53 protein-coding genes and 4 pseudogenes (1 of these 57 running past the window's edge) are annotated in these 55001 nt (G+C 72.3%); 30 read left to right on the top strand and 27 right to left on the bottom strand.

The features are described from left to right. Window positions 1-276: 276 nt before the first annotated feature. Complete coding sequence (locus ACIPSJ_RS50690; RefSeq protein ID WP_401356989.1) at window positions 277-501, top strand: hypothetical protein; 225 nt, start codon at window positions 277-279, stop codon at window positions 499-501. 107 nt (window positions 502-608) lie between these two features. Beyond that, on the top strand, window positions 609-1565 hold the full coding sequence (locus ACIPSJ_RS50695) for a serine/threonine-protein kinase (protein WP_359219223.1): 957 nt from the start codon (window positions 609-611) through the stop codon (window positions 1563-1565). Here the strand turns inward: ACIPSJ_RS50695 and ACIPSJ_RS50700 are convergent. Continuing rightward, a complete protein-coding gene (locus ACIPSJ_RS50700; protein ID WP_401356991.1) occupies window positions 1562-4060 on the bottom strand; it encodes a SpoIIE family protein phosphatase in 2499 nt (832 codons plus the stop codon). The genes ACIPSJ_RS50695 and ACIPSJ_RS50700 overlap by 4 nt on opposite strands. Window positions 4061-4294: 234 nt before the next feature. On the opposite strand from ACIPSJ_RS50700, the gene ACIPSJ_RS50705 reads away from it, so the two are divergent. Together ACIPSJ_RS50705 and ACIPSJ_RS50710 are read left to right on the top strand one after the other, a co-directional pair. Next, a complete protein-coding gene (locus ACIPSJ_RS50705) occupies window positions 4295-4525 on the top strand; it encodes a helix-turn-helix transcriptional regulator (RefSeq protein WP_355707499.1) in 231 nt (76 codons plus the stop codon). Between the two features lie 77 nt (window positions 4526-4602). Further along, window positions 4603-5766, top strand: coding sequence for an NAD(+)/NADH kinase (locus tag ACIPSJ_RS50710; RefSeq protein ID WP_401357192.1), 1164 nt, complete (start codon window positions 4603-4605; stop codon window positions 5764-5766). Window positions 5767-5777: 11 nt separating this feature from the next. Here ACIPSJ_RS50710 and ACIPSJ_RS50715 read toward each other — a convergent pair whose 3' ends face one another. Both ACIPSJ_RS50715 and ACIPSJ_RS50720 read right to left on the bottom strand, forming a co-directional pair. Continuing rightward, window positions 5778-7511 carry a purine-cytosine permease family protein gene (locus ACIPSJ_RS50715; protein ID WP_401356995.1) on the bottom strand — a complete coding sequence of 578 codons (1734 nt, stop codon included), beginning with the start codon at window positions 7509-7511 and terminating at the stop codon, window positions 5778-5780. A 124-nt stretch (window positions 7512-7635) separates the two neighbouring features. Further along, the gene (locus tag ACIPSJ_RS50720) at window positions 7636-8712 is read right to left on the bottom strand and encodes a substrate-binding domain-containing protein (protein ID WP_401356998.1); all 1077 of its coding nucleotides are present in this window, start codon (window positions 8710-8712) and stop codon (window positions 7636-7638) included. Window positions 8713-8824: 112 nt separating this feature from the next. On the opposite strand from ACIPSJ_RS50720, the gene ACIPSJ_RS50725 reads away from it, so the two are divergent. Continuing rightward, complete coding sequence (locus ACIPSJ_RS50725) at window positions 8825-9289, top strand: MarR family winged helix-turn-helix transcriptional regulator (protein ID WP_401357001.1); 465 nt, start codon at window positions 8825-8827, stop codon at window positions 9287-9289. A gap of 42 nt (window positions 9290-9331) precedes the next feature. Here the strand turns inward: ACIPSJ_RS50725 and ACIPSJ_RS50730 are convergent, their stop codons facing one another. Beyond that, a complete protein-coding gene (locus tag ACIPSJ_RS50730; protein WP_401357004.1) occupies window positions 9332-10675 on the bottom strand; it encodes a hypothetical protein in 1344 nt (447 codons plus the stop codon). Between the two features lie 113 nt (window positions 10676-10788). On the opposite strand from ACIPSJ_RS50730, the gene ACIPSJ_RS50735 reads away from it, so the two are divergent. Both ACIPSJ_RS50735 and ACIPSJ_RS50740 read left to right on the top strand, forming a co-directional pair. Further along, entirely contained in the window at window positions 10789-12027 is a 1239-nt protein-coding gene (locus ACIPSJ_RS50735) for a molybdopterin-dependent oxidoreductase (RefSeq protein WP_401357006.1), read from the top strand. Beyond that, on the top strand, window positions 12027-12485 hold the full coding sequence (locus ACIPSJ_RS50740) for a hypothetical protein (protein ID WP_401357009.1): 459 nt from the start codon (window positions 12027-12029) through the stop codon (window positions 12483-12485). The genes ACIPSJ_RS50735 and ACIPSJ_RS50740 overlap by 1 nt, the downstream gene beginning before the upstream one ends. Here the strand turns inward: ACIPSJ_RS50740 and ACIPSJ_RS50745 are convergent. From ACIPSJ_RS50745 to ACIPSJ_RS50755, 3 genes are all read right to left on the bottom strand, one after another. After that, window positions 12374-13096, bottom strand: a complete 723-nt coding sequence (locus ACIPSJ_RS50745) for a class I SAM-dependent methyltransferase (RefSeq protein WP_401357011.1) — start codon at window positions 13094-13096, stop codon at window positions 12374-12376. The two genes, ACIPSJ_RS50740 and ACIPSJ_RS50745, sit on opposite strands and share 112 nt — an antisense overlap. After that, complete coding sequence (locus tag ACIPSJ_RS50750; RefSeq protein WP_401357013.1) at window positions 13093-13719, bottom strand: DUF2064 domain-containing protein; 627 nt, start codon at window positions 13717-13719, stop codon at window positions 13093-13095. Before ACIPSJ_RS50750 ends, ACIPSJ_RS50745 begins: the two co-directional genes overlap by 4 nt. 115 nt (window positions 13720-13834) lie before the next feature. After that, a complete protein-coding gene (locus ACIPSJ_RS50755; RefSeq protein ID WP_401357016.1) occupies window positions 13835-14548 on the bottom strand; it encodes a glycosyltransferase family 2 protein in 714 nt (237 codons plus the stop codon). Between the two features lie 161 nt (window positions 14549-14709). Between ACIPSJ_RS50755 and ACIPSJ_RS50760 the strand changes: the two genes are divergently transcribed. Both ACIPSJ_RS50760 and ACIPSJ_RS50765 read left to right on the top strand, forming a co-directional pair. Beyond that, window positions 14710-15474, top strand: coding sequence for a response regulator transcription factor (locus ACIPSJ_RS50760; RefSeq protein WP_359219244.1), 765 nt, complete (start codon window positions 14710-14712; stop codon window positions 15472-15474). A gap of 1 nt (window position 15475) precedes the next feature. Further along, window positions 15476-16585: a HAMP domain-containing sensor histidine kinase gene (locus tag ACIPSJ_RS50765; RefSeq protein ID WP_359219246.1), complete on the top strand. Its 1110-nt coding sequence runs from the start codon at window positions 15476-15478 to the stop codon at window positions 16583-16585. A 90-nt stretch (window positions 16586-16675) separates the two neighbouring features. Here the strand turns inward: ACIPSJ_RS50765 and ACIPSJ_RS50770 are convergent, their stop codons facing one another. Then, window positions 16676-17665, bottom strand: coding sequence for an NAD-dependent epimerase/dehydratase family protein (locus tag ACIPSJ_RS50770; RefSeq protein WP_401357019.1), 990 nt, complete (start codon window positions 17663-17665; stop codon window positions 16676-16678). A gap of 218 nt (window positions 17666-17883) precedes the next feature. Here ACIPSJ_RS50770 and ACIPSJ_RS50775 point away from each other — a divergent pair, with 218 nt between their 5' ends. The 3 genes from ACIPSJ_RS50775 to ACIPSJ_RS50785 all read left to right on the top strand — a co-directional run bounded on the left by ACIPSJ_RS50775 (window position 17884) and on the right by ACIPSJ_RS50785 (window position 20411). Beyond that, complete coding sequence (locus ACIPSJ_RS50775; protein WP_359219250.1) at window positions 17884-19353, top strand: multicopper oxidase family protein; 1470 nt, start codon at window positions 17884-17886, stop codon at window positions 19351-19353. A gap of 126 nt (window positions 19354-19479) precedes the next feature. Continuing rightward, window positions 19480-19812 (top strand): non-heme iron oxygenase ferredoxin subunit, encoded by a 333-nt coding sequence (locus ACIPSJ_RS50780; RefSeq protein ID WP_359219252.1) that lies wholly within the window; start codon window positions 19480-19482, stop codon window positions 19810-19812. Then, window positions 19809-20411 (top strand): TetR/AcrR family transcriptional regulator, encoded by a 603-nt coding sequence (locus ACIPSJ_RS50785; protein WP_401357023.1) that lies wholly within the window; start codon window positions 19809-19811, stop codon window positions 20409-20411. The genes ACIPSJ_RS50780 and ACIPSJ_RS50785 overlap by 4 nt, the downstream gene beginning before the upstream one ends. On the opposite strand, the gene ACIPSJ_RS50790 is transcribed toward ACIPSJ_RS50785, so the two are convergent. Together ACIPSJ_RS50790 and ACIPSJ_RS50795 are read right to left on the bottom strand one after the other, a co-directional pair. After that, complete coding sequence (locus ACIPSJ_RS50790) at window positions 20399-21025, bottom strand: DUF4328 domain-containing protein (RefSeq protein ID WP_401357026.1); 627 nt, start codon at window positions 21023-21025, stop codon at window positions 20399-20401. The genes ACIPSJ_RS50785 and ACIPSJ_RS50790 overlap by 13 nt on opposite strands. A gap of 144 nt (window positions 21026-21169) precedes the next feature. Then, window positions 21170-21811: an AAA family ATPase gene (locus tag ACIPSJ_RS50795; protein WP_359225769.1), complete on the bottom strand. Its 642-nt coding sequence runs from the start codon at window positions 21809-21811 to the stop codon at window positions 21170-21172. Window positions 21812-22034: 223 nt separating this feature from the next. Between ACIPSJ_RS50795 and ACIPSJ_RS50800 the strand changes: the two genes are divergently transcribed. Further along, window positions 22035-22730: a type 1 glutamine amidotransferase domain-containing protein gene (locus ACIPSJ_RS50800; RefSeq protein WP_359225772.1), complete on the top strand. Its 696-nt coding sequence runs from the start codon at window positions 22035-22037 to the stop codon at window positions 22728-22730. 32 nt (window positions 22731-22762) lie between these two features. On the opposite strand, the gene ACIPSJ_RS50805 is transcribed toward ACIPSJ_RS50800, so the two are convergent. Continuing rightward, a complete protein-coding gene (locus ACIPSJ_RS50805) occupies window positions 22763-23737 on the bottom strand; it encodes an aldo/keto reductase (RefSeq protein ID WP_401357029.1) in 975 nt (324 codons plus the stop codon). Window positions 23738-23915: 178 nt separating this feature from the next. Continuing rightward, window positions 23916-24722: an MBL fold metallo-hydrolase gene (locus ACIPSJ_RS50810; RefSeq protein WP_401357032.1), complete on the bottom strand. Its 807-nt coding sequence runs from the start codon at window positions 24720-24722 to the stop codon at window positions 23916-23918. Window positions 24723-25059: 337 nt separating this feature from the next. Here ACIPSJ_RS50810 and ACIPSJ_RS50815 point away from each other — a divergent pair, with 337 nt between their 5' ends. Further along, window positions 25060-25659, top strand: a complete 600-nt coding sequence (locus ACIPSJ_RS50815; RefSeq protein ID WP_401357035.1) for a muconolactone Delta-isomerase family protein — start codon at window positions 25060-25062, stop codon at window positions 25657-25659. 53 nt (window positions 25660-25712) lie between these two features. Here the strand turns inward: ACIPSJ_RS50815 and ACIPSJ_RS50820 are convergent, their stop codons facing one another. After that, a complete protein-coding gene (locus ACIPSJ_RS50820; protein ID WP_401357037.1) occupies window positions 25713-26021 on the bottom strand; it encodes a cupin domain-containing protein in 309 nt (102 codons plus the stop codon). 298 nt (window positions 26022-26319) lie between these two features. Here ACIPSJ_RS50820 and ACIPSJ_RS50825 point away from each other — a divergent pair, with 298 nt between their 5' ends. Beyond that, entirely contained in the window at window positions 26320-27162 is an 843-nt protein-coding gene (locus ACIPSJ_RS50825) for a GAF and ANTAR domain-containing protein (protein ID WP_401357040.1), read from the top strand. 26 nt (window positions 27163-27188) lie between these two features. Here ACIPSJ_RS50825 and ACIPSJ_RS50830 read toward each other — a convergent pair. The 5 genes and pseudogenes from ACIPSJ_RS50830 to ACIPSJ_RS50850 all read right to left on the bottom strand — a co-directional run. Then, window positions 27189-27317: pseudogene (locus tag ACIPSJ_RS50830) on the bottom strand (ArsR family transcriptional regulator); the annotation flags it as partial. Between the two features lie 364 nt (window positions 27318-27681). After that, window positions 27682-27837, bottom strand: a complete 156-nt coding sequence (locus ACIPSJ_RS50835; RefSeq protein WP_355707458.1) for a DUF6131 family protein — start codon at window positions 27835-27837, stop codon at window positions 27682-27684. A 62-nt stretch (window positions 27838-27899) separates the two neighbouring features. Beyond that, the gene (locus ACIPSJ_RS50840; protein WP_401357042.1) at window positions 27900-28379 is read right to left on the bottom strand and encodes a hypothetical protein; all 480 of its coding nucleotides are present in this window, start codon (window positions 28377-28379) and stop codon (window positions 27900-27902) included. A 31-nt stretch (window positions 28380-28410) separates the two neighbouring features. Next, window positions 28411-28968 carry a hypothetical protein gene (locus ACIPSJ_RS50845; RefSeq protein ID WP_401357045.1) on the bottom strand — a complete coding sequence of 186 codons (558 nt, stop codon included), beginning with the start codon at window positions 28966-28968 and terminating at the stop codon, window positions 28411-28413. Window positions 28969-29323: 355 nt separating this feature from the next. Next, window positions 29324-29533: pseudogene (locus tag ACIPSJ_RS50850) on the bottom strand (NADH-quinone oxidoreductase subunit D); the annotation flags it as partial. Between ACIPSJ_RS50850 and gvpK the strand changes: the two are divergent. The 11 genes and pseudogenes from gvpK to ACIPSJ_RS50905 all read left to right on the top strand — a co-directional run. Beyond that, window positions 29525-29659, top strand: a pseudogene (gvpK, locus tag ACIPSJ_RS50855) (gas vesicle protein GvpK); the annotation flags it as partial. The pseudogenes ACIPSJ_RS50850 and gvpK sit on opposite strands and share 9 nt — an antisense overlap. Before the next feature lie 83 nt (window positions 29660-29742). Beyond that, window positions 29743-29916, top strand: coding sequence for a CsbD family protein (locus tag ACIPSJ_RS50860; protein WP_365689622.1), 174 nt, complete (start codon window positions 29743-29745; stop codon window positions 29914-29916). 451 nt (window positions 29917-30367) lie between these two features. Then, complete coding sequence (locus ACIPSJ_RS50865) at window positions 30368-30673, top strand: MSMEG_0570 family nitrogen starvation response protein (protein WP_359225799.1); 306 nt, start codon at window positions 30368-30370, stop codon at window positions 30671-30673. After that, window positions 30670-31986 carry an MSMEG_0569 family flavin-dependent oxidoreductase gene (locus ACIPSJ_RS50870; RefSeq protein ID WP_401357048.1) on the top strand — a complete coding sequence of 439 codons (1317 nt, stop codon included), beginning with the start codon at window positions 30670-30672 and terminating at the stop codon, window positions 31984-31986. The genes ACIPSJ_RS50865 and ACIPSJ_RS50870 overlap by 4 nt, the downstream gene beginning before the upstream one ends. 16 nt (window positions 31987-32002) lie before the next feature. Continuing rightward, on the top strand, window positions 32003-32818 hold the full coding sequence (locus ACIPSJ_RS50875; protein WP_401357051.1) for an amidohydrolase family protein: 816 nt from the start codon (window positions 32003-32005) through the stop codon (window positions 32816-32818). 86 nt (window positions 32819-32904) lie between these two features. Further along, complete coding sequence (locus ACIPSJ_RS50880; RefSeq protein ID WP_355707415.1) at window positions 32905-33429, top strand: MSMEG_0572/Sll0783 family nitrogen starvation response protein; 525 nt, start codon at window positions 32905-32907, stop codon at window positions 33427-33429. Between the two features lie 12 nt (window positions 33430-33441). Then, window positions 33442-34539, top strand: a complete 1098-nt coding sequence (locus ACIPSJ_RS50885; RefSeq protein ID WP_401357054.1) for an MSMEG_0568 family radical SAM protein — start codon at window positions 33442-33444, stop codon at window positions 34537-34539. Beyond that, entirely contained in the window at window positions 34509-36041 is a 1533-nt protein-coding gene (locus ACIPSJ_RS50890) for an MSMEG_0567/sll0787 family protein (RefSeq protein WP_401357056.1), read from the top strand. The genes ACIPSJ_RS50885 and ACIPSJ_RS50890 overlap by 31 nt, the downstream gene beginning before the upstream one ends. After that, window positions 36038-36889, top strand: coding sequence for a carbon-nitrogen hydrolase family protein (locus ACIPSJ_RS50895; protein ID WP_359225814.1), 852 nt, complete (start codon window positions 36038-36040; stop codon window positions 36887-36889). The genes ACIPSJ_RS50890 and ACIPSJ_RS50895 overlap by 4 nt, the downstream gene beginning before the upstream one ends. Next, window positions 36886-37722 (top strand): carbon-nitrogen hydrolase family protein, encoded by an 837-nt coding sequence (locus ACIPSJ_RS50900; protein ID WP_359225816.1) that lies wholly within the window; start codon window positions 36886-36888, stop codon window positions 37720-37722. The genes ACIPSJ_RS50895 and ACIPSJ_RS50900 overlap by 4 nt, the downstream gene beginning before the upstream one ends. A gap of 21 nt (window positions 37723-37743) precedes the next feature. Then, window positions 37744-38883, top strand: a complete 1140-nt coding sequence (locus ACIPSJ_RS50905; RefSeq protein WP_401357060.1) for an MSMEG_0565 family glycosyltransferase — start codon at window positions 37744-37746, stop codon at window positions 38881-38883. On the opposite strand, the gene ACIPSJ_RS50910 is transcribed toward ACIPSJ_RS50905, so the two are convergent. After that, complete coding sequence (locus ACIPSJ_RS50910) at window positions 38813-39169, bottom strand: CAP domain-containing protein (RefSeq protein WP_401357063.1); 357 nt, start codon at window positions 39167-39169, stop codon at window positions 38813-38815. The genes ACIPSJ_RS50905 and ACIPSJ_RS50910 overlap by 71 nt on opposite strands. Here ACIPSJ_RS50910 and ACIPSJ_RS50915 point away from each other — a divergent pair. Further along, complete coding sequence (locus ACIPSJ_RS50915) at window positions 39156-39617, top strand: hypothetical protein (RefSeq protein ID WP_401357066.1); 462 nt, start codon at window positions 39156-39158, stop codon at window positions 39615-39617. The genes ACIPSJ_RS50910 and ACIPSJ_RS50915 overlap by 14 nt on opposite strands. Before the next feature lie 606 nt (window positions 39618-40223). On the opposite strand, the gene ACIPSJ_RS50920 is transcribed toward ACIPSJ_RS50915, so the two are convergent. Together ACIPSJ_RS50920 and ACIPSJ_RS50925 are read right to left on the bottom strand one after the other, a co-directional pair. Further along, window positions 40224-41231, bottom strand: coding sequence for a cytochrome P450 (locus tag ACIPSJ_RS50920; protein WP_401357194.1), 1008 nt, complete (start codon window positions 41229-41231; stop codon window positions 40224-40226). A gap of 252 nt (window positions 41232-41483) precedes the next feature. Then, window positions 41484-42794: pseudogene (locus tag ACIPSJ_RS50925) on the bottom strand (NAD(P)/FAD-dependent oxidoreductase); the annotation flags it as partial. Between the two features lie 334 nt (window positions 42795-43128). On the opposite strand from ACIPSJ_RS50925, the gene ACIPSJ_RS50930 reads away from it, so the two are divergent. Next, window positions 43129-43686 (top strand): GNAT family protein, encoded by a 558-nt coding sequence (locus ACIPSJ_RS50930; protein WP_359225825.1) that lies wholly within the window; start codon window positions 43129-43131, stop codon window positions 43684-43686. A gap of 44 nt (window positions 43687-43730) precedes the next feature. Here the strand turns inward: ACIPSJ_RS50930 and ACIPSJ_RS50935 are convergent, their stop codons facing one another. Then, window positions 43731-45032: a cytochrome P450 gene (locus ACIPSJ_RS50935; protein ID WP_401357069.1), complete on the bottom strand. Its 1302-nt coding sequence runs from the start codon at window positions 45030-45032 to the stop codon at window positions 43731-43733. A gap of 723 nt (window positions 45033-45755) precedes the next feature. On the opposite strand from ACIPSJ_RS50935, the gene ACIPSJ_RS50940 reads away from it, so the two are divergent. Then, window positions 45756-46223 (top strand): hypothetical protein, encoded by a 468-nt coding sequence (locus ACIPSJ_RS50940; RefSeq protein ID WP_359225829.1) that lies wholly within the window; start codon window positions 45756-45758, stop codon window positions 46221-46223. Between the two features lie 156 nt (window positions 46224-46379). Continuing rightward, window positions 46380-46811: an HIT family protein gene (locus ACIPSJ_RS50945; protein ID WP_401357072.1), complete on the top strand. Its 432-nt coding sequence runs from the start codon at window positions 46380-46382 to the stop codon at window positions 46809-46811. A 117-nt stretch (window positions 46812-46928) separates the two neighbouring features. On the opposite strand, the gene ACIPSJ_RS50950 is transcribed toward ACIPSJ_RS50945, so the two are convergent. The 5 genes from ACIPSJ_RS50950 to ACIPSJ_RS50970 form a co-directional block, all read right to left on the bottom strand. Then, complete coding sequence (locus tag ACIPSJ_RS50950) at window positions 46929-48098, bottom strand: glycoside hydrolase family 43 protein (protein ID WP_401357075.1); 1170 nt, start codon at window positions 48096-48098, stop codon at window positions 46929-46931. A gap of 39 nt (window positions 48099-48137) precedes the next feature. After that, entirely contained in the window at window positions 48138-50234 is a 2097-nt protein-coding gene (locus ACIPSJ_RS50955) for a hypothetical protein (RefSeq protein ID WP_401357078.1), read from the bottom strand. Window positions 50235-50247: 13 nt separating this feature from the next. Then, complete coding sequence (locus ACIPSJ_RS50960) at window positions 50248-52710, bottom strand: glycoside hydrolase family 2 TIM barrel-domain containing protein (RefSeq protein ID WP_401357081.1); 2463 nt, start codon at window positions 52708-52710, stop codon at window positions 50248-50250. A gap of 34 nt (window positions 52711-52744) precedes the next feature. Beyond that, window positions 52745-54223, bottom strand: a complete 1479-nt coding sequence (locus ACIPSJ_RS50965; RefSeq protein WP_359225838.1) for an MFS transporter — start codon at window positions 54221-54223, stop codon at window positions 52745-52747. 209 nt (window positions 54224-54432) lie between these two features. After that, window positions 54433-55001, bottom strand: partial view of a LacI family DNA-binding transcriptional regulator gene (locus tag ACIPSJ_RS50970; protein ID WP_401357085.1) — the 3' portion only. The gene runs 412 nt beyond the window's last position; only the last 569 of its 981 coding nucleotides appear in the window; its start codon lies off the right edge, out of view; it ends in the stop codon at window positions 54433-54435.

A 55001-nucleotide genomic window follows, 5' to 3' on the forward strand; every position in this document is an offset into this window, starting at 1 on the left:
CAGGGCGGTACTGACCAGGGTGGGACCGATCAGGGTGGGACCGATCAGGGTGGGACCGATCAGGGCGGTACTGACCAGGGCGGGGGACCGATCAGGGCGGGACCGATCAGGGCGGTACTGACCAGGGCGGGACCGATCAGGGCGGTACTGACCAGGGCGGGACCGATCAGGGCGGTACTGACCAGGGCGGGACCGATCAGGGTGGGACCGATCAGGGTGGGACCGATCAGGGCGGTACTGACCAGGGCGGGACCGATCAGGGTGGGACCGATCAGGGTGGGACCGATCAGGGCGGTACTGACCAGGGCGGGACCGATCAGGGCGGCACCGACCAGGGCGGCGCTCCGGCTGACGACGGTGGTGCTGAGCAGCCTGCGGATCAGGGTGGTGCTGAGCAGCCTGCGGATCAGGGTGGTGCTCCTGCCGGTGACCAGGGTGCTGATGTCGGTGCTGGTGCGGATGCGGCTGGTGTTGGTGTGGCCGGCTGAGGTGTGGGGCTGAGCGGTGGGTGAAGGTCTTCTGGGCCTTCACCCACCGCCGTTTCGCGTGGATACGGCAGTAGTGGATACGATTTGGCGAGGTTTCAGGCGCTACCGGGTGGACGGGTGATGGCGACGCGGATCGCGGGCTACGAGGTCCAGGGCGAGATCGGGCGCGGCGGCATGGCCGTCGTCTACCGTGCGACGGATCTGCGCCTGGACCGGACCGTCGCCCTGAAGCTGCTCGCCCCGGAGATGGCCCGCAACGACACCTTCCGCCGCCGCTTCACCCACGAGTCGCGGGTGGCGGCGGCCCTCGACCATCCGCACATCGTGCCGATCTTCGAGGCCGGGGAGACGGAGGGCGTCCTCTACATCGCGATGCGGTACGTGTCGGGCCCGGACCTGCGCGCGCTGCTGGACAAGGAGGGCGTGCTGCCCGTGGACACGGCGCTGCGCGTCGCCGCACAGGTCGCCTCCGCGCTGGACGCGGCGCACGAGCACGACCTGGTGCACCGGGACGTGAAGCCCGGCAACGTCCTGGTGGCGGAGGGCACGGACAGCGAGCACCCCGAGCACGTCTACCTCACGGACTTCGGCCTCACCAAGAAGTCGCTGTCGCTGACGGGGTTCACCACGGTCGGCGAGTTCGTCGGCACGCTGGACTACGTGGCGCCGGAACAGATCTCGGGCCGCCCGGTGGACGGCCGTTGCGACCTCTACAGCCTGGCCTGCGTGGTGTTCGAGATGCTGGCCGGCGGGCCGCCGTTCGTCCGGGACGAGGACATCGCGCTGCTGTGGGCGCACCAGTACGACCAGCCGCCCGCGCTGAGCGAGGTGCGGTCGGGGCTGCCGCCGAGGTTCGACGAGGTGTTCGCCCGGGCGCTCGCCAAGGCCCCCGAGGACCGGTACGGCACCTGCCTGGAGTTCGTGGGCGCGCTGCGGCTCGCCGCGCACGGCGCCGGCCCGGCGGAGGAGCCGGCGCCCGCGGACCGGTCCGCCGACGGCGCCCCCACGGTCGGCCGGGACACCGGCGGCCGTACCCCGCCGCCACCCGCCTGGGCCCGCCCGGTACTGGACCGCTAACCCCTGCCCTGGTGGCCCTCCGTGCCCTTCGCCTCCTGCGTGAGGAACTGCTCGGCCCAGACGGTCTTGCCGGTGGTCGCGTGCCGGGTGCCCCAGCGCCGGGTCAGCTGGCCGACGAGGAGGAGACCGCGGCCGCCCTCGTCGTAGGTGTGGGCCCGCCGCATGTGCGGGGCCGTGTTGCTGGAGTCGAAGACCTCGCAGGTGAGGGTGTGGTCGTCGTGGATGAGCCGGAGCCGGACCGGTGGCCGGCCGTACCGGAAGGCGTTGGTGACCATCTCGCTGACGACGAGTTCGGTGATGAACGCGGCCTCCTCCAGCCGCCAGGCGGTCAGCTGCTGGGTGGCCAGCTTGCGTGCCTCGGCGACGGCGGCGAGGTCGAAGGGCAGCTCCCAGGTGGCGACCCGGTCGGCGTGCAGGGCCCGGGTGCGGGCCACCAGCAGGGCGATGTCGTCGTCGGGGCGGTGGGTGAGCATGGTCGTCAGCACCCGGTCGCAGACGGTGTCCAGGCTCTGCGCGGGGCGGGCGAGCGCGGCGAACATCTTGTCCAGGGCGTCGTCGATGTCGTGGTCGCGGGGTTCGAGCAGGCCGTTGGTGTAGAGGGCGATCAGGCTGCCCTCGGGGAGTTCCGTCTCGTACGACTCGAAGGGCAGCCCGCCCAGGCCCAGCGGGGGTCCGGCCGGGACGTCGAGGAAGCGGACGGCGCCCTCGGTGACCACGGCGGGCGGCGGGTGGCCGGCCCGGGCGACGGTGAAGTGCCGGGTGACGGGGTCGTACACGCCGTACAGGCAGGTCGTGCCGACGCCGCCGGCGGTCTCCTCGGCGTTGTCGGCGCCGGCCTCCTCGGCGGAGAGGTGGATGACCAGGTCGTCGAGGTGGCTGAGGAGTTCGTCGGGCGGCAGGTCGACGTCGGCGAGGGTGCGGACGGCGGTGCGGACCCGGCCCATGGTGGCGGCGGCCCGCATGCCGTGCCCGACGACGTCGCCGACGACGAGTGCGACCCGGGTACCGGAGAGCGGGATCACGTCGAACCAGTCGCCGCCCACCCCGGCCTGGCCGGCCGCGGGCAGATAGCGGGTGGCGATGTCCAGGGCCGCCTGCTCGGGCAGGGTCTGGGGGAGCAGGCTGCGCTGCAGGGTCATCGTGGTGGTGTGCTGCCGCTGGGCGCGTGCCGCGCCGTGGATGCTGGTGGCCGCGCGGGCGGCGAGCTGTTCCGCCAGCCACAGGTCGTCCGCGTCGAACGGCGCGGTCCGCCGGACGCGCCCGAAGAGGGCCACGCCGAACGTGGTGCCGCCCGCCCGGAGCGGCACCGCCAGCAGGGAGTGCGCCCCGCTCTCCCGGATCCACGCGGCGGCCCGCGGATCCTCCCGCGCCCAGCGGGCCACCACCTCGTCGCCGTCCGGGTACACCGCGCCCCGCCCCTCGGCCACACACCGGCCCGAGGGCGACCAGGGCGGGCAGTGCAGCACCTCGCCGGAGGGCTGGGGGAGCGGCGGGCCGTCGGGCGCCGTGCGCACCGCCGCCCGGCGCAGGGCGGGACCGCCGGCCGGCGCGGCGCCTGGCTGCCCCGGGTGGCTCGGCGGCCCCGGCTGTCCGGGACGGCTCGGCTGCCCCGGGCGGGGCGGGGCGTCCAGCAGGTCGACGGCGCAGACGTCGGCGAAGGCGGGGACGGCGACGTCGGCCAGCTCCCGCGCGGTGCGCTGCACGTCGGAGCCGGTGCCGATGCGTACCCCGGCGTCGCTCAGCAGCAGCATCCGCTGTCGTACCAGCCGCTCGGAGGGGTCGGAGTGGGCCGTCAGGGCCACCGCCCGCACCCGTCCGTCCGGGTCCGTCAGCGGCACCAGCCACGCGTGCCACTCGCGCTCCGGGTCGGCCGGGTCCAGGCGGAGGCGGGTCTCCAGCGGCCCGCCGCCGTCCAGGACCCGCCGCATCCTCGTCTCGGCCTCGGCGCTGCCGGGGTAGGGCGCGATGTCCGTCAGCCGCAGTCCCCGCATCGTCCCCTCGGCCAGCGACAGCGCGCGCTGGGTGCCGGCGCTGGCCCGGGCCAGCCGCAGCCGCTCGTCGAAGACGGCGCAGACGCAGGGCGACCGGTCGAAGGCCCAGGCCCCGAGCGCCTGGCCGGACGCGGCCGGGGCCGGGCCGGTCACGGCGGACACCACCAGCCACTCGGCACCGCCCGGCCGCTCGCCGGAGGGCCTGCGGTGGACCAGGACGTCCCGGTCCAGCCGGTGCCCGTCCCGGTGGCGCAGGGCGGCCGTCCCGCTCCACCGCGCCCCGGCGGCGGCCGCCCGCCAGGCGTCCTGGTCCGGTTCGGCGAGCAGCAGGGCCGCCCGGTGCCCGAGGATCTCGGCGGGCGGATAGCCCAGCAGCAGCACGGCCCCGTCGCTCCAGCCGGTCACGACGCCCCGGGCGTCGATCGTGGCCTCGGCGGTGCGGGCCCCCTGGGGGACGGCGTGGGTCTGCGCCGGGTGGCTGGGAGGGGTGGGACGTCGTTCCATCGCCGCTCATCCTTCGCGGAACCTGCACGGCCGGCTCTTCTCCCCAGGATGATCCCGGCCGACACGGAGCACCAATCCGCCCCGGTTCCCGGGTCCGGGCTCCCGGCGCGGCGCTCGTGACAGGCCTGTGACAGTCGGCGGACACCGCCATGACGTCGGCTTGTGAGGGTTTTATAAACGGACAAATCGCCTCAATCGGGCATTGTCATCGTCGGGTATGTGAAGGAACCTCTCATGAGCTTCACCGCAGTCACCCAGCACACCGAGACCGCCGCCGTCGCGCTGGCCCCGCGTGAGCGCGAGACGCTGAAGCACATCGCCGCCGGCTGCACCTATCTGCAGGCGGCCCGGCAGATGGGGCTCTCCCGGCACACGGTCGACGCCTACCTCCGCCGGATCCGCGCCAAGCTCGACATCAACACCACCGCCGAACTCACCCGGCTGGCCATCTCCCTCGGCCTGTGACCCCGCTCCGCCCGACAGATCGGCCGCGCCGTGACAGCGTGGGAACAGCGGCCGACCACGGTGTCCTGGAGGCGGAGATGACGGTGAACGGGCTCGGACTGGTGGTGCACGGCGGACGCGCCGAGGCGGTGGACGCGGCCCGCGCGGTACGGGAGTGGGCCGCCGAGCACGGCGTGCGGTGCACCGACATCGACGTATGGCACGACGGCGGACGGCACCACTCGGGGGAGGAGGTCGAGGCCGCGGGCGACCCCGACCTGATCGTCACCCTCGGCGGGGACGGCACCTTCCTGCGCGGCGCCCGGCTCGCCGCCCGCAACGACGCCCTCGTCCTCGGCGTCGACCTGGGCCGGGTCGGGTTCCTGACCGAGGTGCCGGTCCGCTCGGTGCGGGCGGCACTGGACGCGGTCCGCGAGGACCGGTACACCGTCGACAGCCGGCTGCTGCTGACCATGCGGGCCTCCCGCCGCCTGGAGATGCCGGCCGACATGGAGACGCTGATGCAGTACGGCCGCGGGCCGCTGCTGCCACCGCCCCAGGTCCGCACGGACTGCGAGCAGGGCACCGACTGGGGCGTCCCCCTGCACATCACCGCCGTCAACGACGTCGTCCTGGAGAAACTCTCCCGGGACCGCCAGGTCTCCGTCGGCGTCTACGTCTCCGGCCGGCTGCTCGCCTCCTACTCCGCCGACGCGCTGCTGGTGGCCACCCCGACCGGCTCGACCGCCTACAGCTTCGCCGCCGGCGGCCCCGTCGTCTCGCCCTGCGCGGAGGCGCTCGTCTTCACCCCGGTCGCCCCGCACATGACGTTCAACCGCTCGGTCGTCACGGCCCCGAACGAGGCCGTCGGCCTGCGGGTCCTGGAACGCTCGGGGCAGGCCGCGGTCAGCGTCGACGGCCAGGTGCGGGGCGTCCTGGGACCGGGGGACTGGATCGGCGTGTACGCCGCCCCGGCCCGGCTGCGGGTGGTGCGGCTGGCGTCGATGGACTTCTACGGCCGGCTGCGCGAGCGCATGAACCTCACCGACGCCCCGGCCGCGGTCGCCGACGGCACCCCCGCGCCCCTCTGGTCGCTGACCTCGCCCCCGCCCGGCGACCTCGCCCACCTCTCCTTCCCGCTCCTCGACGACCAGCGCGCCCAGGCGGAGGCGCTGTGCCCCGACCCGGACGACGGTGGTGCCCCCGCGCTGGAGCGTGCCGCCCTCCCGGAGCATGCGCGGGAAGGCGGCCACCGCCCGTGACGACCGGCCGGTCACGCTCCTGACGGGTCGGGCCGGTCGGCGGAGCGCACCGCCGGTATGCCGAGCGCGACCGGCCCGGTCTTGCAGGAGTCGTGGCAGTCCTTCTCCAGGCTGCAGCACAGCGAGCAGATCGCCCCCGAGTGGAAGGGGCAGTTCGCCACGTCCGGCCGCTCGAAGTCGGTCGCGCACACCGTGCAGGTCAGCGTCACCGCCGACGGCAGCCCGTCCGCGCCGAGGAGCGGCTCGGTGAGGTCGTCGACGCGGGCGATGTAGTACTTGCCCTTGGTCAGCACCGCGAACAGCGGCGAGAGCACCATCGCCAGGAACAGCGCGATGAAGGGCGAGTACGCCTTGCCGTACTCCCCGAACGCGTTGAAGTACGCGGCGATCGAGACCGCCGACGCGATCAGCATCGAACCGAAGCCCACCGGGTTGAAGTTGTGCAGATGGGCGCGCTTGAACTCGATGTACGACGGGCTCAGCCCCAGCGGCTTGTTGATGACCAGGTCGGCGACGACCGCGCCGATCCAGGCGATCGCCACGTTGGAGTAGAAGCCCAGCACGGTGTTGAGGAAGCCGAAGACACCACCCTCCATCAGGGCCAGCGCGATGCCGACGTTGAGGAAGATGTAGACGACCCGGCCCGGGTGACGGTGGGTCAGCCGGGAGAAGAAGTTCGACCAGGACAGCGAACCGGAGTACGCGTTCGTCGAGTTGATCTTTATCTGGGAGAGGATCACGAAGAACGTGGCCAGGCCCAGCGCGACCGGCGCCGCGAACGTCTTGAAGCCCGACACGTACTGCTGGATCGGCTCGTTGGCCTTGGCGAGACCCACGCTGCCCGCGATGTAGAAGGCGAGGAAGGCCCCGCCGATCTGCTTGGCCGCGCCGAGCACCACCCAGCCCGGACCGGCGGAGAGCACCGCCGCCCACCACTTCTTTCCGTTCTCCGGCGTCTTGTCCGGCATGAACCGCAGGTAGTCCACCTGCTCACCGATCTGCGCGATCAGCGACAGCGCCACACCGGCGCCCGCGCCGACCCCGAGCATGCTGATGCTCGACCCGGTGGGGGAGTCGCCCGCGAAGTGCGTGAACTCCGAGAACTTGCCCGGCTCCTGGATCGCGATCGACACGAACGGCGCGACCATCAGCACCAGCCACACCGGCTGCGTCCACACCTGCATCTTCGACAGCGCGGTCATCCCGTAGATGACCAGCGGCAGGATGATGAGGGAGCAGATCAGATACCCGACCGCGAGTGGGATGTGCAGGCCCAGCTCCAGGGCCTGCGCCATGATCGAGCCTTCGAGGGCGAAGAAGATGAAGGTGAAGCTGGCGTAGATGACCGAGGTCAGCGTCGAGCCGAGGTAGCCGAAGCCCGCGCCCCGGGTCAACAGGTCCATGTCGATCGAGTACTTGGCCGAGTAGTACGAGATCGGGATACCGGTGAGGAAGATGACCACCGCGGCCGTCAGGATCGCCACCATCGCGCTGGAGAAGCCGTTGGAGATGGCGATGGAGCCGCCGATCGCGAAGTCCGCCAGGTAGGCGATGCCGCCGAGCGCCGTGGTGGCCACGACATAAGGGGTCCAGCGGCGGAAGGACTTCGGCGCGTAGCGCAGCGAGTAGTCCTCCAGGGTGTCGTTCTGCGCCCAGTCGTTGTACGTCCGTTTGCCGTCCGTCCGGCTGTCCGTCCCGCCGTCCGCCACGGCCGGCGGCGCCTCTTTGCCGACGATCTCCGTCACGACTCTGCCCTCTCTCGTCCCCGGTCGTTTGCACGGAAGAGTCGCGGCACGCTGTTTCCCGAACGTTTCACCCGCTTTAAAAGACAAACCTTGATACTTCCCGTGGGAAGTATCCGGCGCCGGCTCAGAGTTGGGCGACGATACGGAAGTCGAAGGCGTCGGCCCGCGCCAGGTACAGCCGCTGGGCCAGATGGTTCCCGCGCAGCCGTACGACACCCCGCGGGCCCTCGTACGACACCGCGTCCCCCAGCGCGCACATCGCCCGCACGTCCAGCGACCGCGCCCGCTCGGCCAGCGCCGCCAGCAGCCGTACCCCCTCGAAGCACGACTCGCCGAGGCTCCCCACCACGGGCGCGTCCACCCCGAACCGGGCCGCGTACCGGGCGCTGAAGTCGAGGCTCTCGGCGGTCGCGAGGGTCTCGAAGAATCCGGCCGCCGCCCAGAGCCCGTCGGTGCCGTCCGCGCCGGTGGCCAGCAGGATGTTCTCGTCCATGTGGGTGCTCAGCCGCAGGCAGCGCTGGTGCAGCCCGTACCCGGCGAACGCCCGGTTGAAGCGGGCCGCGTCCGCGCCGACCAGCAGCATCAGCACCGCGTCCGCCTCGCACCGCTCGACCCGGCGCAGCACCGGGCCGAACTCCTCCGTCCCCAGCGGCACGAACACCTCGTCCCGCACCCGGCCGCCGCAGTCCCGCGCATACCCGCGGGCCGCGCGGGCGGTCACCCGCGGCCAGACGTAGTCGTTGCCCACCGTGCACCAGCGCCGCACCCCGGCCGACTCCGCCAGCACCCGCATCGCGGGCAGCAGTTGGGCGGCGTCGGTCTCACCGGTGAGGAAGACGCCGGGAGTCCGCTCGCCGCCCTCGTACTGCGCGGTGTAGACGTACGGCACCCGGCCCGCGACCCGGGGCAGCAGCGCCTGCCGGACCGCCGAGGTGTGCCAGCCCACCACCCCGTCCACCGCGCCCAGCGAGACCAGCCCCCCGACCTCGGCCGCCACCCGGGCCGGCGGCGCCCCGCCGTCCACCGTGAGAAGCCGGACCTCCCGGCCCAATACCCCGCCCGCGGCGTTGAGTTCCTCCACCGCCAGCCGCGCCGCCGACTCACAGGACGGCCCGAACACACCCGCCGGCCCCTGCAACGGAACAACCAGGGCGACGACCAGCGGCGCACCCGTCGGGTCGCTCGGCGGCGCCGGACGCATCGGGCCACCTCCGTGCGGGCATGGGGAACGCGGATTCCGGTCCCGGGCCCCGGCGCCCTCGCCAAGACTCGTATTCTGCGCGCACAGTAGACCTGACGGAAGGACACCGGCAATGCCGTCCGTACCCTCCTCGCCGGACCTCGCCCATCTCCTCGGCCATGCCGAGCGGCGCATCGTGCAACGGCTGGCCGCGGTGCTCGCCGAGGAGGACTGCGCGGTCGAGGAGTGGCGCGTCCTGTCGCTCGTCGGGGACGGCCGGGGACACCCGATGTCCGAGATCGCCGACCACGCCCTGATGCCGGCGCCCAGCCTGACCAAGCTCGTCGACCGGATGGTCGCCGGCAACCTGGTGCACCGCCGCCCCGACCCCCACGACCGCCGCCGGGTCCTGCTCTACCTCACCGAGCGCGGCCAGGACCTGTACGCCCGCGCCGCCCACCGCGTCCACGCCGACCAGGCCCGGCTGCTCGACGCGCTCGACGACGGGACGGCGCTCGCGCGGCTCCTCCCGCAGCTCACGGCGGCGGCCGGGGCCGAGGCCCGGACGGCGTCTGCGGACCGCCCGGTCCTCACCTAGCCGGACCGCCCAGGCCCGCCCGGCCCCCGCTCCCCGGAGGCGTCACCAGCCCGTGAACAGCAGATGGTTCACCAGCAGCGCCAGCACCGCCTGGGCCGTGAGCCAGACCCGGGGCCGGGGCAGGAAGGCACAGGCCGGGAGCAGCCACATCGCGAACGGGAGCCAGATCCGCTCCGTCTCCGCCTTGCTCATGCCGGACAGGTCGGCGACGAGCAGCGCGAGCAGGGTGGCGGCCACGAGGAAGGCGAGGCGGATCTCCGGGGCGGGCGCGGTGCGGCGGTGGAGCAGAACGGCGCCCGCCCGGCGCAGCCCCGCCGCCGTCGCCAGGCCGGTGATCACCACCGTGCAGGCCAGGTTGGCCCACACCCAGTAGCCGTAGGGCCGGGTCCCGCCCACCCCCTGGTAGTAGCGGGTGACCAGCAGCCGGTACCCCTCCCACCAGTCGAACCCGGCGAGCGTGAACACCAGCGGGACCGCCGCCGCCCCCGCCACCAGCAGCACGAGGACGAGAGGGCGGGCCCGGACCCGGCGCCGGCCGAGCACCAGCACCGCCGCCCCGACCAGCGCGAAGAGCGTCAGGCCGTACGACAGATAGCAGGTCAGCCCGTACAGCAGCCCAGCCCCCGCCGCCCACCCCACGGACCGTCCGCTCACCGCGAGCGCCAGCAGGGCCACCGCCCAGGCGGCGACCGCCGCGAAGTACCCGTCGGCCGAGGCGCCCACCCACACCGCGGCCGGGGCCAGTACCAGGAAGGGCGCGGCCCGCCGGGCGAGCCGCTCGTCGGCCAGCGCCCGCACCGCGACCAGGACGGCGACACAGGCGGACGACCCGACGGTGACGCACCAGGCGCCCGCCCAGCCGCCGCCGTGCAGCCCGATCCGGTCCAGCAGGACGAAGGTGAGGGTGGCGGCCGGCGGATGCCCGGCGATGTGCGCGGGCCAGGGCGCGGGGGAGCCGCTGACGATGTGGTGGGTGAAGTCGCGCAGGGTCGCCGGGATGTCGTGGAACCGGCCGATGACCGTCAGGTACTCGTTCGGACTGGTCAGCCGGCCCGCCACCCCCCGCTGCCAGCCGTCCACCAGCGCCAGCGACCACGTCCAGGCCAGACAGGCGCCCCAGGCCGCGCCGAGCAGCCCGCGCCAGGGCAGCCGTACGGCCAGACGCGGGCCGTACGCCACCACGCCGGCCGCGACCAGCAGGGCGGCCGGGGTGCCCGGGCCCACGTGCGGGTCCCAGTCGGCGAAGAGCGGCGGCCAGTGCACGAACAGGGTGCGGTAGGAGTCCTGGAGGTGCCGGCCGACCAGGACGGCGACGAGCACGAGCAGGGCGGCGGCGAGGACGGCGTACAGATCGGCACGGCCGTCGGGACGGGGAGCGCGGGTCACACCGGAACGCTAGGTCGGCGACCGGGCCGGAGCGTGGATCAAGGGGCTGACGTCAGACTTTCGTCATGGGTCGCCGCCCCGTTCCGGGGGTTGCCCCGGCCTACGGTCGGACCATGCGAGACGACGACCCACGGCTTCCCACCTCACCCGGCTTCTGGCGCAGCCCGCTGCGCGGCACCTGGTTCACCTCGGTGCTCGGCCTCGTGCTGCTCGTCGGCATCACCGTTCTCTTCGTCACGGGACTGCTGTCGTACGCGGCCTACAACCCGAACCTGGCGCCGGTGAACGACCAGACCCCGGACAAGGGCATCCTCGGCTTCTACCTGTTCTCCTGGCCCACGGACCCCTCCTGGCTCTACCGGCTCACCCAGGGCCTGCACGTCACCCTCGGCATCGCCCTGATCCCGGTGCTGCTCGCCAAGCTGTGGTCGGTGGTCCCGAAGCTGTTCACGCTGCCCCCGGCGCGCTCCCTCACGCACGCCCTGGAGCGGATCTCGCTGCTCCTGCTCGTTGGCGGCGGCCTCTTCGAGTTCACCACCGGCGTCCTCAACATCCAGCTCGACTACCTCTTCCCCGGCTCGTTCTACCCCCTGCACTTCTACGGCGCCTGGGTCTTCTTCGCCGCCTTCCTGGCCCACGCGGCCCTGAAGACCCCGGCGGCCGTCCGGGCGGTCCGTCAACGGCGCCGGGACGAGGCCCAGTTGGAGTCACCGCGGCCGGCCGCGCCCACCGTCTCCCGGCGCGGGGCGCTGTGGTTCGTCTCCGGCGCCTCCCTGCTCCTGCTCGTCACCACGGCCGGGCAGAGCATCGGCGGCGCGTTCCGCCGTACCGCCCTGCTCGCCCCGCACGGCGGAGCCGACCCCGGCAGCGGCCCGAACGGCTTCCAGATCAACAAGACGGCCGCCTACGCCGGGATCGACACGCGGGAGACCGGGGCGGACGCATGGCGGCTCGTCGTCACGGGACGCGACGGCCGCACCGTCCGCCTCACCCGCCCGGAACTCCTCCGACTGCCCCTGCACAGCGCCGCGTTGCCCATCGCCTGCGTCGAGGGCTGGTCGACCGCCGACCAGTGGTGGCGCGGGGTACGGCTGCGCGACCTCGCCGCCCTCGTCGGCTATGACGGCGACCCGCCGGACGTACTCGTCGAGTCCCTGCAGCTCCACGGCGCGTTCCGGCGCGCGGCCCTGCGCGCCGACCAGGTCGCCGACCCGCGCTCCCTGCTCGCCCTCCAGGTGAACGGCGAGGACCTGTCCCCCGACCACGGCTACCCGGCCCGCGTGATCGTGCCCGCCGCACCCGGTGTGCTCAACACCAAGTGGGTGGCCCGGATGACCTTCGGAGACCTGTGATGCTCCCCCGCCCCGCCCTCGGCAGCCCCCTCCAACTCCTGCTCCTGGCCTGCTCGTTCGCGCTCGCCGCCTACGCCGGCGTCCGGCTGCTGGCCGGCGACTGGCTGGGCGTGGCGCTGTGGGTGGTGGGGGCGGCCCTGCTGCACGACCTGGTGCTGCTGCCGCTGTACTCGCTGGCCGACCGGGCGCTGGTACGGGGGCTGGGGGCCGCCGGACGCCGGGAGTGGATGCTGTACGTCCGGGTCCCGGCCGCGCTCTCCGCGCTGCTCCTGCTCGTCTGGTTCCCGCTGATCAGCGGGGCGGTGGCCGGGCACTACCGGTCGGCCACCGGCCTGTCCCCGGACGGCTACCTGACCCGCTGGCTGCTGATCACCGCCGTGCTCTTCGGCGGCTCGGCGCTGCTGCTGGCGCGCCGGCTGCGCAGGGCCGCGAAGCGGCGCCCGTCGGCCGCCCACTGACCGGCCGGCTCCCAGCCCCGCGCGTACCGCAGCAGGGCCGGGGTGCCGAGCCGCGCCCACAGGAAGGGGGCGCCGGCCGCGTCATGGGCGTCGCCGGTGAGGTGGACGTCGGCCCGTTCGTCGACGTCCACCGCGGCCGTCTCGGCGATCAACAGCCCACCGGGGGCCAGGAGTTGCGCCGCCCTGCCGAGCAGCGCGCCCGGGTCGCCGCCGATGCCGACATTGCCGTCCATGAGCAGGACGGTGCCCCAGCGGCCCTCACCGGGCAGCGGCTCGAACACCGAGCGGCGCAGCGCCTGGCCGCCGAGCCGCACGGTGTGCTCGACTGCGGCGGTGCTCACATCGATGCCGAGCACGGTACGGCCCCGGAACGCGAGTTCGGTGACGAGCCGCCCGGGGCCGCAGCCGACGTCGAGGACGGCGCCCTCGCAGCGGTCCAGGACCGCCCGGTCGACCGGGTCGGCCCGGGCGCACCAGCGCTCGACCTCCAGGGGCAGCAGCCAGCCGTCGGTCCGCCTCAGGAACAGCGGACCCTGGCCGGCGCGCAGGGCGGCGGCGTACGGGTCGGACGGGTCGGCGCCGGTCCAGGCGACGGCCGGCGGGACGGTCATCGGCGGCCCGTTCCGCTGTGCGCCGCGTACCGGGCGAGCACGGCGGCGAAACGGCCGTGCGGAACGAGGGCGGCGACGGCCGCCGCGTCCGCCGCGGTGTCCACGTCCCGCAGCCGCGGCAGATCCCGCACCCGCAGCCCCGCCGCGACGAGCCGCCGCCGCTGCACGGCCCCCGTCTCCGGCACCGACATCGGCACCCCGCGCAGCAGCGCCGGATCCGGATCGGCCAGCCCCAGCGCCCAGAAACCACCGTCCTCGGCGGGCCCGAAGTACGCGTCGCACTCCGCGAAGTCCACGGTGAGAAGAGCCGTGGTGACCTGCGGGGTGTCCATGCCGATGAGCAGCGTCGGCCCCGAGCAGTCGGCGAAGGCATGCGCCAGCCGCTCGTCCAGCCCCCCGGCACACTGCCGCACGACATCGAACCCCGGCGGCAGCCAGGGGCCGGGGGCGCCCTCCAGGGCCAGGACCCGCCGCGTCGCGGGCGTCTCCGCCACGGTCCACAGAGTGTCGGCGAGCGACGCCTCCGCGAGAGCGGCGGCCTGCTCGGGCGAGAACGGCGGGGTGAGCCGCGTCTTGACCCTGCCGGGGCGGGGTTCCTTGGCGATGACGAGAAGGGTGGTCATGTGGGGTTCCTTGGCTGTGGGGTGGGGACGCTTACCGGTGAAGAGGCGGCGACTGCAAGCGCCCCGTCAGGGGCGCGGGGCTCTGACGATGTGCGGCTCCGCCGCGTGGGCGCGCTCAGCCCCCACCCACCCGCACCCGACCCGGCTCCCGCAGCACCCTGCTCATGTCGCGCACCGCCTGCCATGTGCCGCGCCAGGTGCCCGTCACCTTGGAGGAACCGACGCGCGGCCGGTACGGCACGTCGTGCTCCACCACCCGCCACCCCGCGTCGGCGGCCCGCACCACCATCTGCAGCGGATAACCGCTCCGCCGGTCGTCGAGGTCCAGCGCCAGCAACCCCTCCCGGCGGGCCGCCCGCAGCGGCCCGAGGTCGTGCAGCCGCAGTCCGGTCCGGCGCCGCAGCATCCGCGAGAGCGCCAGGTTCCCGGCCCGGGCATGCGCCGGCCACGCCCCCCGCCCCTGCGGACGCCGCCGCCCCAGCACCAAGTCGGCGTCCCCGTCGGAGACTTCCCGCACGAACGGCACCAGGAGCCCCGGATCCATCGAGGCGTCGCAGTCGCAGAAGCAGACGATGTCGGCGGTGGCCGCGGCCAGCCCCGCATGGCACGCCGCGCCGAAGCCGCGCAGCGCCTCGTGGACGACGGTCGCACCGAGCGCCCGGGCGACGTCCGCCGAGCCGTCGGTGGAGCCGTTGTCGACCACGAGGGCCCGCCAGCCCGCCGGGATCCGGCCGAGCACCCAGGGCAGGGCCGCGGCCTCGTTCAGACAGGGAAGGACTACGTCCACATCCGTCGACGGTGAGGAAGATGAGGTGGTCACGGCTTTCACCCTACGAACGCGAAACCGGCATATCGGGCGTCGGTGCCTTACGAAACGCGGACGTCGGACCCGGGCTCCCCGGCGCCGGGTTTCTTACGAAACGCGGACGTCGCGACCGGCCCCCACCCGCGGGCGCGACACCCGCGACGGCCCGGTGCGAGGGTGGAGGCATGCAGCAGCCGTACGAGCTCACCGCGGACCGGCCCAGCACCGAATCCGCCCGGGTCCTGGTCGTCGACGACGACCCGACCGTCGCCGAGGTCGTCGCCGGGTATCTCGACCGCGCCGGATACCTGGTCGACCACGCCGCCGACGGCCCGACCGCGCTGACCCGCGCCGCCGCCCACTGGCCGGACCTGGTCGTGCTCGACCTGATGCTGCCCGGCATGGACGGCCTGGAGGTCTGCCGGAGACTGCGCGACCGCGCCCCCGTCCCGGTGATCATGCTGACCGCGCGCGGCGACGAGGACGACCGGATCCTCGGCCTGGAGGTCGGCGCCGACGACTACGTCACCAAGCCCTTCAGCCCCCGGGAACTCGTCCTCCGGGTGGAGTCGGTACTGCGCCGCAGCCGCCCCGCGCCCGCCGCGCACGCCCTGTCCACCGCCGGGCTCACCCTCGACCCCGGCGCCCGCCGCGCCACCAAGGACGGCGTCGAACTCGCCCTCACCCTGCGCGAGTTCGACCTCCTCGCCTTCTTCCTGCGGCACCCGGGGCAGGCGTACGGCAGGGAGGACCTGATGCGCGCCGTGTGGGGCTGGGACTTCGGCGACCTGTCCACCGTCACGGTCCATGTCCGCCGGCTGCGCGCCAAGGTCGAGGACGACCCGGCCCGGCCGAGCCTCATCCAGACGGTGTGGGGCGTCGGCTACCGCTTCGAACCGACCGGACAGGGGCCGCGGGATTCAGCGGCAGAAGGGGAAGGGGCGGCCTGACATGCGCGACACCCTCCTCATCGCCCTGTACGCCTTCGCCGGGGCGGCCGGCACGGGCCTGCTGGGGGCGGCCGTGCTGCGCCTGCTGCGGCGCCGTTCGCTGACCGCGTCCGTCGCCGTGGTCGCGTCCGTCGGCGTGGTCGCGATGCTCGCCGGCACCCTCGCCGTGGCCTGGGCGATGTTCCTCTCCTCGCACGACCTGTCGGTGGTGACGACGGTCGTCGCGATGGCGGCCGCGGTGTCGCTGGCGACCGCGCTGATACTGGGCCGCTGGGTCGCCGCACGCAGCCGTGAACTCGTCCTCGCGGCACGCTCGTTCGGCGAGGACGGCGACTTCGCCGCCCCCGTGACCCCGGCCACCGCCGAACTCGCCGAGGTGAGCCGCGAGCTGGCCGCCACCAGCGCGAAGCTGGCCGAGTCCCGGGAACGGGAGCGCGCGCTGGAGGCCTCGCGCCGGGAACTCGTCGCCTGGATCTCGCACGACCTGCGCACCCCGCTCGCCGGGCTGCGCGCCATGTCGGAGGCGCTGGAGGACGGTGTCGCCACCGACCCCGACCGCTACCTCAAGCAGATCCGCACCGAGGTCGAGCGCCTCAACGACATGGTCGGCGACCTCTTCGAACTCTCCCGCATCCACGCCGGGACGCTCGCCCTCAGCCCGAGCCGGATGTCGCTGTACGACCTCGTCGGCGACGCCCTCGCGGGCGCCGACCCGCTCGCGCGCGAGCACGGCGTACGGCTGGTCGGCGACCGGGTGGAGCCGGTGCCGGTCGAGGTGGACGGCAAGGAGATGAGCCGGGTGCTGGGCAACCTGCTGGTGAACGCCATCCGCCGGACACCCCCCGACGGTACGGTCGCCGTCGCCGCCGAGCGCGGCCCCGAGGGGGTCGTGGTGTCCGTCACGGACGGCTGCGGCGGCATCCCCGAGGAGGACCTGCCCCGGGTCTTCGACACCGGCTGGCGCGGCAGCCACGCGCGGACCCCACCCGCCGGCGCGGGACTCGGCCTCGCCATCGTGCGCGGGATCGTCGAGGCCCACCAGGGCCACGCCACCGTGCACAACATCCCCGGCGGCTGCCGCTTCGAGGTCACCCTGCCGACGGCGCCCTGACTCATCGCGCGTCCGCGAAAGCCGCGCGTCCGCGAAAGCCGCGCGTCCGCGAAAGCCGCGCGTCCGCGAAAGCCGCGCGTCCGCGAAGGCTCATTCCGAGCCCGCGAACTCCCGCATCCCCTCCGCGAACCCGACCTCGGCCTTCCAGCCCAGCTCGGCCCGCAGCCGTGAGGAGTCGGCCGTGATGTGCCGTACGTCGCCGAGCCGGTACTCCCCGGTGACCACCGGTGTCGGGCCGCCGTGGGCCTGCGCCAGCGCGCGGGCCATCTCCCCGACGGTGTGCGGCTCGCCGCTGCCGGTGTTGTACGCGGTGAGCACACCCGGGGCCGCGTCCGCCTCCAGCGCCACCGCGTTGGCCGCGGCCACGTCCCGGACGTGCACGAAGTCCCGGCGCTGCCGCCCGTCCTCGTACACCCGCGGTGCCTCCCCGCGGGCCAGCGCCGAGCGGAAGAAGGAGGCCACGCCCGCGTAGGGGGTGTCGCGGGGCATCCGGGGGCCGTACACGTTGTGGTAGCGCAGCGACACCGCCGAGCCGCCCGTCGACCGGGCCCAGGCGGCGGCCAGATGCTCCTGGGCCAGCTTGGTCGTGGCGTACACGTTGCGCGGATCGACGGGCGCGTCCTCGCCGACCAGTCCGGGCGTCAACTCGGCGCCGCACACCGGGCAGTTCGGCTCGAACCGCCCGGCGTCCAGATCGGCGGCCGCGCGCGGCCCGGGCCGTACGACACCGTGCCGCGGGCATGCGTACCGGCCCTCTCCGTACACGACCATCGAGCCGGCCAGCACCAGGTGCCGTACCCCCGCCCCCGCCATCCCGGAGAGCAGCACGGCCGTACCGAGATCGTTGCGGGAGACGTACTCGGCGGCGTCCGCGAACCCGACGCCGAGGCCGACCATCGCGGCCTGGTGGCAGACGGCGTCCACGCCCGCGAGCGCCCGCCCCACCGCCACCGGGCTGCGCACATCGGCGCCCGGGTCGTCCCGCACGTCGAACACGACCGTCTCGTGCCCGCGCGCCGCCAGCGCCTCGACGACATGGGACCCGATGAACCCGGCGCCGCCGGTGACCAGTACACGCATACGGCCACGCTAGGCCCGCACGGGCGCCGGACCACGTGCCCACACCCGTACGTCACGACTCCGTAAGACGATCCCGTTCCCTTCCCCCGTGGGTCGTTGAATTCGGCGCGGCCGACGCCGGTGCATGATGGCGGCCGGAGATCCGGATTTCCCGTCGTACACGAAACGCCTGCGAAAGAGAGACAGGAATGTATTCGCGCTTCGTACGGAGATGGTCCGTGACCGGGTCCGCCCTCGCCGTACTCGCTCTGGCGCCGGGTTGCAGCACCCTGACGGAGAGCGACCTGCATGTCCACGCGTCGCCCGCGCGTTCGTCGCCCGCGTCGCCGTCGCCCTCGTCCTCCGGGACGACCCCGGTCTCCCCGTCACCGGCGCTCACCGGCCCCGCCGCCGCCGACCTGCGGGATCCGGCGGAGGTGGCGAGCGTGGACGGGCTGCTGAAGACGCGGATCGTCGTCGAGCGGAAGAAGGTCGACCTCGCCGGCCGGCGGCTCTGGGCGCTGACCTACAACGGTCAGTACATGCCGCCCACGCTGCGGCTGAGGCCGGGGGACCGCATGGACGTCGAGTTCGAGAACCGGCTGGACCAGCACACCAATCTGCACGTCCACGGAATGCATGTCTCGCCGTCCGGGAATTCGGACAACGTCTTTCTGAGTATCGCCCCCGGCAAGACGTTCCACTATGCCTACCGATTCCCGAAGAACCTCGCCCCCGGCACCTACTGGTACCACCCGCACCCCGACATGGACTCCGCGGCACAGACCGCCGGGGGCATGTCCGGCATCATCGTCGTGGACGGGCTGGAGCGGTACCTGCCGTCCGGGCTGCGGCATCTCACCGAACACGTGATCGCGCTCAAGGACTTCCAGATCGTCCGCGACCGGATCAAGACGCAGAACCTGAAGATGGGGGCGCCGACCACCCGCACCGTCGACGGGCAGCTCAACCCGAGGATCACGATCCGGCCCGGTGAGACCCAGCTGTGGCGGCTGGCGAACATCGGCGCCAACATCTTCTACAAGGTGGCCCTGAAGGGACAGAAGTTCCACGTCGTCGCCCAGGACGGCTTCCCGGTCAACACGGTCTACCAGGCCGACTCGCTCATCATTCCGGCCGGTGCGCGCTACGACGTGCTCGTGCAGGGCGGTCCCCCGGGAACGCGGCTCCTGGAGACCCTGCCGTACAACACGGGCAAGGCCGGCAACCAGTTCCCGCAGGCGACCCTCGCCACCGTGCGCTCCACCGGCGAGCCGATGACCGCCCAGCCCCTGCCGACCGCCTTCGCCCCGGCCCAGGACCTGGCCGGGGCCCGGGTCGCCGCCCGGAAGACGATCACGTACACCGAGAACAAGGCGGGCACCAAGTTCTACGTCAACGGCAAGCGGTTCGACATGCATCGCATCGACTTCCGGTCCCGGCTCGGCACCGTCGAGGAGTGGAACCTCCGCAACGACACCGACGAGGTCCACTCCTTCCATCTGCACACCGACGACTTCCAGGTGATGAGTATCAACGGCAGACCGCAGCGGAACTACGGCTTCCAGGACACCGTCGACATCCCGCAGCGGGGCCGGATGGTGATCCGGGTCCGGTTCGCGGACTTCGCGGGCCGGACCGTGCTCCACTGCCATGTCCTCAACCACGAGGACCTGGGCATGATGTCGGTGCTCCAGATCGACAAGTAGCCACCGGGCCGCCAAGCGGAACCTAGGTCCAAGTGCCGAGAAGGGTTCGGACCGTGGGCGGGTCCCGGCCGCGGATCGGGTCACTAGCGTGGCCGACGGCCGGCGACGACGTACCCGAGGAGCCCCATGCCCGCCAGCGGCTACACGTACCTCTGCGAGTTCGACGTACTGAAGGAGGGCGTGCCCCGACGGTTCGAGGCGGAGGGCGTGCCCGTCTCCCTGGTCCTTCGAGGGCGGGAGCTGTTCGCCATCCACGACGTGTGCTCGCACAGCGCGGTCTCGCTCTCCGAGGGCGAGGTCGACGGCTGCACGGTCGAGTGCTGGCTGCACGGCTCCCGGTTCGACCTGCGTACCGGGCGCCCGCTCGATCCGCCGGCCACCCGTCCCGTCCCCGTGTATCCGGTGCGGGTGGCGGACGGACGGGTGTACGCCCGCCTGGCACCGCCGAGCGCGGGATGACCCGGCCACCGGACGACCCGGCGGAGGAGCGGGCGGACGCCGCCCGCAACCGTGCCCGGCTGCTGGCGGCGGCCGCCCGGCTGGTGGCCGACCGGGGGGCCGGGAACGTGACCATGGACGCGGTCGCCCACGAGGCCGGCGTGGGCAAGGGCACGCTCTTCCGCCGGTTCGGCGACCGGTACGGACTGCTGCTGGCACTGGTCGACGACGTCGAGGCGGACTTCCACGAGGCGTACACCTCCGGGCCCCCGCCGCTCGGGCCGGGCGCACCGCCCGGCGACCGGCTGACCGCGTTCGGCTGCGCCCTGATCGAACGCGTCGCCGACGCCACCGACCTGGGCCCCGCGCTCGGCCGCCAGGTCCCCTGCGACCGCCGCCACACCTCGCCCTACGGCCGTCTCTTCCACGCCCATGTCTCGGCCCTCCTGCGCGAGGCGGGAGTCCAGGCCGACCACGACCTGCTCGCCCACGCCATGCTCGCCTTCGTGAACCTGGAAACCCAGGACTACCTGCGCGAGGAGCCCCACGTCAGCACCGAGCGCCTGCGGAACACCTGGACGGACCTGGTACGCCGGGTGACCGCCCCTCAGCCGGGGTGACGGGCGTCCTCCGCCGCCAGGACCGGAGGCGCGGCGGGAGCGGTGGCGCCGAGCTCGGCGCTCTGCAGTGCCGTGACGCGCTCGATGACGAGCCCCATCAGCACGGCCGCCGCGACCATGAGCGCCTCCGTCACCACCAGGCAGGCCATCGATTCCGGGGCCACCCGGCTCGCCACCGACAGCACCAGGGCGTGTGCGATCCAGGCCACCCACCACGCGTTCACCAGCGCCGTGTCCCGCTTCACCGCCCACGACGCGGAGCTCGCGCGCCCGATGTCGAGGAGGAACCGGCGCGGGACAAGGAGGTTGACCACCGGCACGAACCACGCGCCGATCGTCCAGCCCCGCCCCGGGAGCGCGGCCCCGGGCGACAGCTCCTGGGCGGTGCGCCGGGACCGGGCGAGCCACACGAGGAACAGCACGATCGCGAGCGTCATCAGATACAGGAAGACCATGGAGACGAAGCCCGACCTCTGTAGGGATCCGTCCGAGGGACGCAGGGAGTGATCCCGCAGAGCCACCGCGCGGAACACGTCCGCCACGGCGGCCACGGCGATCGCCGCCTGCGCGGAACGGGCGAGGATCCGGGGAGCCCGGCGGGTGGCGGTCGTCATCGTCAGCGGCCTGTCTCGGGGAGTACGCGGACCCGGCGGACGCCGGGGCGGAGCGATCATGGGGCGAGGCGATCATAGGGTCTGACCGCCGTACGCGCGTACGAAATTCGGCCCCTCGGCCACGGGCGGACCCGGCCGATCGCCTCAGGACGACCGCGTGGCCGTCCGCCCCACCCCGACCTGCCCCTCCGCGACCGCGAGCACCGCCGCGGCGAGGTCCTCGGGAGACCGGCCCGTGCCGGTGTCGAGGTGGTCCAGCCGCAGCCGTGCGACCGTGTCGAGCATCATCGTCTGGTAGCGCAGCGTACGGGCGAGGAACCTGTCGACCGGGGGCCGCTCCCGCGCGGGCATCCGGTCGTAGTCACAGCCCGCGTGCATCCGCGCGCTCAGGACGCCCTCGTCGGCGGTGAGCCACACGGCCGCCGTGTGCGGTACGGCGAGCCGCACGACGCTCGCCGGCCACAGCGCCGACCCCTCCAGCACCAGACCCGCCGTGTCCGGTTCCGCGCGGGCATGGGCCGTGACCAGTTCCTCGATCCGGGGCCACAGCCGCTCGTAGTGGCCGAGCACCGAGTCGATGAGTTCGTCGACCGTGTGCGACCGGTAGTGCTCGTCGACGTGCGGCGGCACCTGCCACTCCGGTGTCGGCCACGGCCTGCCCGGGTGCCGCGCCAGCCCGTCCGTGGACCGACAGCCGAACCCGAGCCGGTCCGCGAGCGCCCGCGCCACTGTCGACTTGCCGGTGTGCGAGGTGCCGCCGATCAACACCACTTTCAGGCTGTCCATGAGGGGGACGCTACGGGACGGAGGCCCACGGCGCGTCGAGGCTTCCGTCCTTCAAGGCCTCCAGGCTTCAAGGACGGGAGCCGACAGGGGAGTTCGGCGGTCCGGACGTGTCGTGGGAAAGCTGCTCGAATGCGTCTCCTCACGCGTGTGCCTAGGCTGGAAGGCGGTCGGATTCCTCATCGGATTCCTCATCGAGCAGGCGTGGGCGAGGAGGCTGAGTGCGATGGCGAAAGTGCTCTTCATCGTGAGCGGGGCGACGTATTGGGTCCTCAAGGACGGCACGAGATACGCGACCGGCTACTGGGCCGAGGAATTCGCGATGCCGTACAAGAAGATCACGGAGGCCGGCCATGACGTCGTCGTCGCGACGCCGGGCGGTGTGACCCCGAACGTCGACATGATGAGCCTGCGCCCGTCGATGGCGGGCGGCGAGGAGGGCGCCCTCGAACTGGAGGCCATCATCCGTTCCGCCGAGGTGATGCGGCGGCCTCTCAAGCTGTCCGACGTCCGGCTGGAGGACTACGACGCGGTGTACCTGCCCGGCGGCCACGGACCGATGGCGGACCTGGCCTTCGACGCCGACGTCGGCCGGCTGCTGACGGCACAGCTCGCCTCCGGCAAGCCGCTCGCCATCGTCTGCCACGCCCCCGCCGCGATCCTGGCCACCAGGATCCACGGTGAGTCGCCCTTCGACGGCTACCGGATCACCTGCTTCACCGACGAGGAGGAGGCAGCCGTCGGTCTGGCCCCCAGGGCACCGTGGCTGCTGGAGACCGAGCTGAAGGAGAAGGTCGGCATCGACTTCAGCCGCGGGCCGATCTGGGAGCCGTACATGGTCGAGGACCGCAACCTCATCACCGGTCAGAACCCGCACTCCTCCGGGGTCCTCGCGGACCGGCTGCTCGTACTGCTCAAGTGAGCGCACAGCCCGCGTCGCGCACCGGTGAACGGTCAGTACCGGGCGCCGACCGCGGTCGGGAGGGCGTCGAGGTCGGCGAGGTCGGCCGGGGTGAGCAGGAGGTCCGCACCGCCCGCGTTGTCGGCGAGGTACTTCGGGGTCTTGGTGCCGGGGATGGGCACGACGTGCTGCCCCTGGGCGACGAGCCACGCCAGGGCGACCTGGGCGGGAGTCGCGCCGACGCGGTCGGCGACATCACGGACCTTCGCCACGATGGCGAGGTTGGCCCGCAGGTTGTCCTGCTGGAAGCGCGGCAGCCGCCGCCGCTGGTCGTTTGGCGGCAGGTCGTCGAAGGAGGCGAAGCGGCCCAGGAGGAAGCCGCGGCCCAGCGGCGAGAACGGCAGGAAGCCGATGCCGTGCCGTTCGCAGTACGGCAGGACCTCGGCCCGTACGTCGCGGGTCCACAGCGAGAACTCGGACTGGACGGTGGTGACGGGGTGCACGGCCCCGGCCCGCCGGATCTGCTCGACGCCGACCTCGGACAGGCCCAGGTAGCGGGCCTTGCCGGCGGTGACGGCCGCTGCCATCGCACCCCAGGTCTCCTCCAGCGGGACCTCAGGGTCGACCCGGTGGAGCTGGTAGAGGTCGATGTGGTCGGTACCGAGGCGGCGCAGGCTGGCGTCGATGGCGGTGCGGACGTGTTCGGGTCGGCCGTTGGGCCTGACCAGCGGGGAACCGCCGGGGCCGCCGGTGGGGTCGACGGCCTCCAGACCGACCTTGGTGGCGATCACCGCACGCTCGCGCCGGTCGGCCAGCGCCCGGCCGAGGAGTTCCTCGTTGGTGTGGGGGCCGTAGACATCGGCGGTGTCGATCAACGTCATGCCCAGGTCGAGGGCCTGGTGGAGGACGGAGACGGAGGTGGCTTCGTCGCGTGGGGCGGCCATGTCGTAGGCGAAGCTCATTCCCATGGCGCCCAGGCCGATGACGCCGACTTCCGGTCCATGGGTGCCGAGGGTGGTGGTGCGCATGTGTGCTGCCTTCGTGTCGATGGGGGGAGGGAGCGACCGTCGGCTAGCCGACCGGTCGACTACGAGACGGTAGGCGGCCGGACGAGAGGGAGTCAAAGGTCTCGCGGGCCCTTGCCGGGACCTGTTTTCTCGAACGTGAGAGGCCCCGGCTCCCAGCGCCCGTCGGACCGGTCGGCGGTCAGAACGGCAGGTCGATCCAGGTGCCGTTCTCCGCCACGCGCAGGCACCCGGTGAGTCCGGCGTCGTCGAACGCGTTCGCGATGTCGGCGCGCTCCTCGCTGAAGTGGGCCCAGCCGTCGCAGTGCGCGGGAACCACGACGGGCGCGCCCAGCACGGACGCGGCGGCGCTCGCCCGCTCCGCGGACAGCGTCAGCGGGCGCCCGCGCATCTTGGCAGGAACGCGGGCCGCCCCCATGAACAGAACCGCGACATGGATCTGCGGCAGGCGCCGGGCGATCTCGGCGACGACACCCACGGAGGCGTTGTCCCCGCTGACGTAGACGGTCGGCAGGCCGTCGCCGCTCAGCACGAAGCCGGTCACCTCGCAGTTCACCTGCCCGTCCTGGTCGCGCTCCCCGTCGTCCGGCCCGTGCTGGGCCGGAACGGCGGTGATGTCGAGCGCCCCGCCGTCGGGGCGGACGACGCGGGCGGTCTCCCAGCTCGCGAGCGCCTGCGCGGGTGCGCCCAGCCGCCCGGCCGCGGCAGGACCGGTCAGCACGAGCGGAGCCCGGAGCGCGAAAGCCCGTCCCCGGGTGTCCAGGTTGTCGGGGTGCAGGTCATGGCTGACCAGTACGGCGTCGACGGCACCGAGGTCCGCCTCGGTCGCCGCGGGGCCTGCCGTCTTCGTCAGATAGCCGTGGTCGCCCGCTTCGTCGAACGTCGGATCGCACACCAGGCGCAGCCCGCCGATGTCGATGACGGTGGTCGGCCCGCCCAGCACCGAAACGGCACAGGGACGGCGTTCGGGACCGACTGTGTGAGCCATGACCGCACCTCGCTGATGAGTGGACCGCCGACGGTGGACTCCAGGCTCCCTCACCGACGGCGGGCGGGCACGGCGAACGACCGTCCGGACGCTGGCGGCGCGGTGCGGCGAGTGCGGTACGGCGAGCGTGGTGCGGCGAGTGTGGTGTGGCGAGCGTGGTGCGGTGAGTTCCGTGCGGTCACCGGACGCCCCCCGGCGCGGATGCGATCGCCCTCCGGGTGCGAGACGGTGGAGCGGCACGACGGTTCCGGGCGCCGAACCGCGCCGATGGGCTCCGGCCCAGGCCGGCACGGACGTCGACGGGGCCGGGAGTCCCGGGGCCGGAGGGCGATCCGCCATGGAATACCTCGTCACCATGACCACCCGCGTCCCGGAGGGAACCTCTCCGGAGGAGGTCGACGACGTCCGCGCGCGCGAGGCCGCCAACTCCCGCGGGCTCGCGGAGGCGGGCCACCTGCTGAGGCTCTGGCGACCGCCGTTGCGGCCCGGCGAGTGGCGCACCCTCGGGCTGTTCGCCGCGCCGGACGCGGCACGCCTGGAGGACCTCCTCGCCGCCATGCCGCTGCGTGTCTGGCGCAGCGACGAGGTCACACCGCTCACCCCGCACCCGAACGACCCGGGCCCGGCCTCGCGAGGGGCGGCGGGCGCGGACCGGGAGTTCCTGGTCGCCTTCGCCCCCGAGGGCGACCCGTCCCGGGCGCCGGCGGACACGGTCCCGGCGGAGGCGGCCCGTGCGAAGGAGTTGGCCGAAGAAGGCCACCTGGTCCGGCTGTGGCGGACCCCGGACGACAGGGCGCTCGGCCTGTGGCGCGCCCGTGACCCCGCCGACCTGCGGATCGTCCTCGACTCGCTTCCCCAGGCGCCGTGGCTCGCCACGGAGACGACCCCACTGACCGAACACCCGAACGATCCCGGGCTCGGGCCGCGCGAGGGCTGACGGCCTCGACGCGGGGGTACGACCTTGCCCACGCCGCCGACGGAACGAACCCGTCAGGCGCGCGTGCCCTGGCGGGGGCCGCCGTACTCGACGTCGGCGCCGTGCCGGTGCTCCTCGCCCGGCGGAGTCCAGACCACGTCGCCCGGACGTGCTTGGCGGATCTCTCCGCCGCGGGACTGGATCGGGGCGATGCCCTCGGCGATGTAGAGGGCCTGGCGCAGACCGTGGGAGTGCCAGGCGGTCCGCGCACCGGGGGAGAAGCGGACCGCGTCGGCCCATGCGTTGAAACGTCTCTCTTGTGCCGGCGGGGTCAGGCGGCCGGGCCGTTCTCCAGGACGGCCCCCAGGCCCTGGGCGGCCCAAATCCGGATGCCTGGCGTGGGCACGGTCGGCTAGCGTCCTCTTCGTGCAGGTGCGCAGGCAGCGGATACTTCGCCTTCCACGCGGGTGACGCGGGTTCGAATCCCGCCGCCGGCTTCGGCCGGTGTCGTCCAGCGGCCCAGGACGCCTTATGTCTCCGTCGCCGAACCTGATCTCTGCACACTCCGTCTGCCGCTGGCCGTTCGGGGCATGCGTATCGTGCGCCGCAGTGCCGCCGCTCGCGCGGGGACCCGACTGCGGGGTGCCGTGCGGGTGTCGAGCGATCAGGAGGGCGCGGTCAGTGACCGAGTATCCGAGTACGTCGGACGCGTCGTCGGGCGCGGAGCGTCGTGATGCCCAGGACTCCGCGCCGAGTTCCGTCGACGAGCGCAACCGCCGACTGGCCCGCGCCGGTGTCGCCCGTGCCGAAGAGGTCCTCGTGACGCGCTACCGGATCCCCTCGCGGCAGGAAGCGTTCGAGCTGTTGCGCCGGACCTCGCAGAAGTACAACGTCAGACTCCACACCCTCGCCGATGTCGCCGTGCGCCTTCCGGCTCCGGAAGCCGGTGCCCCCCGCTGGGTGCCGAATCGTCCGCAAGGAGCCGCACCCGCGATTCCCGCACTGCGCACCGACCCCTCGCAGCTCACCTCCCCGAGCGCCGTGCTCAAGGCCGCCCTGCGCCACACCCTGCGCGTCACCGACGCTCCGATGGGCAATGTGCAGCTGGCGGAGTGCGGAATGCTGCGTCTGGAGCAGCACATCGGGCTGAACCGGCACTTCACCGACTACTTCGCCTTCGTCGACGACTCGACGACGGCCTGTGCGCAGGCCGCGGAGGAACGCCGGCAGGTCACCGTGAAGGACGTCGCCTCCTCCGACATCTTCGACGAGACATCCCGGCAGACGATCCTGCGGGCGGGCAGCCGCGCCTGCCACAGCGTGCCCCTCGTCAGCCCCAAGGGCAGGGTGATGGGCATGATCTCCACCCATCACGAGCGGCCCGTGGGCGGCTTCAGCCCCGCCCGGCTGACCGCGTTGCACCACCTCGGTGGCCAGGTCGGCCGCTGGATCCTGTGGCACCGCAACACCACCGTCTTCACCGCCCTGAACGATCTCCACGGCAGCGCCACCCGGCGGAACTGAGCCGGGGAACCCGGCACAGGGCGCATGACCAGCATCGACAGCAGGGACGCCATGGTGAGCCCGGCCTGGGCCGGACGGCGCAGGACCTTGCTCGGATCGATCCGGTACTGGTTGGTGCGGCCACCGCGGGTGTGGGAGAGACAGCCGTCTTGCTGGTGCGGGCGGCCCCGGACGACGCCAGGATGCCGGTCACCCTGAGCGGGGAGTTCTGCCTCGACAGCAGTCAGCAACTACAGGCCGAGGCCGTGCAGCTGCGGCGGGCGATGCGCACCAGGCCGGAGACAGACCTGGCCCGCGGAATCCTCATGGCGTCCTTCGGCCTGCCCCCCGACGAGGCACGTGGTGGCCGGCGTGGTGCAGGGGGCGTCGCTGCCCGGACAGGTCCAGCGGCAGCTGACGATGGCCGTCGCCCGGGCCAGGACCGCCGCGGAGGCCGGACCACTGGACCGGTCTCCGCGATAGACGGCGCGGCGCGGTCACGGCACGTCATCTTCTCTCTGTGCGTCGCCTGTTCACCGGCTACCAGTAGTGGCGTCGGCCGGCGACCGAGTGGCCGAGCGAGCCGAGGAGGAACAGGACGAGCCCGATGACGAGCAGGATGATCCCGATCGTCCACAGGAACCCGATGTTGAAGACGAATCCGAGGATGAGCAGTATGACGCCGAGGGCGATCATCGCCGTCTCCTCTCTCCGGCCGAGGCGTCGGCCACTGGTGATGGGGTGAGGGTGGGGCTTCTTCAGCTGGTCAGCAGGCGGTTGAAGAACGAGCGGTAGTGGCGGAGCGCCGTACGCAGTGCTTCGGTGTCGGCGTCCCCGCCTCGGCTCCACTGGTCTTCGAGTTCCTTCTTGTGTTCGTCGAAGGTCGCGGCAAGCGTCTGCATGACGTTGGCGACCAGACTGTCCGCGGCCTGCACGGTGTCGCGCGGGTCGTCGACGAAGGCGGTCTGGATCTTCTCCCAGCGTGCGCGGAAGTCCTCCTCGTCCCCGGGCGTCAGCAGCCGCGGCAACTCGTCCGCGTCCCCGGCCCGCGCCGTCGGCGCCGGGGGGCCCGCCTCGTCCGCCCCGATGTCGTCCATGCCGACTCGTGCGTCGCTCTCACCGGGGTAGATCGGGGGCGGCTCGGTGCCGTCCGGGACGGTGCCGGTCTCGCGAGGCCGCACGAGGTCCTCGGTGGACAGGCCGGTGTCGGTCGTGTGCGCTGTGTCGTTGCGTTCCATGGCGCCTCCGTCGGATCCCCGCTGCTCGCGGTCAGGCCCTGGCATGGCGGGCCTGACCGCCGTCGATGAGAAGTTCGTCGAACAGCGCGCGGTAGTGCACCATGGCGCTGCGCAGCTGTTCGGTGGTGGCCTGGTGGCCCGTGCTGAGCGTGTCGATCTCGTGGGCGGCCCGGTAGTGCTCAAGGGTGCGACCGTGTTCCACGGAGAGATCCTTCAGCTGCTGGTCGTAGCTCTCGGTGGGATAGCCGCGTGCCCGCATCAGCGACGTCACCAGCCGGTCCGCGTCGTGCACGGCGTCCTCGGGCCGGTCGACGAACTCGTGCTGCACGTCGTCCCAGTCCCGGGTGTAGCGCTCCCGGGCGCCGGCGGGCAGCGGTTTGATGTCGAGCTTGTCATGTCGCTTCTCGCGCGTGCTGAGTTCGCGCTCCGCGGCCAGCCTGCTGTCCGCGCCGTCGACGGTCCGCTCGTACTCCGGACCGAACCGCTCGCGCAGAGCCCTGCGCCGCCGGAGGAGAACCACGGTGAGTGCGATCAGGACGACGACCACCGCGACGGGAATGACGATCGCCAGAAGCGTGACGGTAGACATCTGCCCGACCTCCTTTCCGATGGGTCGGTGTCCTTCCGGGTACCCCTTCTGCCTCGGGTATTCCGAGGCGCGGAAAGTGTTCGGGAGAGAAGAGGAGGTTTCGTGCCGCCGACCGGGGTCACGCGGCTGTGGGGGAACCTGAGAGGAGAACCTCATGAAGACGACCTCCGGCGATCACGCCGCACCTCCGCCCGACGACGAGACACGGCAGCGATCCGCGGAGCAGCGGAATGTCACCGCGCCCACACCGAGGGACGTGCGGGAAAAGGCCGAACACGACGACGGACCCGAATCCCCCACCCGGAAGAGCACTTGACCCCGGCGCGCCACACGGTCATGGCAGCCAGGGGAACCGTCCCTCACCGGCATGCTCGGTGACCGCCTTGCCGAGGCCCGTGCCGAACGGGGGCAGACCGGCGAGCGCGAGACCGCCGACGGCGAACAGCGCCCCGACGAACGGCAGTTCCCGGCCGCGCCGGTACAGCCCGTGCTCGTCGACGGAGCCGAACCGGTCGAGCAGCACGCCGGTCGTGGCGAACAGGGCCGCCTTCACCCCAGGCTGGGCTCCACCCTCATGATCCTCCACGACCGCATGTCCGACCTGTGCGCCACCTACGGCCTGACCATGGAGGACCTCAACCTGGACCTCGGCCCGCTCGGCACCCTTCTCCCACCGGCGGGCCCCGACTGACGACCCTCATTCCGTTTCACCGCCCGGCAGGGGGTTACTCGGGACGGGTGCCCGATTCCCCATGGGGCGAGGAGAGAAGGACCATGGCCAAGCAGCAGAAGATCAAGGGCAAAGCCGAAGAAGCCGCGGGAAAGGCCAAGGAGACGGTTGGCCGCACCGTGGGCAACGAGCGGATGACGGCCGAAGGGCAGGCCAAGAAGTCGAAGGGCGCGGCCCGTCAGGCCAAGGAGAAGACGAAGGACGTCTTCAAGCCCTGACAAGCCGACCACCGGGCGGGCTCTCCATTCGGGGGCCCGCCCCTTCGTGCTCGGGAGGCGAGGAGAACACGGCCGTCCGGCATCCTGCCGAGCGGGGCAAAGTCAGATTCGAGCGGTTCGCCGAATCTGCCTCGAACATGACCAGCTCGCCCGTGTTCTGCCGGCCGGTGACCTGATGGCGTGCGTCACGTTGCTGCTGCTGGCGTTGTCGAAGAACGGGGATTTTCCCGGTAAACGCGGGACCTCGGTCCCGTGGATCTCGGCGGTCTCCTCGCGCGGGCGGAAATTTGCCTCCGGGGCAAATTCGACGACGCCCGGACCGCGCCCGCGTGAGGTTTACGTAACTCCCCTTTAGTCCCGATGACTTGGTTCGGTAATCGCCGCTGGCTGAAGTAGGGGTCACACGCAGCGGCGAGGGGTGAGGAACCCGGCGCCAGGCATGGAGGATGTCATGCCCGAGATGTATTTCGACGTGCGCTGGCCCGATGGTGACGTCCAGCGCTGCTATTCCCCCTCCACGGTGATCGAGGACTACTTCACGGTGGGTACCGAGTACACGGTGGACGACTTCCTGGAGCGCAGTCGGACGGCGCTCGGAATCGCCGGTGAGAGGGTACGGGAGAAATTCGGATTCTTCTGCACCGGTGCCTCCGGCCAGCTGGAGCGGCTTGAGGAGACGGCCCGTGTCCGTGCCTTCCCCGCCGAGGGCCGGATCCTGGTCGAGGCGCTCCTCAACGCGGACGGGACCCCGCGGTGACCCCCGCACCCCGGCTCGACGGAGGCCACTACGCGGCTGCCGTGATAGGCGGCGGCCAGGCGGGACTGTCGGTCAGCCACTGCCTGGGCGAGCGCGGTGTCGACCATGTGGTGATCGAGGCCCACCGCGTCGGGCACGAGTGGCGCGAGCGCCGCTGGGACTCCTTCTGCCTGGTGACCCCCAACTGGCAGTGCAGGCTGCCCGGTCACCCCTACACCGGCAGCGACCCCGACGGCTTCATGGTCCGCGACGACATCGTGCGCTACCTGGAGGAGTACGTCGCCGCCTTCGGGCCGCCGCTGGTGGAAGGCGTGTCGGTGACCCGGCTGCGCCGGTCGGCGCGCGGCGTCTTCGAAGTCACGACCACGGCAGGGGAGTTCACCGCCGACCAGGTCGTCGTCGCCACCGGCCCCTATCACACGCCGAAGCTGCCCCGGATGGCCGAGCGACTGCCCGCCGCCATCGAGCAGTTCCACTCCTCCGGCTACCGCAACCCGGACCGACTCCCCGACGGCGCCGTCCTCGTGGTCGGCACGGGACAGTCCGGCTGCCAGATCGCCGAGGACCTCCACCTCGCCGGCCGCCAGGTCCACCTCGCGGTCGGCGGCGCGCCGCGCGTCGCCCGTTTCTACCGGGGCCGCGACTGCGTGGCCTGGCTCGACGACATGGGCCACTACACCAAGAACATCGACGGCTTCGACGACGCCGACGCGGTACGGCTGCGGGTCAACCACTACGTCACCGGCCGCGACGGAGGCCGCGACATCGACCTGCGGGCCTTCGCCCGCGACGGGATGCGCCTGTACGGCCGCCTCACGGAGGTCGAGGGACCGGTGCTGGAGTTCGCCGACGACCTCAAGACCAACCTCGACCACGCCGACGCGGTGGCCGAGAGCATCAAGGACGCCATCGACGCGCACATCGAGGCGGCCGGCATCCCGGCGCCCACCGAGGCCCGCTACCGGCCCGTGTGGCAGCCGGACGACCAGCCGGGCACCCTCGACCTCACCGAGGCCGGCGTCACGTCCGTCGTCTGGGCCACCGGCTTCGCCCGCGACCACCGCTGGATCGAGATCCCCGCCTTCGACGGCCGCGGCTACCCCATGCACCGGCGCGGCGTCGGCAGCGTTCCCGGCCTGTACTTCCTGGGCCTGCCCTGGCAGTACACCTGGGGCTCGGGCCGGTTCGAGGCGGTGGGACGGGACGCCGAGTTCCTCGCCGACCACATCGACGCCTCGCGCCGCCTGGCCGACGTCTGCGGCACCCTCACCGGCGCGCCCAGCGCCCTCGCCTCCGCCCTCCCGATCGGCTGAAGGGCTCCTCCGGACCATGGTCTTCGACGCCCACCGGCACATCGGTGTCCTGCCCGCCCATCCCTTCTACGGCGGCCCGCCCGTCCACCCCGACACCACCGCCCGCGCCACCGTCAAGCAGCTGATCGCCGACCTGGACGCCGAGGGCACCGAACGCGCCCTGGTCATCCCCAACTACGGCGTCCCCGACCCCGCCATCGCCTTCTCCTTCAACGAGCTGGCGATCGAGGCCGCCCAGTCCGACGACCGGATCCGCGCCGGCCTGTGGGTCTCACCGCGCCCCGAGGACGAGCAACGCACCGCGCAGGCACTGGCGTTGGCGGGCGAGCCAGGGGTGAAGGCGCTCAAGCTGAGTTTCCTGCTCGGCGGCCGTCCCACCGATCCGGCCTGCCGCCCGCTGCTGGACCGTATCTTCGCCACCGCGACCCGGCACGGGCTGGTGGTCCACGTCCACACCTCGCCCGGCGCCGCCTCCGACATCGACGAGGTCGGCCACCTCGTCGACTGGTACGCCGACCGGGTCGCCGTCCATCTCGTGCACTTCGGCGGCGGGATGAGCGGCCACATCAAGCTCGCCGGCTCCCGGTTCTTCGACTGGATCACGGCCGGCAAGCGCGTCTACACCGACCTCTCCTGGGCCATCGGCTTCCTGCCGTACTGGCTGGCCCGGGAGATCGAGCAGCGCGGCATCGGCCACGACCGCGTGCTCTTCGCCAGCGACCAGCCCTGGGGCGACTTCACCGGCGAGTACGCCCGGCTCGCGGCCGCGACCGGCGGCGGCGAACTCGCCGACCTCGTCTTCCGCGACACCTTCGCCGCCCTCTACGACTGACCGGCCCCTTCGCCACCCTCGACGACCGACCGACCCCCTCGCCGATCACCGCCTCGCCAACCACCGCCTCGCGCAAGGAGATCCCCGTGTCCGAAACCGCCGCCCAGCTCAGCGACGTCGAGCAGAAGTCCCTCGACGAGATCCCGCACCCCTCCCTCCCCGAGGGCTCCAGCATCTACGGCTCCACCAAGGTCTTCCCCGACTACCAGGCCGAGGACGGCGAGACCTACTTCACCCTCGTCCACGGCATCGCCCACGAGTCCTCGGTGTCCTTCGTCGCCGTGCTCCAGGCGACCCGCGCCCTGCGCAAGGGCTTCGAGACCGCCATCTACTTCTACGGCCCCGGCTCCCTCAACTGCCTGGCCACCCGCGGCTTCCCGACCACCGGCAACTCCGCCTTCCCCGGCGAGCACAACATCAACAACCAGCTCAAGACGTTCATCGCCGAGGGCGGCAAGGTCTACTGCTGCCGCTTCGGCCTGTCCCTGCACGGCGCCCGCGAGGAGGACCTCATCGAGGGCGTCATCCCCACCCACCCCCTGGACGTCCAGGACGCGCTGATCCACTACGCGCGCAAGGGCGCCGTCATCAACTCCACCTACCAGCTGTAGGGAGACCCCGCGATGAGCACCGGCACCGGATCGACGGTGGATGTACGGATCATGACCCGCGCCGAACTCGCCCTGCACGGAGTCGCGTCGGACACGCCCGTGCGCAGGCCCGACGGCGCGGGACCCAGCGACGACGGACACGTCCTCGTCGACGGTGCCGGTGCCGCGCTTCCCCGCAACCCCGACAGCCCCTACCGGGTACGCGACGGCAGGGTGTGGCTGGGCGAGGAGACCGGACAGCTCACGGACACCGGCCTCACCCTCACCCCCGTACAGCGCCCGAGGTTCTACGACCTCACCACCGCCGACGGCATCCCGTACGAGCACATCGCCCGCCTGCACGGCGCCGACGTCCTCGCCACCACCGTCGTCCAGACCTGCATCCGCTACGCCGAGTCCGACCGCTGCCGCTTCTGCACCATCGAGGAGTCCCTGCGCTCCGGCGCCACGGTGGCCGCCAAGACCCCGGCGCAGCTCGCCGAGGTCGCCGAGGCCGCCGTACGGCTCGACGGCGTCCGCCAGATGGTCATGACCACCGGCACCACCACCGGCCCGGACCGCGGCGCCCGCAACCTCGTACGGTCGGTGCGCGCCGTCCTGCGGGCCGTCCCCGGCCTCCCCGTCCAGGTCCAGTGCGAACCGCCCGCCGACCTCGCCTGGATCCGCGCCCTGCACGACGCCGGAGCCACCGCGATCGGCATCCACGTCGAGTCCCTCGACGACGCGGTGCGCCGCCGCTGGATGCCCGGGAAGTCGACCGTCCCGCTGGCCGAGTACGACACCGCCTGGGACGAGGCGGTCCGCGTCTTCGGACCCAACCGCGTCTCCACGTACCTCCTCGTCGGTCTCGGCGAGAACCCGGACGAACTCATCGCGGGCGCCGGCGAGTTGATCCGACGCGGGGTGTACCCCTTCGTCGTCCCCTTCCGCCCGATGGGCGGCACCCTCGCCGCCCGCGAGGGGATCAGGGCCCCGAGCGCGGAACTGCTGCGGTACGTCACCGAGGGCGTCGCCGCCCGGCTGCGTGCCGCCGGGATGCGCGGCGCCGACCAGAGGGCGGGGTGCGCGGCCTGCGGGGCGTGCAGCGTGCTGTCGACGGCGGGCGGGTGAGGGGAGTGCTGCTCGACGGATCCCCGGAGCCGGCGATGGAGCGGCCGTACGACATCCTGGCCCTGCTGGGCGACCGGAACACCCTCGCCCGCGAGGCCTCCTTCCGAGTCGAAGAGGCGAGTACGCACGCCGAGTCGGCGGACTACCGGCGGCTGCGCCGGGACGTGTTCGTGCACGAACAGGGGCTGTTCGACGGCCACGACCTGGACGATCGCGACACCGACCCGCGCACCCTGGTGCTGGTCGCCAAGGACGCCGCGGGCACGGTCCTCGGCGGGGTGCGGCTGGGACCCGTGGCCGACGGTCCGGACCTCGGCTGGTGGGCGGGCGGCCGGCTCGTCGTCGCGCCGGGCGCCCGCGGCCCCTGGGGCATCGGTGCCGCGCTGGTACGGGCCGCGTGCGCGCGGGCCGAGGCGGAGGGCGTGCTGCGCTTCGACGCGACCGTCCAGGTGCGGAGCGAACCCCTGTTCCGGCGGCTCGGATGGCGTTCCGTACGCCCGATCGAAGTCGCCGACACGCCGCACACGCTGATGCGCTGGCCCATCGGGCGCATCGCGGCCCAGGCGGCGGCGGTGAAGTCCGCCCTCGGTCCGCTGCTGGCGGGCCTGCGCGAGCCGGCGGCCCGTGCCCGACGGCGGGACCCGGTCGGCGGGGCCCTCTCCGCGGCACGGGCCGCCCTCGGCGGCGGGGGATTCGTCGGCGACGACGGCGCGCCCGTCCCCGGCACCGACGTGATCGCCGCGTGCGACGCGATCGTGCCGTCCATGGTCGAGCGCGACCCCGGCTGGGCGGGCTGGTGCTCCGTCCTCGTCAACGTCAACGACCTGGCGGCGATGGGTGCTTCACCCCTCGGACTGCTGGACGCGGTGGGCGCGAGGGACGCCGCCCATGCCGCGCGGGTGCTGGACGGACTGGCGCGGGCGGCGCGGGCGTACGACGTCCCGGTGCTCGGCGGCCACACCCAACTCGGCGTCCCCGCGGCCCTCTCCGTGACCGCGCTGGGCCGGACGGCGCGTCCGGTGCCGGGCGGCGGCGGACGCCCCGGGCACGAGGTGCGGCTGACCGCCGACCTCGGCGGCGGCTGGCGCGCGGGCTACCGGGGCCGCCAGTGGGACTCGACGAGCCACCGTCGTACGGCCGAACTGCGCGCCATGACCGGCGCGGTGGCCGCCGCCCGGCCCGCCGCGGCCAAGGACGTGTCGATGGCCGGGATCGCCGGCACCCTCGGCATGCTCGCCGAGGCGAGCGGCAGCCGGGCGGTGCTCGACGTGGCCGCCGTACCGCGACCGCCCGAGGCCACCGTCGGGGACTGGCTGACCTGCTTCCCCGGCTACGCGATGCTCACCGCCGACGGACCGGGCGCCCCACCGCTGCCCGCCGGACCGGCCACGGGCGCCGTGTGCGGCGCGCTGACCACAGGAGAAGGCGTCGGGCTGCGCTGGCCCGACGGCGAGATCACCGAAGCGGTCGCCTCAGGAGTGACCGGGATGGGAGCCGCATGAGCACGCTGCGGATGGCCGCCGTCGCCGCCGAGTTCGGCCGGGACCTGGAAGAGGACTTCACGATCGCCGAACGGCTGATCAAGGAGGCGCGGAAGCAGGACGTACGGCTGCTGGCCCTGCCGGAGGCGTGCCTGGGCGGCTACCTGCTCAGCCTCGACGACTCCGCGGAACTCGACGAGGGCCCGCCCGCCCTCGCCCTCGACGGCCCCGAGATCCGCCGACTGGCCGCGCTGGCGGGGGAGATGACAGTGGTGGCGGGCTACTGCGAGGCGGACACGGACGGCAACCGCTACAACAGCGTCGTCTGCGTCACCGGCGACGGCGTCCTCGGCAACCACCGCAAGGTGCACCAGCCGCTGAGCGAGGACGCCTCCTACGCCTCCGGCGACCGCTTCCACGCCTTCGACACCCCGGTCGGCCGGATCGGGATGATGATCTGCTACGACAAGGCGTTCCCGGAGTCCGCCCGGGCGCTGGCGCTGGACGGCGCCGAGATCGGGGTGTGCGTGTCGGCCTGGCCGGGCGCCCGCACCAACGCCGTCGCCGACCTCGAACAGGACCGCTGGAAGCGCCGCTTCGACCTCTTCGACCGGGCCCGCGCCCTGGAGAACCAGATCGTGTGGCTGTCGGCCAACCAGGCGGGCACCTTCGGGTCGCTACGCTTCGTCGGCAGCGCCAAGGTCGTCGACCCCGGCGGCGAGATCCTCGCCGACACGGGCGTCACGGCCGGCATCGCCGTCGCCGAACTCGACGTCGTCCAGGCCCTTCGGACCGCCCGCCGGTCGATGGGACACCTGCGCGACCGGCGGCCCGAGACCTATACGTACGCGGGAGCAGTCAGCACATGAGCACCGTCCGGATCGCGGCCGCGGCCGCCCACTTCGGCCGCGACCTGGAGTTCGACCTCGCCCGCGTCGCCAAGCTGATCGACGACGCGCGCGCCGCCGGCGCCGGACTGCTCGTCCTGCCCGACGCGTCCCTCGGCGGCTACCTCGCCGACCTGCGCCACCCCGACCCCGAGGCCCTGCCCCCGGCCCTCAAGCCCGACGACCCCCTGATCCACCAGGTGGCCCGGCTGGCCGCCGAGATGGTGGTGTGCGTCGGCTACTGCGAGGACGCGGGCGACGAACGCTACAACGCGGCCGTCTGCGTCAGCGGCGACGGCGTCCTCGGCCGCCACCGCAAGGTCCACCTCCCGGCCGGCGAGACCGCCGCCTACACGCCCGGCGACCGCTTCGACGCCTTCGACACCCCCGTCGGCCGCCTCGGCATGCTCATCGACTACGACAAGACCTTCCCCGAGTCCGCCCGCTCCCTCGCCCTGGACGGTGCCGAGATCCTCGCCTGCCTGTCCGCCTGGCCCACCTCCATCACCAACCGCGCCCCGCGCATGGCCCAGGACCGCCAGGCCAGGCTCTTCGACCTCTACGACCAGGCCCGCGCCGCCGAGAACCAGCTCGTCCTCGCCTCCTCCAACCAGACCGGCGCCATGGGCGGCATGCGCTTCCTCGGCCAGGCCAAGGTCGTCGGCCCCGGCGGCGACATCCTCGCCCGCACCTGGTCCAAGGCGGGCCTCGCGGTGGCCGAGGTCGACGTGGCCGCCGAGATCGACCGCGCCCGCCGGGTCCTGCGCCACCTCGACGAGCGCCGCCCCGCCGCCTACCGCGAGAACCCGTCGTAACCTGCCCCCGGGAGCACCCTCGTGAAGATCGCCCTGCTCAGCTACTCCACCAGGCCGCGCGGCGGCGTCGTGCACACCCTCCACCTCGCGGAGGCCCTCGCGGCGCTCGGCGAGGACGTCACGGTGTGGACCCTGGGCCGGGGCGGCGACACCGGCTTCTTCCGGCCGGTGAGCCCGGCCGTACGACTGCGGATCGTGCCGTTCGCCGACGGCCCCGCCGACGAGACCGTCGGCCGGCGCGTCCTGCGGTCCATCGCCACCCTCCGCGACGCCTTCGACCCCGCCCCCTACGACATCGTCCACGCCCAGGACTGCATCAGCGCCAACGCCGTGGGCCCCTGCGTCCGCACGGTCCACCACATCGACCACTTCACCACCCCCGAACTGGCCGCGTGCCACGAGCGGGCCATCGTCGAGCCGTACGCGCACGTCTGCGTGTCGACGGCCGTGGCGGGGGAGCTGCGTGAAGGCTGGGGGCTGACCGCGCAGGTGATCCCCAACGGCGTGGCCTACGACCGTTTCGCCACCACCGACCCGGCGGCGAGGGCGAGTTGGCGCTCCCGCCTGGGCCGTTACCTCCTGACCGTCGGCGGTATCGAACCGCGCAAGGGCTCCCTCGACCTGCTGGAGGCGTACGCGCTGCTGCGTGCCGACCACCCCGGTGTACGGCTGGTGATCGCGGGCGGCGAGACCCTCTTCGACTACCGCGACTACCGCGCCCGCTGGGCGGCCCGGGCCGCCGAACTCGGCGTGGAACCGGTCGTGTTGGGCCCCGTACCGGACTCCGACCTGCCCGCCCTGGTGGCGGCCGCCGACGCCTTCGCCTTCCCCTCCCGCAAGGAGGGCTTCGGCCTCGCCGCCATGGAAGCCCTCGCCGCCGGCGTCCCCCTGGTCGTACGGGACCTGCCCGTCCTGCGCGAGGTCTTCGGCCCCGCCGCCCGCTTCGCCGCCACGCCCGCCCAGCTCGCCGCCGGACTCGGCCACGCCCTCACGGCCGAGGACCCGGCCAGGCGGGCCGCCGGACGCGAGCTGGCCGCCGCCCACACCTGGCCCGCGGCGGCCCGGCGCCACCTGACCCTGTACCGCTCGCTCAGCGGGCGGTGGCGAAGTCCTGGGTCCAGTAGCCGTCGGGCTGCGCGAGACCGACGCCGATCTCCTTGAACGCGCAGTTGAGGATGTTGGCCTTGTGGCCGGGGCTGGCCATCCAGGCCGCCATGACCTGCTCGGGAGTGGCGTAGCCGTAGGCCACGTTCTCGCCGTAGGTGCTCCAGGTGTACCCGGCACGGGTGATCCGGTCTCCGGGGGAGGAGCCGTCGGACCCGGTGTGCGACATGTTCTGGTGAAGCGCCATGTCCGCGCTGTGTGCCTGTGCAACCTTGGACAGGGTCGTGTTCACGGTCAGGGCCGAACAGCCGACCTTGCCGCGCTCGGCATTGACGAGTGCCACGACGCGGGCGACGACTCCGGACGCCGTGCCGGTGGTCTTCGGAGTGCTCGACGCGCTCGGCGTGCTCGACGGCTTCGGGGCCGCGGAAGAGGCGGCGGCCGTGGTGTTCCGGGCGCTGGGCGACGCGGTGGCCCTCGGCTTCGGCGCGGTGGTCTTCCTGGCGCTCGCGGGGGCGTGCGGAGCCTTCTTCTTCGCGCTCGGGGTCTTCGTGGCGCTCGGCGTCGCCGATGCCGTCGACGAGGGCTCACCGGTCGGGTCGGCGTCCCAGGGGCGGCCCCAGCTCGCGTCGTTCCACCAGCCCTTCTTGTTCCACGAGGCGTTCGTCGCGCTGTTCTCGGCGCTGTCGGACCGGCCTCCACCACTGCCGGGCCAGTTGGTACAGGCCATGGCGGCGGACGGTATGCCCACGGCGCCCACGGCGACGGCAGCGATGACTATCCGCCGGTAATGCGTGTTCTTACGATGTCTACCCATGCGTAACCCGCTCCTGAACTGCGGCGTCGTCCTGCGGGTCGCCATTCTTAAGACGCCCTTGGAAGGAGCGCAAAGGGCGTCCGTACTATCCCGCTTAGTAGGCTTGCGCGACCCTCGCCGGGGGAGTGGGGGGCGCCGGTCCGGTCTCCGGGACCTCCCCGGCGATCTGTTGCTCCGTCAGAATCCCTGCGTGCGCGCAGAACGGATGAAAGCGGTTCGCGGATGGAAAGCCGTGAATCCAGGCTCGCCGCCTCCGCACCCCAAGACGGACAAATCCCATATGTCGTCAGAGTGCCTTCTACTATCCGGCACGGCTAGGTCCCGGATCCGCTGTGACGGATGTCACGGAACCATGCATTCCGCTTCTGTGTCCGACCTCGCCCTGGAGACCGCCGACGCCGTGATCGCACTCTCCCGGCGCGCCCGCGAGCTGGTCGTGCGGAACCTCGTGATCGCCGGCCTCAACGGACTGGTCGCGGTGCGTGCGGCCGGGGGGAGAACCGAGGCCCCCGCCTCAGCGGCCGGGTGCGGCAGCGATCCGGCTGTGCCGGGCGATCCGAGTCGTCTGCCGTGCCTTCGTTCACCCGTCGCCCTGCTCGATGTCCAGATGGACCGGCCCGCGGAGGACGGGGCTGCGCCGGTACGGCGGCGGGTCGGTGACCAGGCCGGGGTGGTCGAGGCGGCGGGCGAGTTCGGTCAGCGCGATCTGGGCCTCCCGGCGGGCCAGCGGGCCGCCGAAGCACAGGTGGATGCCGCTGCCGAAGCCGAGGTGCTGGTTGTCGGTCCGGTCGGGGTCGAAGCGGTCCGGGTCGCGGAAGCGGTCCGGGTCGCGGCTGCCGGAGGCCAGCATCAGCATGATCTGGGAGCCCTTGGGGATGACGGTGTCGCCGACGGTGATGTCGCTGTACGCGGCCCGCCAGGGAATGATGTGGACCGGCGGTTCGTAGCGCAGCAGTTCCTCGACCAGCGGGACGACCAGGTCCGGTTCGTCGCGCAGCCGGCGCAGCACGTCCGGGTGGCGCAGCAGCGTCAGCATGCCGTTGGTGATGAGGTTGACGGTGGTCTCGTGGCCGGCGACGAGGAGCAGTTTGGCGGTGGCGACGATGTCGGCGTCGGTCATCCGGCCGTCGGGCCCGTCGTCGTTGGCCAGCCGTGACAACAGGCCGTGTCCCGGCCGCCCGTGGCGCTGTGCCACCAGCTCGCCGAGGCACCGGCGCAGGTCCTCGCGGGCCCGCACGCCCTTGTCCCGCTTCTCCTTCGGGTCGGTGGCGGGGTCGTAGTCGACCGAGTCCATGATGTCGTGCACCCAGCGGTGGAACCTCGGCTCGTCCTCGCGTGGCACGCCGAGCACGTGGCAGGTCACCGCCAAGGGGAGCGGGAAGGCGAAATCGTCGACGACGTCGATCCGCTCCCGGTCCGCGAAGCCGTCGACCAGCCTCCCGACGGTGGCGGCCACGAAGCCTTCGAGCCCGTTCACCAGCCCAGGGGTGTGCGGGGGCCCGAACTGCCGCATCGCCATCCGCCGCAGCCGGTCGTGCTCGGGCGAGTCCATGTGGATGAACGACGAAGGGGGTTCGTCCGACGGCATCGGACCCGACAGGTTGCGCACGTCGGAACTCAGATGCGGGTCGTTCAGTACGTCCGTGATCTCGCGATGGGTGCTGATGACATAGCTGCCGTCCTGCTGCCGGGCCACCGGCGTCTCGCGCAGTTCGGCGTACAGCGGGTAGGGGTCGGCGCGGGCGGAGTAGTCGTAGATCCGTTGCAGTGTGCCGGAGGTTCCGCTCGCGACGGTCAGGCCTTCCTTCGGTGGACGCGGGCCCGTGGAGTGCGGCTCGGACAGGGCCGGGCCGGGGAAGCCGGCGGGCGCCGGGCGCTGGTCTGCGGCTCGGTCGGGCGTGGGGCAGCGGGGCGGGAAGGGGGCGGCCGTCTCGATCGACCGTCGGTAGTGGTTCAGCGACCTGCCGTCGTCGAAGCTGACGGCAGCGGTGACCCGGCCCCGGCAGCCGTATACGGCGACGAAGCGGTGGTCGGCCACCGATCCCTGGCTGACGACCACCTGGTCGGCGAAGGCCGGCACGCCGACGGACTTGATGTTGACGCCGAACTGGACCGACCAGAACAGCGGGACGGACACGTGGGGCCGTTGCCCGGTCTCGGCGCTGACCATGTTGTGCGCCGCGACCTCGGCCTGCTCCACGGCGTTCGCCCAGTGCTCCAGCGAGACGAGCCGGTGCTCGTAGACGGGGTTCGGGCAGCGGGCCACGTCCCCCGCCGCGAAGACGTCGCCGGTGACGTGGCCGTCGGCGTCCAGGGCGCGGCACCCAGTGTCACAGGTGACTCCCCACTCGCCCGCCGCCAGCCCCGATCCCCGCAGCCACTCGGTGTTGCGGATGCTCCCGAACGCCACCACCGCCACCTCGGCGTCGACCGTGGAGCCGTCGTCGAGATGAGCACGGCGAAACCGTCCCCGCGCGTCGCCCTCCAGCCGGACGGCCTGGACACCGCACCGCAGGTCCACACCATGACCGCGCTGCATGTCGGCCGCGACCTCGCCGATCACGGGTCCGAGCGTCCCGGCCAGCGGGGTGGACGCGAGTTCGGCGACCGTCACCGGGATGCCCCGCTCCCGGCAGACGGAGGCGATCTCGCAACCGGTGAACCCCGCGCCGATGACCAGTACCCGGGACGGCCCGGCGGCGAGGGCCCGCCGCAGGCCTTCGGCGTGCTCACGCGTCCGTACGACGAAGACTCCGTCCAGGGCCGCCTCGGACTCGACGGACCACGGCCGGGCCCGTACCCCGGTGGCGATCAGCAGCCGGTCGAAGGGAATCCCGCGCCCGTCGGCGAGGCGCACGTGGTGCGACGCGAGGTCCAGCCCGTCGGCGGGCACGCCCAGCAGCCACTCCGCATCGACGGCGCGGCGCCGGGGCAACGTGGTGGCGTCGGCGGGCACCCACCCCGTCAGCACCTGCTTGGACAGCGGTGGACGGTCGTAGGGCTCGCACGGCTCGTCACCGATGATGGTCAACGATCCCGTGAACCCCTCGTCGCGCAGGGACTCCGCGGCCCGCAGCCCCGCCAGCGAGGCGCCGACGACCGCGATGCGACCTGCGCGCCTGAACGCCCGCAGGTGAGCGGCACCGCTCATGGTGTCGACGCCCTCGGGCCGTGTCGGGCGTCGTCGTCGGGGTCTGGAGGGCACATGGGGCACATGGGCGCTTCCTCACCGTGCATCCGGGAGGGATCTCCGTCACGCCGGAGGATGTGGGGCACGGCGTGCCGGAACATCGTCAGAGAATCAGCCTAACAGCGGCGTCGGCAGCGGCGATTCCAGCGTCGGCCGATCAGATGAGCGCAGGTCGCAGGTCGCAGGTCGCAGGTCGCAGGTCGCAGGTCGCAGGCCCGCTCGCGAGCGTGGCGGGCACCACCTGTCCCGGTGTGCCTCGCGGCCTCGCGCACACCGCGGCGTTATCAAAGAGACCATGGAATCGTCCTGGACCGGTCATGGAGTCCGCCTGCGCGCCGTCGAGCCCGACGACTGGACGGCGCTCATGGGCCTCGCCGCCGACGACGGGCGGCGAGGAAGCCGGCCGGAGCTGCCGCGGTCCGCCGAGAGCCACCGTGTCCGGGCGAAGGAGCAGGCCGTTGCCCGGGGCGATGACGACCGCTTCCGGCTGGCGGTGGAGGCGACGGCCACGGGAGTGCTGGTCGGCACGGTCGGCTCGCACCGCACCGGCCGTCGTTCAGGCTGGTTCGAGGTCGATGTCGAGATCGGGTCCGACCACCGGCGCAAGGGCTACGCGCTGGAAGCGGTGGCGCTGCTGCTGCGCTTCATGTTCGCCGAGCGGCGCTATCACAAATGCCTGGCGGCGGTCCTCGCCCACAACGAGGCGTCGCTGGGGCTCTTCCGCCGGCTCGGCTTCACCGAGGAGGGGCGCCTGCGGGAGCACGTCTTCCTTGCCGGCCGGCACCACGACCTCGTCATGATGGGCCTGCTCGCCGACGAGTTCGACCAGCGGCACACGACGGCCCGGCCATGAGTCGGTGATCCGTACGTCTGTGATCCCGGCCGGCAGGACCGTCCTCAGCCGCGCACGGTGGCGCGCAGGCGCAGGCCGACCGTCGCGAGGCCTTCGAGGGTGGTGACCTGGTAGCCGGGTCCCGGTCCCGGCGGCTCGCTCAGGTGGTAGCGGCGGGCGGTCTGCGCGGTGAGGAGCGTCAGCATGGCCATGGCCAGCGCGGCTCCCTCGCAGCCGTGCGGTCCGGTACCGAAAGCGAGGAAGACCCCGGGTTTCGCCGGAGAGCCCGTGTCATCGAGCCAGCGTTCGGGCAGGAACCGGTCCGGTTCGGCGTACTCCCGTGCGTCGCGGTGAACCGTGTAGGGGCAGACGAGGACGGTGGACCCGGCGCCGATGGTGTAGTCGGCGAGGCGGGTCTGCCGCGGGGCGTCCCGGGTCAGCAGCCAGCTCGGGGGGTACAGCCGGAGCACCTCACTCACCAGTGCCTCGGTGTACGGGAGGCCCCTGAGGTGGGTGCGGGTCGTCGTGGCCGGGTCCGCGGGGAGCGCGGCGGCTTCGGCCGCGACGCGGTCGGCCGCCCGGGGGTGCCGGGCCAGGTGGAGCAGGATCCATCCGGCGGCCCGGGAAGGGGTCTCGAAGGTGGCGACGGTGATTCCGGGGAGAGTGTCGAGGACGGCCTCGTCCGGCAGCAGGCCGTAACGGGGGGAGGGGCGGAGCAACTGTCCCAGCAGGTCGTCGCCGAGCCGGCCCGACGAGCGACGCCGCCGTACGACGGCCCGCAGCGCGTCGGTGAAGGCGACCTGCTGCCGGGTGCGGAACCGCCGTGCCGGGGTGGGCACCCAGCGCGGCCATACCCACCGCGAGGGGCGTACGAGCACCTCCCGGGCCAGGAAGAGCTGTGCCGCAGGGGGCAGCAGGGCTGGGGCGTCCTCGGAGAAGAGGTAGTGCACGCCGATCTCCGCCAGGGCGTGCCGCACCAGCGGCAGGATCTCGACGTCCTGGCCCGTGGGCCACTGGTCGGCGAACCGGGCGGTCCGGGGCGCGATCTCACCGATCCTGTCGGCGACCGCCTGCGCACGGAGTCCGTGCATCCGGGCCGCGTGCGCGTGCGCACGCTCCTCGGGCGCCGGTGCTCCGCTCGACCGCTTCAACGGCGGGAAGAGCGGAGAGGAGGCCTTGGGGAAGTCCCGTGCACGGTGCAGCACTTCTTCGCACGGTCCGGCCGTGGCGGCCACGTAGACCCCTGACTCCAGCTGCCAGACGTCCCCGCACTCCTCGGCGCCGCGGCGGGCCACCTCGAGCCGGTCGCGACTCCAGGTCGCGTAGCTGCCTCCGGGCAACCGCGGCGGCTCATCACTTCGGCCCATGGATTCGTCCCTGGCTCTCGTCCCCGTCCAGGCGATGCCCCCGGCAGCGTGGCCGGGAACGGGCGCCCGCCCCAGGGCGCCCGCCGGCTTGTGGGTTCAGTCCTGCTCGCCGCCGGCGTACGCGTCCCATTCGTGGGCGCCGTACGCACCGTAGTGGCGTGTGAAGGACAGCTTGCGGAGCAGCTTGGCGATCATGAAGCACTCCTCTCGCCGGTCTGCGGCACAAAAAGCCACTCTTCGCATTTTGTCACATTGGGGGTGGATGCGACATCTCAGGCATTTAGCTGCATTTGGCTCGAACGCCGTATTCCTGGCGCTCGGTGGGTGGATGCCAGGGTGCCTTCTCACTCTGTTCTCACCTTGCGGATCAGAGGGTTCTTGACTCCCGGGCTGACCTCAATGACGCCGGACGGGGTCATCCGAGTGGGGGAGGTGTTTCCGGACTTTCGTCCCAGGCCGGCCGGTCATGCCATCCCACCAGCGTCGATGGGTCTTTAGGACACGTGACCGACGCGTCAGGGTCGGGTGCTGCGGCAGGGATCAGGGATATCCGCACGTCGCGACTCAAAGTGTTCAATTGGCTACTCAAAGTCAAATGTGCAGGTGTGGAGGGCGCGGTGCACGGCGATCCTCACCTCACGCCGAACGACGCGAACACCGCTGACACGGAGGCGAGTTCAGCGTCCGGCGACACCCAGTCCCCCGCACCGACAAGGAGTGCCCATGAGCACGCCGCCGCCGAACTCCTTCCGCATCACCAGCGCCCCCAACATCACCTACGCGAAGTGGGAGACCGAGCGCTTCGAGACCGACAGCACCTCGTGGATCGACCTCCCGGGCGCGTCCGTCGACTTGAGCCTGGGGCAGGGAGCCCCCTCCTACGGCGCGATCTTCCTGGCCACCTTCTCGGCGGAGGCGCTCTCCTCCGACCAGAACGGCGACGGTCAGGGCCTGATGAACGCCACGGTCTTCTTCGGGAGCGAGCAGTCGGAGCCGCTGAGCAACAACCACCGTTACATCACCGCGCGCGGCAACCCGGAGTGGTCCAGCCACACCTTCCTTCGTGTGGTCCGCTTCGAGCCCGAGTTCACCAACCGGAGCGTCAACGCCCAGGTCAGGCTCAAGGTCAGCAGCGGGGACAAGGGCGGCGTGCAGAACTGGGTCCTCAAGGTCGAGCGCTACAACCTCTGACAGCCCTTATGCGACCACATGGTCCGGGAAAGTGAGCCAGAACCCGAGAAGGTTCTGGCTCAACTTCTTTGAAACCCAGAGCACAACAGCTCCCAGGCCCGCGGTCGCGCCCGCTCGGCCCGGAACCTCGGGGCGGGCTGTGCCAGGGTTGGCGGCATGGACTGCGTCTTCTGCGAACTCATCCGTGAGGACACCGCCCGCTGGGTGGCCCGCGAGGCCGAGACCTGTGCCTTCACCCCGCTGACCCCGCTCGCGCCGGGGCACACGCTGGTTGTCCCCATCACCCACTTCACGGACGTGTTCGACACTCCGCCCGACGTCCTGGCCGCGTCGATGAGGCTGGTGCAGCGCGTGGCAGCAGCCATGCGCACGGCCCTGGACGCCTCGGGCGTCAACATCCTGAGCGCCGGCGGACCGGGATCGCAACAGTCCGTTCCCCACCTGCACTTCCACGTCGTTCCTCGATGGGTGGACGACGGGATCTCGACATGGCCGACCGGCCAGTCCCGCCACTGCCCCATCGGCGACCCGCGCACGCGACTGGCCGCCGCACTCAACCGTGACCACACGCAGCACCACCGAAGCTGAGCCAGAGCCCGTTCTCATGGACAAAGCCAGGGTGGGACCCGCCCGCCGCCATGCGATCGCCGCAGAGACGGCCGTGACCGAGGGCTGACGGGGCGAAGCAGCCCCTCGGCGGGGAGATCACCGGGAGGTCGGGGTGTCCTCGATCGTGATCGTGGTGTCGTGCTCCACGAGGCGTCGTACGACGGCCCGTTCGTCGGGGGTGTTGTTGGGCTGGTGCAGGGTGAGGGCGAGGGATCCGTCGGCGAGACGGAAGACCATCCCGTGACCGCCGTCCGCCGGCCACAGGGCGTGCTCGTCCTGCGTCCAGGGGCCGGTGATCCGCCCGGAGGCGGAGTGGGCGAGGCCCATCGCGTAGCCCTGCTCGCCGTGGCTGGACCAGAGCATGAGGAGGTGGCCGCTGCCGAGGCGGAAGAGGAACGGCCCGTCCGTGACGTAGGCGGGGAACCGCTTCGACACTCCGGGCAGGGGGCGGGTCCAGGGGGCGTCGGAGGCGTTGAAGAGGAAGACGGGTGTTCCGGTGGTGTGCCGCAGGTCCTCGCTGAGGCGCTGCGCGAGGATCGCCCCGTCGTGGATCTGGGTCCACTCGTGGCAGTACACGATCCAGGGCGCCCCCGACGCGTCGACGTGCGGGGTGCCGTCGAGGCACTGCCACTTGCGCGGGGTGACGGCTCCCTCGCTCCAGGGGACGAACGGGCCCTGGGGTGTGTCGCCGACGAGGATCTGCGTGCCGCGGTAGCCGTCCGGAGCGGTGAAGGTGGCGAACATGTACCAGCGGCCGCGGTACTCGTGGACCTCCGGGGCCCAGAAGGAGCCTTCGCTCCAGAACCCGGCGGGCGGGCGGAAGGCGGCGAACGGGCCTTCCCAGCGCAGGAGGTCGGTGCTGCGGTAGGTGTTGAACCCGGTGCCGGGACCGTCCCAGATGTTGGGGTCCGTGCTGCCGTGGAGGTGGTAGGTGGAGGTGGCCGGGTCGTGCAGGACGAACGGGTCGCGGATCTGGATCCGGTCGAGTGTCAGGCCCTGCCGCACGGGTTCCGGGACGGCCGCGGCCCGCTCCTCCCCGGTCACGAGCCGCCCGCCGTTGACCGAGCGGACCAAACCGTCCACCAGGGGCTGCGAGATCTTGCCCTGGCTTAGTTCGACGAGCCGGTCCAGGGAGAACACCCGGGCCGGTCCGAGCTGGGAGACGTCCTGGCCCAGCCGGGTGAGCAGTTCCCGGATCAGGGGGCCGCCGGTGGGGTCCTCCAGCCAGTCGCCCAGGGTGCTCCGGCCGGTCAGTGCTGTGCTCACGCGTTGTTCCTCGTCTGGGAGTTGGGGGATGCGTCCGGCTCACGGCCACGGGACGAAGCCCTCGTGCCGTACCGTCCAGCCCTCCGCCGGAAATCCCGGGCACTCGCCGTCCGCTCCGTCCCAGCCTGCCGCCATGAGGGAGACGGCCGCCAGGAGGGAGCCGTTGGAGGGGAGATAGACCGGCAGGAGGCTGCCGATCTGGGGGGTGTGACCGGTGGGGAGGTAGTCGTTCTTCGGGGTCCGCATGAGCAGCGCGTCCACGGCGAGGTCGGGGCGGCCGACGCGGGTCGCGGTCATCGCCATCACGGGGAAGTCCCAGCCCCAGGCGCTGTTCCACTCCCAGTTGTCCAGGACGTCCTGGAGCGTCGCGGTCATGACCGCCGGGTCGACGAGCGGGGTCTCCGGGACGAAGCCGAGGGCGCACAGCAGCGCGGGGTGGTCGTCGCGGCGCAGATACGGCTCGGTGGCGACGGCCGTGTACACACCGTCACGCCGATGGGGCAGGGCCAGCCCGTCCTGGACGCGCTGCCACTGCTTGTCCCGCTCGTGTCCGGCGCGCTCGCGCCAGCGCTGGGCGATCTCCAACCCCCACCACCAGTAGGCGAGTTCGAAGGTCGGATCCTCTGTGGTCGTGGCGTCGTAGAACTCCTGGGCGGGGACCAGCGGCGCCGGCAGGTGGTAGGTGCCGTCGCGTTCCTCGACGAAGGAGGCCATGAATGCTGCGGTGTCCTCGACGAGTTCGGCGAAACGCGGCACCAGGTCGCTCTCGGGGCGGGCGCGGTGCAGCAGTTCGAGGAGGTAGAGGGGGTGGGGCTGCTGCCAGAGCAGGAACACCCCGATGTCCGAGGGGCTTTCGCGGCCGTCCGGGCCGGTCTGCTTGGGCCAGCGTGCCCCGTCGTAGCGCTGGCGGCGGGCGGTGGCGCGGGCCTCGGGGAGGATGGACAGGTACCAGTCGAGGCTGCGTTTGAGGAGTTCGGGGCGGCCCCAGGCGGCGAAGTGGGCCGCGTGCCACCAGTGCATCTCCAGGTGGTGCTTGCCGTGCCAGGAGTTGGTGATCAGTCCGGTCTCCTGGGGCGGCAGGGTGCCGGAGCAGTTGACCGCCGTGAGGTACTGCGAGAGCACCACCCGTCGCTCCAGCTCGGCGGCGCGCGGATCGGTGCTGCCGGTGAGGTCGATCGCGGCGCCGGAGGTCCAGAAGTCCTCCCACCACGCGGCCGAGGCCGCGGCGAGGGAGACGAAGTCGCCTTCGGGGGAAGGGACTTCACCGCCGGGGGAGAAGGACGCGACGAGTTCGAGCGTGTCCGAGTCCGTGGTCAGCAGGTACTCGTGCGGCTTCTCCGTCGGTTGTACGACACCGGCAGGCCAGGTGAGCCGGACGGTGTACGTGGTGTCGTCCAGGGTCCGGCGCAGGACGCACCCCGTGTCGGTGACCTGGTCGAGGTCGGTGCGGTGGCGCTCCGGCGAGGTCCAGTCGCTGGTCTGGAAGAAGCCGTCACTCGCGTAGGGGAAGCGGATCACGACACCCGCCAGGCCGTCGGCGAGCAGCTCGGACTCGATCCGGAAGGCGACGCGGGCCCGGTGCGGGTCGGCGACGGTGGTGACCGCCGTCTCGTGGTCGGCGTAGGTGAAGCGGCTGCTGATCGTCCCGGTCCACAGGTCGAGGCACTGGTCGGTGTCCCGCAGGGCCTCGGGCCCGGTCTCGGGCGCGGCGTCGGGGGCGGGGCGCAGGAGGAGGCCGATACGGCCGAGGTCGAGGCGTTGCGGGTTGGCGCTGAGCCAGGCTCCGGGGCGCATCTCCTCGGGCAGGTCGCCGCCCATCATCGCGGCGATCCCGAACTTGTCGGGGTAACTCACCGTCCCCCGGCTGGTGTTGTGCTCGGACATGGCGTCCGGGAGGGTGTAGCCCTCGGGGTTCGGCATGGCGTGCCAGCCCCAGGCGCTCATGGTCGCGGTGTTCACGGCGAGCCGGCGTCCCGCCATCGCGGCGCTCTGGTCGTGGTACGCGGGGAACGACTGCATGCCGGTGATGTCGCACGAGTAGGCGAAGTCGCCGTTGCCGACGGTGAGGACGTGGGCGGGGTCCGGCTCGGTCAGCCGGACGGTGTGCCGGCGGACCAGCGATTTCCTGTCGATCACGAGATTGCTTTCCTTACGCGACGGTGATGACGGCTTCGACCGGATCGCAGTCCGGGGCGGTCGCCAGGACGCGGATCTTCCCGGTGCCGGTGGGCCGTACGACGGCCAGGGCACGGCCTTCGTAGGTGTGCCGTTCGGCCGCGTCGAAGCGTTCCTCGGACGAGGGCGCGGCGCTGCCGAAACCGACCAGCTCCCCGGAGCCGGACACCTCGACGGAGACCGGGCGGTCGGCGGCGGGGTGGAGGGTTCCGGCCGCGTCGGTGAGGGTGAAGGTGACGTAGGCGAGATCGCCTCCGGCCGCCCGGACGACCGGGCGGTCGGCCTCGGCGGTCAGCCGCACCGGGCCGTTGGCCCACTGGAGGCTGGTGCGGCCGGTCTCGACGCCGTCCCGGTAGGCGACGGCGACCAGTTCCCCGGGGACGTACACGACCTCGAACTCGGTGCGGAAGCGGTGCTCCGCGCCCACGGGCCGTCGCCCGAACGAGTTGCCGTTGCCGAGGAGTTCGACCTCGTCGGCGTCGGAGTACACCTCGACGGTGATCGGCTTGCCCTCGAAGCCCGGCCAGGTCCAGCTCGCGAGGGAGTCGCTCCACGCCCAGGGACCGCCGAAGGGGGTCAGGCCGTGGTTCTCGGGCCGCCGGACGGCGATGTAGGGCTCGGTGCGCAGGCCGAAGACGATCTCGCGGTAGTAGGAGGCGGGCCGCCGGTGGCCGGTGATGTCGATGTCGCCGCAGCCCGCGAGGAGGTGGGGGAAGGGGGCGGTGTGTTCGGGGCGGGGGTTCTCCGGCGTCGCGAACTGGGGGCGGCCGATGCCCACTTCGCCGAGGTAGTCCCAGCCGGTCCAGGTGAAGTCGCCGATGACGTGCCCGTGTTCCCGCACCAGCTTCCAGTTGCCGTCGATGCGGGTGGGGAAGGTCTCGGTGCCGAGGATGACGCGGTTCGGGAAGAGTTCGCGGTCGAGGGCGTAGCGGGCCTCGGCGTAGTTCATGCCGGCGACGTCGAGGACGGCGAATGACTCGGCGGTGCGCCGGGTGACCAGGTCGGAGGCGCTGACGTAGTTGATCATGTCGCCGGCGTCGGTCATCCGGGAGTTGATGCCTCCACCGTCCTCGGCCCCCTCCGAGCGCTGTCCCCGCAGGGCGGCCAGCTCGGACATCACGGCGAGGAAGCCGTTGACGGCGTTGGTGACATAGCGGGTGGAGTCGAGGGAGCGGACCTTCTCGGCGAGCCTGCGTCCCCAGGCGGCGCCGACCGCCGACCCGGTCTCGGGGATCTCGTTGCCGATCGAGTACATGATGACGCTGGGGTGGTTGTAGTCCCTGGCGACCATCGCCTCGACGTCGCGCTCCCACCACTCGGGGAAGTGCAGGCTGTAGTCGAAGCCGTTCTTGGCCGAGGTCCACACGTCGAAGGTCTCGTCGACGACGAGCATGCCGAGCCGGTCGCAGGCCTCCAGCATGGCCCGGCTCATCGGGTGGTGGGACATGCGGATCGCGTTGAAGCCGGCGTCCTTGAGCAGCTCCACCCGGCGCTCCTCCGCGCGGGCGTGAGTGGCCGCGCCGAGCGGGCCGTTGTCGTGGTGGACGCACGCCCCGCGCAGTTTCACCGTACGGCCGTTGAGGCGCAGCCCCTGCTCGGGGTCGAGCCGGAGCGAGCGGATGCCGAACCCCACGCTGTCGCTGTCCACCGGATCGCCCTCGGCGCTCAACGCGACCTGGCAGCCGTACAGATGGGGGCTGTCCACGTCCCACAGGCGCGCCTCGCGCACATACAGACGGGAACGGACGACGGCGTCCTCGCCGGGCAGCACGGTGACCTTGGTGACGTCGCCGGTCACGGTGTTCCCCGAGGCGTCGCGCAGGTTCACCGCGACGTCGAGGGTACGGATCGCGATCGAGTCGTTGCGCACCCGGGTGGCGACCTCGACCACCGCCCGCTCGCCCTCGCCCTCGCTCTCGACGTCGAGCGTGGTGACGCGGATGCCGTCCGGGACGATGCGCACCAGGTCGCCGGTGAGCATCCGGACGGGGCGGTAGATGCCGGCGCCGGTGTACCAGCGGGAGTCCTGGTGGGCGCGGGCCTCGACGCGGATCTCGTTGTCGGCGCCGTAGCGCAGGTAGGGGTCGGCGTCGATGGTGAAGTGCGAGTAGCCGTAGGGGCGTTGACCGGCGTAGTCGCCGTTGATGTGGACGGTGGCATCCCGGTAGACGCCCTCGAACTCGAACTGGACGCGCTTGCCGCGCAGCTCCTCCGGGACGGAGAACGTCTTGCGGTACTCGAAGACGCCGCCGGGGAAGTAGGCGCCCGCACCTCCCTCCATGGTCACCTCGCCGTCCGGGGCGAGGCGGTCCTGGCCGATCATCGCGTCGTGCGGGAGCGTGACCGGTTCGAACGGGGCCACGGGGCCGGACAGTTCGGCGAAGGGGTTGACCTTGCGCCGGGTCTGCCAGTCGTCGTTGAAGGAGGTGCGGATCATTGCCTGCCTTTGGTGTGTTCGGGTGAGGGGAGGTTCAGGCCGCCTGGCCCGCTTCGACCGCGTGGCCTTCTTCGGCCGCGTCGATGCGACGGGCCCTGGGGATGAGCGCCACCAGCACGGCACCGAGGGCGCACGCTCCGGCGACCAGCAGGAAGCCGTTGGTGAAGCCGCCGTCCAGGTAGAACTGGGTGCCCTTCATGACCGCGCCGTCCTGGGCCATCACCGTGAAGACCAGCTGGCTGACGATCACCTGGATCACGCTCTGGACCAGCCACTGGGAGCCGTTGGCGAGGGCCTGCTCCTCGGGTGCCACCGACTCGATGACCATGATCGGCAGCACGGAGACCACCAGGCCCATGCCCGGCCCGGAGATCACGCCCAGGAGGACGAAGTGCCAGATCTCCGTGTGGAGTTGGGAGGCGACGGCGTATCCGGCGGTGGTCAGGACGCCGCCGACGGCGAACAACACGCGGGTGTCGACGCGACGGGTGAGCCGTCCGGCGAGGACCGCGGTCACGATCACCAGGACGCTGATCGGCGACTGGACCGCGGCGCTCTTGGTGACGGACCATCCCAGGCCGTCGGAGACCGTCGGGATGGCGGGCATGAGGGTCAGGAGCATGGTGACGGTGCCGACGGCGAAGGTGGCGCCGGCACCCACCGAGGTGGCCAGGAAGACGGTCCAGACCCGGCGGCGCTTGATCAGCGGCAGCGGGAGCAGCGGGTCGGCGGCACGGGACTCGTAGGGGAGGAACAGCAGCACCGCGAGGATGCCGAGGCCGATCCAGGTCAGGGTCTTTCCGCTGGTCCAGCCCCAGGTGGAGCCCTCGCCGATGCCGTAGACGATCGCGCTGAGCCCGCCGCCGAGCAGCAGTCCGCCGATCCAGTCCATCCGGCGGGCGGCCTCCCGGACCGGGCTCTCGGGCACGCACAGCAGCTGGAGCACCAGGCATACGGTGGTGGAGGCGACGATGAACCACAGGGCGCCCCGGAAGCCGTGGTGGTCGATCAGCCAGGCCGACAGGAACGGCCCGCCGAGGCCCACCAGGCCGATGCTGGCGGCCAGGACGCCGCTGGCCGTGCCGACCAGGCGCCGCGGGAAGATGTCGCGGGCCAGGGCGTAGGCGATGAACACCGTGGCTCCGTAGGCGCCGGCGAGGACGCGTCCGGCGATCAGCGTCGAGTAGTCGGTGGCGAAGGCGGCGATCGCGTCGCCGAGCAGACCGACGGCGGTGGCGACCACCAGGACGCGCTTCTTGCCGTACATCGCGGCGGCCTTCATCGCGAACGGCGTCAGGAAGGTGCCGAGCAGGGCGCCCCCGAGGGTGAACCAGGCGATCTGGGTCGTACGGAAGTGGACGGCCACCTCGGCCTGCGAGTTGCCGGCGAGCAGGCCCGCGACGGGGTTCAGCGCGACGGTCCACAACAGGGCGAGGAGTGCGAGGAGATGCCGGGAGGAGAAGCCCGGCTTCTCGGCTTGTGCGGTGCCGAGAGCGGTCTCGGTGGAGGACATGGGGTGCCTTTCGCGGCTCTTTGAAACGTTTCAGTCGGGTCGTGACGACTCGCTGTCCATGGGGAGTGGGGGAGGGGGTGCGGAATTCGATCACTTTGGGTTAGTGATGCGCGTCAGTGACGCGCGAAAGTAGAAAACATCAGTGCGCCCGCGGCGGCAAGATGCCGGAAGGTAACGAGCTGATAACGCCGGTCGCTGTCGGGCCGGTGTCAGGAGGAGAGGCGCTGGACCAGCCGCAGGCTGGCGCGCGGTCCGCCCAGGACCATGCGCTGGCCGGCCAGACCGGCCGCCACGGCCTCGGCCCGCTGGGCACCCGCCTCCCGGAGGTCGAAGTAGACCGTGGAGAGCGGGGGCGCCGCGAAGCGGGCCATGGGGATGTCGTCGGCCCCGACGATCGCGAGGTCGTCCGGCGCGGTCAGCTCCAGCTGGCGCATGGCGGCGAGCAGGGCGATGGCGTGCTCGTCGTTGAACGCGCACACCCCGGTGACCTCCTCGTCCTGCCACCGCCTCACCACGCGGGCCAGCGGGGCGATCTCCAGGTCGGCGGCGCCGAGCGCGAGCGGGGGCGCGATGCCCGCGTCCGCGCACGCCTCGGCCACCCCCTGGAGGCGTTCCTCGCCCATGCGGCGGAACCGCGCGGGCGAGGGCAGCAGATAGCCGATCCGGCGGTGACCGCGGCCGATCAGGTGCTCGGCCTGCATGCGGCCCAGCGGCGGCATGGCGGACAGGTGGGCGTCGGTCGGCGGCAGCACGACCCGCACCCCGAGTCCGTGCAGGG

The organism is Streptomyces sp. NPDC090088 (genome assembly GCF_044747345.1).
In the GTDB taxonomy this organism is placed as follows: Bacteria; Actinomycetota; Actinomycetes; order Streptomycetales; family Streptomycetaceae; genus Streptomyces.

Coding starts and splice junctions, on each gene's coding strand:
- ACIPSJ_RS50805 (WP_401357029.1), bottom strand. CDS start 23,737: ATGCGCACCACCACCCTCGGCACCCATGGACCGGAAGTCGGCGTCATC.
- ACIPSJ_RS50835 (WP_355707458.1), bottom strand. CDS start 27,837: ATGATCGCCCTCGGCGTCATACTGCTCATCCTCGGATTCGTCTTCAAC.
- ACIPSJ_RS50790 (WP_401357026.1), bottom strand. CDS start 21,025: ATGACGACCGCCACCCGCCGGGCTCCCCGGATCCTCGCCCGTTCCGCG.
- ACIPSJ_RS50885 (WP_401357054.1), top strand. CDS start 33,442: ATGAGCACCGGCACCGGATCGACGGTGGATGTACGGATCATGACCCGC.
- ACIPSJ_RS50725 (WP_401357001.1), top strand. CDS start 8,825: ATGCCGTCCGTACCCTCCTCGCCGGACCTCGCCCATCTCCTCGGCCAT.
- ACIPSJ_RS50965 (WP_359225838.1), bottom strand. CDS start 54,223: ATGTCCTCCACCGAGACCGCTCTCGGCACCGCACAAGCCGAGAAGCCG.
- ACIPSJ_RS50750 (WP_401357013.1), bottom strand. CDS start 13,719: ATGACCACCCTTCTCGTCATCGCCAAGGAACCCCGCCCCGGCAGGGTC.
- ACIPSJ_RS50695 (WP_359219223.1), top strand. CDS start 609: ATGGCGACGCGGATCGCGGGCTACGAGGTCCAGGGCGAGATCGGGCGC.
- ACIPSJ_RS50930 (WP_359225825.1), top strand. CDS start 43,129: ATGGAATCGTCCTGGACCGGTCATGGAGTCCGCCTGCGCGCCGTCGAG.
- ACIPSJ_RS50840 (WP_401357042.1), bottom strand. CDS start 28,379: ATGGAACGCAACGACACAGCGCACACGACCGACACCGGCCTGTCCACC.
- ACIPSJ_RS50710 (WP_401357192.1), top strand. CDS start 4,603: ATGACGGTGAACGGGCTCGGACTGGTGGTGCACGGCGGACGCGCCGAG.
- ACIPSJ_RS50845 (WP_401357045.1), bottom strand. CDS start 28,968: ATGTCTACCGTCACGCTTCTGGCGATCGTCATTCCCGTCGCGGTGGTC.
- ACIPSJ_RS50935 (WP_401357069.1), bottom strand. CDS start 45,032: ATGGGCCGAAGTGATGAGCCGCCGCGGTTGCCCGGAGGCAGCTACGCG.
- ACIPSJ_RS50740 (WP_401357009.1), top strand. CDS start 12,027: ATGCTCCCCCGCCCCGCCCTCGGCAGCCCCCTCCAACTCCTGCTCCTG.
- ACIPSJ_RS50940 (WP_359225829.1), top strand. CDS start 45,756: ATGAGCACGCCGCCGCCGAACTCCTTCCGCATCACCAGCGCCCCCAAC.
- ACIPSJ_RS50865 (WP_359225799.1), top strand. CDS start 30,368: ATGCCCGAGATGTATTTCGACGTGCGCTGGCCCGATGGTGACGTCCAG.
- ACIPSJ_RS50745 (WP_401357011.1), bottom strand. CDS start 13,096: ATGACCGTCCCGCCGGCCGTCGCCTGGACCGGCGCCGACCCGTCCGAC.
- ACIPSJ_RS50960 (WP_401357081.1), bottom strand. CDS start 52,710: ATGATCCGCACCTCCTTCAACGACGACTGGCAGACCCGGCGCAAGGTC.
- ACIPSJ_RS50795 (WP_359225769.1), bottom strand. CDS start 21,811: ATGGACAGCCTGAAAGTGGTGTTGATCGGCGGCACCTCGCACACCGGC.
- ACIPSJ_RS50785 (WP_401357023.1), top strand. CDS start 19,809: ATGACCCGGCCACCGGACGACCCGGCGGAGGAGCGGGCGGACGCCGCC.
- ACIPSJ_RS50720 (WP_401356998.1), bottom strand. CDS start 8,712: ATGCGTCCGGCGCCGCCGAGCGACCCGACGGGTGCGCCGCTGGTCGTC.
- ACIPSJ_RS50800 (WP_359225772.1), top strand. CDS start 22,035: ATGGCGAAAGTGCTCTTCATCGTGAGCGGGGCGACGTATTGGGTCCTC.
- ACIPSJ_RS50810 (WP_401357032.1), bottom strand. CDS start 24,722: ATGGCTCACACAGTCGGTCCCGAACGCCGTCCCTGTGCCGTTTCGGTG.
- ACIPSJ_RS50815 (WP_401357035.1), top strand. CDS start 25,060: ATGGAATACCTCGTCACCATGACCACCCGCGTCCCGGAGGGAACCTCT.
- ACIPSJ_RS50700 (WP_401356991.1), bottom strand. CDS start 4,060: ATGGAACGACGTCCCACCCCTCCCAGCCACCCGGCGCAGACCCACGCC.
- ACIPSJ_RS50895 (WP_359225814.1), top strand. CDS start 36,038: ATGAGCACGCTGCGGATGGCCGCCGTCGCCGCCGAGTTCGGCCGGGAC.
- ACIPSJ_RS50735 (WP_401357006.1), top strand. CDS start 10,789: ATGCGAGACGACGACCCACGGCTTCCCACCTCACCCGGCTTCTGGCGC.
- ACIPSJ_RS50920 (WP_401357194.1), bottom strand. CDS start 41,231: ATGCCGTCGGACGAACCCCCTTCGTCGTTCATCCACATGGACTCGCCC.
- ACIPSJ_RS50875 (WP_401357051.1), top strand. CDS start 32,003: ATGGTCTTCGACGCCCACCGGCACATCGGTGTCCTGCCCGCCCATCCC.
- ACIPSJ_RS50860 (WP_365689622.1), top strand. CDS start 29,743: ATGGCCAAGCAGCAGAAGATCAAGGGCAAAGCCGAAGAAGCCGCGGGA.
- ACIPSJ_RS50765 (WP_359219246.1), top strand. CDS start 15,476: ATGCGCGACACCCTCCTCATCGCCCTGTACGCCTTCGCCGGGGCGGCC.
- ACIPSJ_RS50780 (WP_359219252.1), top strand. CDS start 19,480: ATGCCCGCCAGCGGCTACACGTACCTCTGCGAGTTCGACGTACTGAAG.
- ACIPSJ_RS50705 (WP_355707499.1), top strand. CDS start 4,295: ATGAGCTTCACCGCAGTCACCCAGCACACCGAGACCGCCGCCGTCGCG.
- ACIPSJ_RS50770 (WP_401357019.1), bottom strand. CDS start 17,665: ATGCGTGTACTGGTCACCGGCGGCGCCGGGTTCATCGGGTCCCATGTC.
- ACIPSJ_RS50945 (WP_401357072.1), top strand. CDS start 46,380: ATGGACTGCGTCTTCTGCGAACTCATCCGTGAGGACACCGCCCGCTGG.
- ACIPSJ_RS50900 (WP_359225816.1), top strand. CDS start 36,886: ATGAGCACCGTCCGGATCGCGGCCGCGGCCGCCCACTTCGGCCGCGAC.
- ACIPSJ_RS50760 (WP_359219244.1), top strand. CDS start 14,710: ATGCAGCAGCCGTACGAGCTCACCGCGGACCGGCCCAGCACCGAATCC.